Annotated in this window: 56 protein-coding genes, 3 pseudogenes and 1 riboswitch; of the genes and pseudogenes, 44 read left to right on the top strand and 15 right to left on the bottom strand. The window is 72.8% G+C overall.

The annotated features are described in order from the left end of the window. Positions 1-48 precede the first annotated feature (48 nt). The 13 genes and pseudogenes from CLV70_RS33450 to truA all read left to right on the top strand — a co-directional run bounded on the left by CLV70_RS33450 (position 49) and on the right by truA (position 7,922). Positions 49-702 (top strand): adenylate kinase, encoded by a 654-nt coding sequence (locus CLV70_RS33450; protein WP_106130625.1) that lies wholly within the window; start codon positions 49-51, stop codon positions 700-702. A 1-nt stretch (position 703) separates the two neighbouring features. After that, positions 704-1,558, top strand: a complete 855-nt coding sequence (gene map / locus CLV70_RS33445; protein WP_106130624.1) for a type I methionyl aminopeptidase — start codon at positions 704-706, stop codon at positions 1,556-1,558. A 129-nt stretch (positions 1,559-1,687) separates the two neighbouring features. Continuing rightward, positions 1,688-1,867: a DUF1707 SHOCT-like domain-containing protein gene (locus CLV70_RS41485; protein ID WP_245908623.1), complete on the top strand. Its 180-nt coding sequence runs from the start codon at positions 1,688-1,690 to the stop codon at positions 1,865-1,867. A 78-nt stretch (positions 1,868-1,945) separates the two neighbouring features. Further along, complete coding sequence (locus CLV70_RS41480; RefSeq protein ID WP_245908621.1) at positions 1,946-2,098, top strand: hypothetical protein; 153 nt, start codon at positions 1,946-1,948, stop codon at positions 2,096-2,098. 325 nt (positions 2,099-2,423) lie between these two features. Continuing rightward, positions 2,424-2,942 (top strand): annotated as a pseudogene (locus CLV70_RS33435) (DUF1707 SHOCT-like domain-containing protein); the annotation flags it as partial. A gap of 353 nt (positions 2,943-3,295) precedes the next feature. Beyond that, the gene (gene infA / locus CLV70_RS33430) at positions 3,296-3,517 is read left to right on the top strand and encodes a translation initiation factor IF-1 (RefSeq protein WP_007073013.1); all 222 of its coding nucleotides are present in this window, start codon (positions 3,296-3,298) and stop codon (positions 3,515-3,517) included. Between the two features lie 49 nt (positions 3,518-3,566). Further along, entirely contained in the window at positions 3,567-3,683 is a 117-nt protein-coding gene (gene rpmJ / locus CLV70_RS33425; protein ID WP_015619018.1) for a 50S ribosomal protein L36, read from the top strand. 168 nt (positions 3,684-3,851) lie between these two features. Beyond that, a complete protein-coding gene (rpsM, locus tag CLV70_RS33420) occupies positions 3,852-4,232 on the top strand; it encodes a 30S ribosomal protein S13 (RefSeq protein ID WP_106130623.1) in 381 nt (126 codons plus the stop codon). A 17-nt stretch (positions 4,233-4,249) separates the two neighbouring features. Then, complete coding sequence (gene rpsK, locus CLV70_RS33415; protein ID WP_015619020.1) at positions 4,250-4,657, top strand: 30S ribosomal protein S11; 408 nt, start codon at positions 4,250-4,252, stop codon at positions 4,655-4,657. Positions 4,658-4,673: 16 nt separating this feature from the next. Continuing rightward, entirely contained in the window at positions 4,674-5,300 is a 627-nt protein-coding gene (rpsD, locus tag CLV70_RS33410; RefSeq protein WP_106130622.1) for a 30S ribosomal protein S4, read from the top strand. A gap of 93 nt (positions 5,301-5,393) precedes the next feature. Next, positions 5,394-6,416 (top strand): DNA-directed RNA polymerase subunit alpha, encoded by a 1,023-nt coding sequence (locus CLV70_RS33405; RefSeq protein ID WP_023358222.1) that lies wholly within the window; start codon positions 5,394-5,396, stop codon positions 6,414-6,416. 31 nt (positions 6,417-6,447) lie between these two features. Then, complete coding sequence (gene rplQ / locus CLV70_RS33400; protein ID WP_106130621.1) at positions 6,448-7,032, top strand: 50S ribosomal protein L17; 585 nt, start codon at positions 6,448-6,450, stop codon at positions 7,030-7,032. A 74-nt stretch (positions 7,033-7,106) separates the two neighbouring features. After that, on the top strand, positions 7,107-7,922 hold the full coding sequence (gene truA, locus CLV70_RS33395) for a tRNA pseudouridine(38-40) synthase TruA (protein WP_106130620.1): 816 nt from the start codon (positions 7,107-7,109) through the stop codon (positions 7,920-7,922). A gap of 13 nt (positions 7,923-7,935) precedes the next feature. Here the strand turns inward: truA and CLV70_RS33390 are convergent, their stop codons facing one another. Further along, the gene (locus tag CLV70_RS33390; RefSeq protein WP_106130619.1) at positions 7,936-8,838 is read right to left on the bottom strand and encodes a hypothetical protein; all 903 of its coding nucleotides are present in this window, start codon (positions 8,836-8,838) and stop codon (positions 7,936-7,938) included. Positions 8,839-8,932: 94 nt separating this feature from the next. Here CLV70_RS33390 and CLV70_RS33385 point away from each other — a divergent pair, with 94 nt between their 5' ends. The 9 genes and pseudogenes from CLV70_RS33385 to thiC all read left to right on the top strand — a co-directional run. After that, positions 8,933-9,556 carry a class I SAM-dependent methyltransferase gene (locus CLV70_RS33385; protein WP_106130618.1) on the top strand — a complete coding sequence of 208 codons (624 nt, stop codon included), beginning with the start codon at positions 8,933-8,935 and terminating at the stop codon, positions 9,554-9,556. 31 nt (positions 9,557-9,587) lie between these two features. Next, complete coding sequence (locus CLV70_RS33380) at positions 9,588-11,243, top strand: ABC-F family ATP-binding cassette domain-containing protein (RefSeq protein WP_106130617.1); 1,656 nt, start codon at positions 9,588-9,590, stop codon at positions 11,241-11,243. 47 nt (positions 11,244-11,290) lie between these two features. Next, a riboswitch (TPP riboswitch) is annotated at positions 11,291-11,402 on the top strand. A 23-nt stretch (positions 11,403-11,425) separates the two neighbouring features. Further along, positions 11,426-12,040, top strand: a complete 615-nt coding sequence (gene thiE, locus CLV70_RS33375) for a thiamine phosphate synthase (RefSeq protein ID WP_425440261.1) — start codon at positions 11,426-11,428, stop codon at positions 12,038-12,040. Then, positions 12,037-13,065 (top strand): glycine oxidase ThiO, encoded by a 1,029-nt coding sequence (gene thiO / locus CLV70_RS33370; protein ID WP_106130615.1) that lies wholly within the window; start codon positions 12,037-12,039, stop codon positions 13,063-13,065. The genes thiE and thiO overlap by 4 nt, the downstream gene beginning before the upstream one ends. Then, positions 13,062-13,262, top strand: coding sequence for a sulfur carrier protein ThiS (gene thiS / locus CLV70_RS33365; protein WP_106130614.1), 201 nt, complete (start codon positions 13,062-13,064; stop codon positions 13,260-13,262). Before thiO ends, thiS begins: the two co-directional genes overlap by 4 nt. A gap of 1 nt (position 13,263) precedes the next feature. Continuing rightward, positions 13,264-14,013 (top strand): thiazole synthase, encoded by a 750-nt coding sequence (locus tag CLV70_RS33360; protein ID WP_106130613.1) that lies wholly within the window; start codon positions 13,264-13,266, stop codon positions 14,011-14,013. Continuing rightward, positions 14,007-14,654, top strand: coding sequence for a thiamine phosphate synthase (locus CLV70_RS33355; RefSeq protein ID WP_106130612.1), 648 nt, complete (start codon positions 14,007-14,009; stop codon positions 14,652-14,654). Before CLV70_RS33360 ends, CLV70_RS33355 begins: the two co-directional genes overlap by 7 nt. After that, on the top strand, positions 14,651-15,409 hold the full coding sequence (thiD, locus tag CLV70_RS33350; RefSeq protein ID WP_106130611.1) for a bifunctional hydroxymethylpyrimidine kinase/phosphomethylpyrimidine kinase: 759 nt from the start codon (positions 14,651-14,653) through the stop codon (positions 15,407-15,409). Before CLV70_RS33355 ends, thiD begins: the two co-directional genes overlap by 4 nt. A 66-nt stretch (positions 15,410-15,475) precedes the next feature. Beyond that, a pseudogene (thiC, locus tag CLV70_RS33345) lies at positions 15,476-17,215 on the top strand (phosphomethylpyrimidine synthase ThiC); the annotation flags it as partial. A gap of 152 nt (positions 17,216-17,367) precedes the next feature. On the opposite strand, the gene CLV70_RS33340 reads toward thiC, so the two are convergent. The 5 genes from CLV70_RS33340 to CLV70_RS33320 form a co-directional block, all read right to left on the bottom strand. Next, positions 17,368-17,757, bottom strand: coding sequence for a ribonuclease domain-containing protein (locus CLV70_RS33340; RefSeq protein ID WP_106130667.1), 390 nt, complete (start codon positions 17,755-17,757; stop codon positions 17,368-17,370). A 405-nt stretch (positions 17,758-18,162) separates the two neighbouring features. Beyond that, on the bottom strand, positions 18,163-20,220 hold the full coding sequence (locus tag CLV70_RS33335; protein WP_146164249.1) for a hypothetical protein: 2,058 nt from the start codon (positions 20,218-20,220) through the stop codon (positions 18,163-18,165). Positions 20,221-20,295: 75 nt separating this feature from the next. Beyond that, on the bottom strand, positions 20,296-20,571 hold the full coding sequence (locus CLV70_RS33330; RefSeq protein WP_106130666.1) for a cupin domain-containing protein: 276 nt from the start codon (positions 20,569-20,571) through the stop codon (positions 20,296-20,298). Positions 20,572-20,606: 35 nt separating this feature from the next. Beyond that, on the bottom strand, positions 20,607-21,548 hold the full coding sequence (locus CLV70_RS33325; protein ID WP_106130609.1) for an LLM class F420-dependent oxidoreductase: 942 nt from the start codon (positions 21,546-21,548) through the stop codon (positions 20,607-20,609). 9 nt (positions 21,549-21,557) lie between these two features. Then, positions 21,558-22,307, bottom strand: coding sequence for an ABC transporter ATP-binding protein (locus CLV70_RS33320; RefSeq protein ID WP_106130608.1), 750 nt, complete (start codon positions 22,305-22,307; stop codon positions 21,558-21,560). A 233-nt stretch (positions 22,308-22,540) separates the two neighbouring features. Between CLV70_RS33320 and CLV70_RS33315 the strand changes: the two genes are divergently transcribed. Then, positions 22,541-23,584, top strand: a complete 1,044-nt coding sequence (locus CLV70_RS33315) for an ABC transporter substrate-binding protein (RefSeq protein ID WP_425440260.1) — start codon at positions 22,541-22,543, stop codon at positions 23,582-23,584. A 60-nt stretch (positions 23,585-23,644) separates the two neighbouring features. Next, positions 23,645-24,469, top strand: coding sequence for an ABC transporter permease (locus CLV70_RS33310; RefSeq protein WP_106130606.1), 825 nt, complete (start codon positions 23,645-23,647; stop codon positions 24,467-24,469). A 57-nt stretch (positions 24,470-24,526) separates the two neighbouring features. Here CLV70_RS33310 and CLV70_RS33305 read toward each other — a convergent pair whose 3' ends face one another. Then, entirely contained in the window at positions 24,527-25,687 is a 1,161-nt protein-coding gene (locus tag CLV70_RS33305) for an ABC transporter substrate-binding protein (RefSeq protein ID WP_106130605.1), read from the bottom strand. Between the two features lie 608 nt (positions 25,688-26,295). Here CLV70_RS33305 and CLV70_RS33300 point away from each other — a divergent pair. The 4 genes from CLV70_RS33300 to CLV70_RS33285 are packed head-to-tail and all read left to right on the top strand — an operon-like array spanning position 26,296 to position 30,804. Further along, entirely contained in the window at positions 26,296-29,376 is a 3,081-nt protein-coding gene (locus tag CLV70_RS33300) for a nitrate- and nitrite sensing domain-containing protein (RefSeq protein WP_245908629.1), read from the top strand. 2 nt (positions 29,377-29,378) lie between these two features. Then, on the top strand, positions 29,379-29,792 hold the full coding sequence (locus CLV70_RS33295) for a roadblock/LC7 domain-containing protein (RefSeq protein ID WP_106130603.1): 414 nt from the start codon (positions 29,379-29,381) through the stop codon (positions 29,790-29,792). Between the two features lie 48 nt (positions 29,793-29,840). Next, positions 29,841-30,203 carry a DUF742 domain-containing protein gene (locus CLV70_RS33290; RefSeq protein WP_106130602.1) on the top strand — a complete coding sequence of 121 codons (363 nt, stop codon included), beginning with the start codon at positions 29,841-29,843 and terminating at the stop codon, positions 30,201-30,203. Beyond that, the gene (locus CLV70_RS33285) at positions 30,184-30,804 is read left to right on the top strand and encodes a GTP-binding protein (RefSeq protein ID WP_106130601.1); all 621 of its coding nucleotides are present in this window, start codon (positions 30,184-30,186) and stop codon (positions 30,802-30,804) included. The genes CLV70_RS33290 and CLV70_RS33285 overlap by 20 nt, the downstream gene beginning before the upstream one ends. Before the next feature lie 78 nt (positions 30,805-30,882). On the opposite strand, the gene CLV70_RS33280 is transcribed toward CLV70_RS33285, so the two are convergent. After that, positions 30,883-32,031, bottom strand: a complete 1,149-nt coding sequence (locus CLV70_RS33280) for a uroporphyrinogen-III synthase (protein ID WP_106130600.1) — start codon at positions 32,029-32,031, stop codon at positions 30,883-30,885. A gap of 690 nt (positions 32,032-32,721) precedes the next feature. Between CLV70_RS33280 and rplM the strand changes: the two genes are divergently transcribed. From rplM to glmM, 3 genes are all read left to right on the top strand, one after another. Continuing rightward, entirely contained in the window at positions 32,722-33,165 is a 444-nt protein-coding gene (gene rplM, locus CLV70_RS33275; RefSeq protein WP_106130599.1) for a 50S ribosomal protein L13, read from the top strand. Positions 33,166-33,185: 20 nt separating this feature from the next. Then, positions 33,186-33,692: a 30S ribosomal protein S9 gene (gene rpsI, locus CLV70_RS33270; protein ID WP_281260517.1), complete on the top strand. Its 507-nt coding sequence runs from the start codon at positions 33,186-33,188 to the stop codon at positions 33,690-33,692. 152 nt (positions 33,693-33,844) lie between these two features. After that, entirely contained in the window at positions 33,845-35,197 is a 1,353-nt protein-coding gene (gene glmM / locus CLV70_RS33265; protein WP_106130598.1) for a phosphoglucosamine mutase, read from the top strand. 213 nt (positions 35,198-35,410) lie between these two features. On the opposite strand, the gene CLV70_RS33260 is transcribed toward glmM, so the two are convergent. After that, positions 35,411-36,610: a pyridoxal phosphate-dependent aminotransferase gene (locus CLV70_RS33260; RefSeq protein ID WP_281260516.1), complete on the bottom strand. Its 1,200-nt coding sequence runs from the start codon at positions 36,608-36,610 to the stop codon at positions 35,411-35,413. A gap of 23 nt (positions 36,611-36,633) precedes the next feature. Continuing rightward, complete coding sequence (locus tag CLV70_RS33255; protein WP_146164248.1) at positions 36,634-37,575, bottom strand: MmpS family transport accessory protein; 942 nt, start codon at positions 37,573-37,575, stop codon at positions 36,634-36,636. Between the two features lie 199 nt (positions 37,576-37,774). On the opposite strand from CLV70_RS33255, the gene glmS reads away from it, so the two are divergent. Next, positions 37,775-39,661, top strand: coding sequence for a glutamine--fructose-6-phosphate transaminase (isomerizing) (glmS, locus tag CLV70_RS33250; RefSeq protein WP_106130596.1), 1,887 nt, complete (start codon positions 37,775-37,777; stop codon positions 39,659-39,661). Here glmS and CLV70_RS33245 read toward each other — a convergent pair. Continuing rightward, positions 39,648-41,126, bottom strand: coding sequence for an alpha/beta hydrolase (locus tag CLV70_RS33245; RefSeq protein WP_106130595.1), 1,479 nt, complete (start codon positions 41,124-41,126; stop codon positions 39,648-39,650). The genes glmS and CLV70_RS33245 overlap by 14 nt on opposite strands. Then, complete coding sequence (locus CLV70_RS33240; RefSeq protein WP_106130594.1) at positions 41,123-41,401, bottom strand: hypothetical protein; 279 nt, start codon at positions 41,399-41,401, stop codon at positions 41,123-41,125. Before CLV70_RS33240 ends, CLV70_RS33245 begins: the two co-directional genes overlap by 4 nt. 123 nt (positions 41,402-41,524) lie before the next feature. Here CLV70_RS33240 and CLV70_RS33235 point away from each other — a divergent pair, with 123 nt between their 5' ends. The 12 genes from CLV70_RS33235 (at position 41,525) to CLV70_RS33180 (ending at position 53,356) form a co-directional block, all read left to right on the top strand. Continuing rightward, the gene (locus CLV70_RS33235; protein WP_106130593.1) at positions 41,525-41,893 is read left to right on the top strand and encodes a holo-ACP synthase; all 369 of its coding nucleotides are present in this window, start codon (positions 41,525-41,527) and stop codon (positions 41,891-41,893) included. A gap of 15 nt (positions 41,894-41,908) precedes the next feature. Beyond that, positions 41,909-43,345: an NAD(P)H-hydrate dehydratase gene (locus tag CLV70_RS33230; protein ID WP_106130592.1), complete on the top strand. Its 1,437-nt coding sequence runs from the start codon at positions 41,909-41,911 to the stop codon at positions 43,343-43,345. Positions 43,346-43,383: 38 nt separating this feature from the next. Then, entirely contained in the window at positions 43,384-44,559 is a 1,176-nt protein-coding gene (gene alr / locus CLV70_RS33225; RefSeq protein ID WP_106130663.1) for an alanine racemase, read from the top strand. Next, the gene (locus tag CLV70_RS33220; RefSeq protein WP_106130591.1) at positions 44,556-45,650 is read left to right on the top strand and encodes an alpha/beta fold hydrolase; all 1,095 of its coding nucleotides are present in this window, start codon (positions 44,556-44,558) and stop codon (positions 45,648-45,650) included. Before alr ends, CLV70_RS33220 begins: the two co-directional genes overlap by 4 nt. Continuing rightward, entirely contained in the window at positions 45,647-46,120 is a 474-nt protein-coding gene (gene tsaE / locus CLV70_RS33215; protein ID WP_425440259.1) for a tRNA (adenosine(37)-N6)-threonylcarbamoyltransferase complex ATPase subunit type 1 TsaE, read from the top strand. Before CLV70_RS33220 ends, tsaE begins: the two co-directional genes overlap by 4 nt. Before the next feature lie 188 nt (positions 46,121-46,308). Then, on the top strand, positions 46,309-46,995 hold the full coding sequence (locus CLV70_RS33210; protein ID WP_106130590.1) for a uracil-DNA glycosylase: 687 nt from the start codon (positions 46,309-46,311) through the stop codon (positions 46,993-46,995). A gap of 254 nt (positions 46,996-47,249) precedes the next feature. Further along, a complete protein-coding gene (gene tsaB, locus CLV70_RS33205) occupies positions 47,250-47,984 on the top strand; it encodes a tRNA (adenosine(37)-N6)-threonylcarbamoyltransferase complex dimerization subunit type 1 TsaB (RefSeq protein WP_106130661.1) in 735 nt (244 codons plus the stop codon). Continuing rightward, complete coding sequence (gene rimI, locus CLV70_RS33200) at positions 47,984-48,412, top strand: ribosomal protein S18-alanine N-acetyltransferase (protein WP_106130589.1); 429 nt, start codon at positions 47,984-47,986, stop codon at positions 48,410-48,412. Before tsaB ends, rimI begins: the two co-directional genes overlap by 1 nt. A gap of 110 nt (positions 48,413-48,522) precedes the next feature. After that, positions 48,523-49,575, top strand: coding sequence for a tRNA (adenosine(37)-N6)-threonylcarbamoyltransferase complex transferase subunit TsaD (gene tsaD, locus CLV70_RS33195; protein WP_106130588.1), 1,053 nt, complete (start codon positions 48,523-48,525; stop codon positions 49,573-49,575). A 10-nt stretch (positions 49,576-49,585) separates the two neighbouring features. After that, positions 49,586-49,840, top strand: a complete 255-nt coding sequence (locus CLV70_RS33190; protein WP_106130587.1) for a hypothetical protein — start codon at positions 49,586-49,588, stop codon at positions 49,838-49,840. 43 nt (positions 49,841-49,883) lie between these two features. Continuing rightward, positions 49,884-51,575 carry an ABC transporter ATP-binding protein gene (locus CLV70_RS33185; protein ID WP_106130586.1) on the top strand — a complete coding sequence of 564 codons (1,692 nt, stop codon included), beginning with the start codon at positions 49,884-49,886 and terminating at the stop codon, positions 51,573-51,575. Continuing rightward, positions 51,572-53,356 carry an ABC transporter ATP-binding protein gene (locus tag CLV70_RS33180; RefSeq protein WP_106130585.1) on the top strand — a complete coding sequence of 595 codons (1,785 nt, stop codon included), beginning with the start codon at positions 51,572-51,574 and terminating at the stop codon, positions 53,354-53,356. Before CLV70_RS33185 ends, CLV70_RS33180 begins: the two co-directional genes overlap by 4 nt. A gap of 236 nt (positions 53,357-53,592) precedes the next feature. Here CLV70_RS33180 and CLV70_RS33170 read toward each other — a convergent pair whose 3' ends face one another. From CLV70_RS33170 to CLV70_RS33160, 3 genes and pseudogenes are all read right to left on the bottom strand, one after another. Continuing rightward, positions 53,593-54,777 (bottom strand): ROK family transcriptional regulator, encoded by a 1,185-nt coding sequence (locus CLV70_RS33170; RefSeq protein ID WP_106130584.1) that lies wholly within the window; start codon positions 54,775-54,777, stop codon positions 53,593-53,595. After that, on the bottom strand, positions 54,774-56,027 hold the full coding sequence (locus CLV70_RS33165; protein WP_106130583.1) for a sugar ABC transporter permease: 1,254 nt from the start codon (positions 56,025-56,027) through the stop codon (positions 54,774-54,776). The genes CLV70_RS33170 and CLV70_RS33165 overlap by 4 nt, the downstream gene beginning before the upstream one ends. Further along, a pseudogene (locus tag CLV70_RS33160) lies at positions 56,024-56,159 on the bottom strand (sugar ABC transporter ATP-binding protein); the annotation flags it as partial. The gene CLV70_RS33165 and the pseudogene CLV70_RS33160, both read right to left, overlap by 4 nt.

Raw genomic sequence — 56,159 nt, 5'->3', positions numbered from 1 at the left:
GCGTCTGTGGTTCGCGAGGCTCGTTCTCACCGAAGCGAGGCGATGTAGGTGCGGCTGGTACTGGTGGGCCCCCCGGGGGCCGGCAAGGGGACCCAGGCTGAGTTCATCGCCGCCCATCTCGCCGTACCGAAGATCTCGACCGGTGACATCTTCCGGGCCAACGTGTCCCAGGGCACGCCCCTGGGGCTCGAGGCCAAGCGCTACATGGACGCGGGCAACCTGGTTCCGGACGAGGTGACCATCAACATGGTCCGGGACCGGCTCGCCGAGCCCGACGCCGGCGACGGCTTCCTGCTGGACGGTTTCCCGCGGACCGTCCCGCAGGCGTCCGCGCTCGATAAGCTGCTGGCCGACCTCGGCACCGCGCTCGATCTGGTGATGGAGCTCGTGGTCGACGACGACGAGGTCATCCGGCGGCTCTCCGGCCGCCGGACCTGCCGCGGCTGCGGCAAGATCTGGCACGTCGAGTTCGACCCCACCAGCAAGGAGAACGTCTGCGACCGGTGCGGCTCCGAGCTGTTCCAGCGCGACGACGACCGGGCCGAGACGATCGCCAACCGGCTCGTCGAGTACGCGGACAAGACGGCGCCGCTGGTCGACTTCTACGGCGCGCAGGGCAAGCTCGTGGGCATCGACGCCACCGGGCCGGTCGAGGACGTCACCGTGCGCGCCATCGACGCGCTGCGGTCGTACGGGGGCTGAGATGCGCCGTCAGCAGCTCGACATCCAGCTCAAGACCCCCGAGCAGATCGAGCTCATGCGCGGCGCCGGCCTGGTCGTCGCCGCCGCGCTGGACGCGATGCGCGCCGCCGTGGCCCCCGGCGTCTCCACCGCCGACCTGGACGCCATCGCCGAGACCGTCATCCGGGACGCGGGCGCCGTCCCGTCCTTCAAGGGCTACCACGGCTTTCCCGCCTCGATCTGCGCCTCGGTCAACGAGCAGGTCGTGCACGGCATCCCGGCGTCGACCCAGGTCCTCCGCGAGGGCGACCTGATCTCGCTGGACTGCGGCGCGATCCTGAACGGCTGGCACGGCGACTCGGCGATCACCGTCGGGGTCGGCGAGACCGCGCCCGAACTGCTGCGCCTGGCCGAGGTCGCCGAGGACGCCATGTGGGCCGGCATCGCCGCCGCCGCCCGCGGCGCCGCGAACGGCCGCGGACGCCTCACCGACATCTCCTTCAACGTGGAGAAGACCGTCCGCAAGGCGGGCCGCTACGGCATCGTCGACGGGTACGGCGGCCACGGCATCGGTACGGAGATGCACCAGGACCCGCACGTGCTGAACCACGGCAAGCCCGGCAAGGGCCCGCGCCTGGTGCCCGGCCTCGCCCTGGCCATCGAGCCGATGATCACCATGGGCTCACCGCGTACCCAAGAGCTCTCGGATGGTTGGACCGTCATCACCCGGGACGGCTCGGTGGCGGCGCACGTGGAGCACACCATGGCGCTGCTGGAGGACGGGGTGTGGGTGACCACGGCCGTCGACGGGGGACGCGCCCGGCTGGGCGACCTCGTGACGGGGCGGCAGCCCGCGGTCGGCTCGCTCGCGGAGTAAATCCCCTCGCGTTCCACGGCCGGCAGTCACGCAGCGACGTCCGGCGAGACCATCGCGGCCAGCCCGGCACGAACCTCCAGCTGCGCCCGGGCGCGTGCGCGGGGCAGCCCGGACCGGGGCCTGGCGGGCATGGGCCGGGAGGACATGCGGGCGGGGGACGCGGAGCGTCAGGCTGTCGCCGACACGCTGAAGGTGGCGCTCGATGAGGGGCGGCTGGAGCTGCACGAGTACGACGAGCGGTTGCAGCGGGCCTACGCCGCCAGGACGTACGGCGAACTGGATGGCCTGCCGGGGACCATTCCCGTCTAGCGCGCCCAGGTGGTGCCTCAGCGGGCCTAGGAAGCGCCGGAGAGTCGCGAGGTCTCCAGGCCCTCCGGGCCGCCGTGGGTGGCCTTCTACGCGGGCGTGGTGGTGCTGTGCGTCGTGGTGTGGGCGCTGTCGTCGCTGGGTTCGGGGGAGTGGATCTATTTCTGGCCGGGGTGGATGTTCATTCCGCTCGTGCTGGGGCTGATCGGTCGCGCGGCGAGCCGCAAGCGCTGAGGCCGCGCCGGCGCGAGGGCCGGGTGGTCCGCGGCGTGGGCTGAGCGGTGATCAGCCGGGCTGGGCGGGCCGGTGATGCGGCGGCGCGCCGAGTCGGCGGGGCGCAGGGGGCGGTGCCGTGCCGGGCCGGCGGGAGCGCGGGGTGGTCCGGGCGGCCGGGTGTGGCTTTGTGGTGAGCCGGCACGGACGTGGAGTGCGGCGGCCCCGGCGTGGGGGTGGGGGGAGCGGCTGGGCGGGCCGGTGTGGTGGGGCGGGCTTGCGGGCGGATCGGGCACTGCCGTGTGGGGCGTGGCGCTGGCATGCTGGGGGGATGGGGCGGGACGAGATGAGGGCCGCCGACGCCGATCGGCAGGCCGTCGCGGAGCAGTTGCGGGTGGCGCTCGAGGAGGGCCGGCTGGAGTTGCACGAGTATGACGAGCGGTTGCAGCGGGCCTATGCCGCGAAGACGTACGGTGACCTCGGTGGGCTTCTCGACGATCTGCCGTCCGCCTCCGTGCCGGTTCCGCGGGCGGGTGCCGTTCCGCAGACGGTCTCGAACGGCGAGGCGACCCGGCGCTGGCTGGGCGAGGTGTGGGGCAGCTGGGTGGCGGTGGTGGGCCTCACATCCGCGATCTGGCTGGTCTCGTGCATCGCCAGCGGTGGGCTGGTGTACTTCTGGCCCGTCTGGGTCGCCGGGCCGTGGGGTGCCGTGCTGGTGATGGTCAGCCTCGGCGGGCTCGCGAGCGGGGAGCCGCGGCGGCACGCCGAGAAGCGGGCCCGCAAGGAAGAGGCCCGGCAGCTCAAGCGCGAGCGCAGGGAGTTGCGGCGCGCGGAGGAGGCCCAGCAGTTCCAGGGGGAGCGCGGGGAGTTGCGGCGCGTGGAGGAGGCCCAGCAGCTCGAGGGGGAGCGCAAGGAGCTACGGCGCCCGGAGGACGCCGGCGACGGACGGACCGCGTAGCCGGCGTTGAATCGGACGGGCAAGCTGCGTTTGTCCGCTTTTGCCGGTGGGCGACACACCCGAGTCAGGGGTGCGCGGACCTCGGTTTGGTGTCGATGCCGGGGCGCGCGTACACTGGCATGCTGGCGCACAGCGTCCACTCCGGCATGTCCACCGAGCGCTTCTGGTGGCGTCGGAGCCGCGGCTGGTCCGGTCCCCTCCGGGGGTCGGATGAATGTTGTGAGCCTGCCCCAAGAACCCGATGTCAGGTAGCGGAGGACATGCCAAAGAAAGACGGAGCCATCGAGATCGAAGGCCGAGTGATCGAGCCCCTGCCGAACGCCATGTTCCGTGTGGAGCTTGCGAATGGTCACAAGGTGCTGGCTCACATCTCCGGCAAGATGCGGCAGCACTACATCCGCATTCTTCCCGAGGACCGGGTCGTCGTCGAGCTTTCGCCGTACGACCTGACCCGTGGGCGCATTGTCTACCGCTACAAGTAACAGGGTCGCGGGGATCCACGTCCCGTCTGACTGAGAGTTAAGGCAAACCGTGAAGGTCAAGCCGAGCGTCAAGCGGATCTGCAACAACTGCCGGGTCATCCGGCGGCACGGGCGCGTCATGGTCATCTGCAAGACCGACGCGCGTCACAAGCAGCGCCAGGGCTGATTCCGGCTCGACGCTGCCAGATCCGCACCAGTGAACAAGCTCGTCCCAGCCGCGGTCTCGAATCATCGATGACGCGCGGTCTCACCCCCGGTCGGAGGCCGGGGCCCGCCTGGGCAGGCGGGGTGGGCCGGGCACAGACCTCCGTGACATCGAGGAGTACGCCCACCGATGGCACGTCTCGTCGGCGTCGATCTTCCCCGCGAGAAGCGGATGGAGATCGCGCTCACCTACATCTTCGGGGTCGGTCGCACCCGCTCAGTGGAAGCACTGAACGCGACCGGCATTGACCTGAACAAGCGCGCCAAGGACCTCACGGACGAGGAGCTGGTCCAGCTCCGCGACTACATCGAGGCCAATTTCAAGGTTGAGGGCGACCTGCGCCGCGAGGTCGCCGCGGACATCCGCCGCAAGGTGGAGATCGGGGCCTACCAGGGCATCCGCCACCGCCGGGGTCTTCCCGTGCGCGGTCAGCGGACCCGGACCAACGCGCGTACCCGCAAGGGTCCGAAGCGCACGGTCGCCGGTAAGAAGAAGCCCGGTCGGAAGTAATAGGAGCGCACTGACTTATGCCACCGAAGGCACGCGCTGGGGCCCCCGTCAAGAAGGTCCGGCGCAAGGAACGCAAGAACGTCGCCCACGGGCAGGCGCACATCAAGAGCACCTTCAACAACACCATCGTGTCGATCACCGACCCGACCGGTGCGGTCATCTCCTGGGCCTCGTCCGGCCAGGTGGGCTTCAAGGGCTCCCGCAAGTCGACTCCGTTCGCCGCCCAGCTGGCCGCCGAGGCCGCCGCGCGCCGGGCCATGGAGCACGGCATGCGCAAGGTCGACGTGTTCGTCAAGGGCCCCGGCTCCGGCCGGGAGACCGCCATCCGTTCGCTGCAGGCCGCGGGCCTCGAGGTCGGGCAGATCTCCGACGTCACGCCGCAGCCGCACAACGGGTGCCGTCCGCCGAAGCGTCGCCGGGTCTAAGGGAGAGATCGAAGCAATGGCTCGTTACACAGGTGCGGACTGCAAGCGCTGCCGCCGCGAGAAGATGAAGCTGTTCCTCAAGGGCAGCAAGTGCGATGGTCCGAAGTGCCCGTTCGAGTCCCGGCCGTTCCCGCCCGGGCAGCACGGCCGCGGCCGGACCAAGGAGACCGAGTACCTGCTCCAGCACCGCGAGAAGCAGAAGGCCCGTCGTACGTACGGCGTGCTCGAGAAGCAGTTCCGCGGTTACTACGAGGAGGCTGTCACCAAGCCCGGCAAGACCGGTGAGGTGCTGCTCCAGATCCTCGAGTCGCGTCTGGACAACGTCGTCTACCGGGCCGGCTACGCCGCGTCCCGGGACATGGCCCGGCAGCTGGTCAAGCACGGCCACTTCCTGGTCAACGGCGTGAAGGTCGACATCCCGTCGTACCGGGTGAAGGACCACGACATCGTGTCGGTCCGCGAGAAGTCGAAGGAGATGACCCCCTTCGTCGTCGCGCAGGCCCAGGCCGGTTCGCGTCCGGTTCCGGCGTGGCTGGAGCCGATCCCGAGCGACATGAAGATCCTGATCCACTCGCTCCCGGCCCGCGGTGTCATCGACACCCAGGTCCAGGAGCAGCTGATCGTCGAGCTCTACTCCAAGTAGCGCTCTCGCGGGGTGCCGGCCGTCCGGCCGGCGCCCCGCGCATCACAGAGACGGCCATCAAATAGCGGGTGGCCCGACAGAAAGAAGAAACGCGTGCTCATCAGCCAGCGTCCGAGCCTCTCGGAAGAGTCGCTCAGCGAGACCCGCTCCCGGTTCACCATCGAGCCCCTGGAGCCGGGCTTCGGCTACACCCTCGGCAACTCGCTGCGGCGGACCCTGCTGTCGTCCATCCCGGGCGCGGCGGTCACCAGCATCAAGATCGACGGCGTGCTGCACGAGTTCACCACGATCCCCGGTGTCAAGGAGGACGTGGTCGAGCTCGTCATGAACGTCAAGGAGCTCACCGTCAGCTCCGAGCACGACGAGCCGGTCAGCATGTACCTGCGCAAGCAGGGCCCGGGCGACGTCACCGCCGGTGACATCCAGCCCCCGGCCGGCGTGTCCGTGCACAACCCCGACCTGAAGCTGGCCACGCTCAACAGCAAGGGCCGGCTCGACATGGAGCTCACCGTCGAGCGGGGCCGTGGCTACGTCACGGCGGCGCAGAACAAGAGCGCCGGCGCGGAGATCGGCCGGATCCCGGTCGACTCGATCTACTCGCCGGTCATGAAGGTGACCTACCGCGTCGAGGCGACCCGTGTCGAGCAGCGCACCGACTTCGACCGCCTGATCATCGACGTCGAGTCGAAGGCGTCCATCTCGCCCCGTACCGCGCTGGCGTCGGCCGGCTCGACCCTCGTCGAGCTGTTCGGCCTCTGCCGCGAGCTGGACGAGACGGCCGAGGGCATCGACATCGGCCCGTCGCCGCAGGACGCCCAGCTGGCCGCCGACCTGGCCCTGCCGATCGAGGAGCTGGACCTCACCGTCCGGTCGTACAACTGCCTCAAGCGCGAGGGCATCAACACCGTCGGCGAGCTGATCGGGCGGACGGAGGCCGACCTTCTGGATATAAGGAATTTCGGTCAGAAGTCGATCGACGAGGTCAAGATGAAGCTCGCCGGAATGGGCCTGGGCCTCAAGGACAGCGCGCCGTCCTTCGACCCGGCGCACGTGGTCGACTCGTTCGGCGACGTGGACTACGACACCGACGACTACCGCGAGACCGAGCAGCTCTGAGCTCGGCTGCGCCACTGAATTAGGAGCAACAATGCCCACGCCCACCAAGGGTCCCCGCCTCGGCGGCAGCCCGGCGCACGAGAAGCTGCTGCTGGCCAACCTGGCCACGGAGCTCTTCCGGCACGGGAAGATCAAGACGACCGAGACCAAGGCGAAGCGCCTGCGCCCCCTGGCGGAGCAGCTGATCACCAAGGCCAAGCGCGGTGACCTGCACGCCCGCCGCCGGGTGCTGACCGTCGTCAAGGACAAGGACGTCGTGTACGCCCTGTTCGAGCAGATCGCCCCGCGCTACGGCAACCGGCCGGGTGGCTACACCCGGATCACCAAGACCGGCCCGCGCAAGGGTGACGCCGCTCCCATGGCGATCATCGAGCTGGTCGAGGAGCTGCAGGTCGCGGCCGCCACGGCGCCGGCCAAGAAGGCTGCCCGCAAGGCCGCCGCGCAGCAGGACAAGGTCGAGGCGCTCTCCCGCGAGGACGAGGCCCCGGCCAGTTCCTCCGCCGCGGCGGACGAGGCTCCGGCCGACCAGGACTCGGAGCCGCCGGTGAACGCGTCCGGCGACAAGGGCGCCGAGGGCCCGGGCGACCAGGCCGAGGGCGAAGACACCAAGGCCTGATCAGGCACGTGCGGCCCGGCACCCTTCGTGGGGTGCCGGGCCGTTTCGCTTTCCCGTACGGATGAAGGACGGTTGTGACCGACACGACGCGCCTGCGCCTCGACGTCTCCTACGACGGCGGGGATTTCTCGGGGTGGGCCGCCCAGCCGGGCCGGCGCACGGTCGCCGGGGTGCTCACCGAGGCGCTCGGCCGGCTCTTCGGTCCGGAGGCGCCGCTCGGGCTGACCGTGGCGGGGCGTACGGACGCCGGGGTGCACGCCAGCGGCCAGGTGTGCCACATCGAGCTGCCCACGGCGGAGTGGGAGGCGCGGCGGGACACGCTGCTGCGGCGGCTGGCGGCGCTGATGCCCCCGGACGCCCGGGTGAAGGCGGTCAGGCCGGTGCCGCCCACCTTCGACGCGCGGTTCTCGGCCACGTTCCGCCGCTACGAGTACCGGGTCGCCGACACGGTGTACGGGCCGGAGCCGCTGCGCCGCCACGACACGCTGGGCTGGGTGCGGCCGCTGGACCTGACCCGGCTCCACGAGGCGGCGGCGGGGCTGGTGGGGCTGCACGACTTCGCCGCGTACTGCAAGCGCAAGGAGCATGCGACCACCGTGCGCGCGATCACCCGGCTGGAGTGGCGCCGGGATCCGGACGGGGTCGCGGTCGCGACCGTGCAGGCCGACGCGTTCTGCCAGGCGATGGTCCGCAGCCTCGTCGGGGCGATGCTGACCGTCGGCGACGGGCGCCGCGATCCCGGCTGGCCGGCGAAGCTGCTGTCGCTGCGGGAGCGGTCCAGCGAGGTGACCGTGGCACCGGCGCACGGGCTGACGCTGGTCGAGGTGGGCTATCCGGACGAGGCCGAGTACGCCAGCCGGGCCGAAGCCACCCGCCGGCTCCGCGCCTGACCGGCCGGCGCGGCTACGGGTTGATGCTGCGCCGGGCGATGACGTCCTGGGTGAGGTAGTGCTCGACGACGTCCTCGGTGATCTGCTCCGCGTACGGGTCGTCGTCGGTGACCAGGCTGCCGTCGGGCCGGGAGATCGCGCAGTACAGCACGTAGTGGCCGGCCGTGTGCCAGCCGACCTGGGCGAGCGGCGCCGCCACCGTGCCGCCGGTGCTCAGCACGGCGAAGCTGCCGCGGCCGGCCTCGACCAGCAGCCCCGTCTCCTCGCTGACCGCCGCGGCGGCGTCCGCATCCGCGACGTTGAACACGCCCGCCGTGACCCGGTAGTCGCCGTACGGTGCGATCAGCCCGGCGCGGACGACCTGGCTGCACCCGTGCTCGTCGAGCACCGCCCCCAGCTCGCCGGTGGCCGCGGTGGCGCAGTCGGTGTCGACGTGGGTGACCGCGACCCGGTACGGCTCCGCCCCGGCGGCCGGGCGGATCTCCGTACCGGGGAAGACCTCCCGCCGGGTGAGCGGTTCGGTGTCGACGACGCGGGACCTGATGGACTGCGCCGAGAGGTCCGTCCGGGCCGCGGTGCCGTCGATCGGGCCCCGGCTCTCCTCCGCGACGACGAAGAACCCGGTGAGCACCACGATCGAGGTGATGATGAGCGCACCGAGACCGCTGAGCAGCAGCTGGAGGGCCTGTTGCGGCTGGGCCAGGGGATGCAGCGGGCCGGTCGGGCGGCGCGGTGTCCCCCAGGTGGTGGCGGTCCTGGGGCGCAGGCGCCGGGTGGTCTCGTCCTGGGGCCGTACGGGGGTGCGGCGGTGCTGGGCCGGGACGTGCGTCCGGGTGAGCGCCGGTCTGCTGAGGATCGCGAGTCCGCTCCCCGGGTTCGCGCGATGGGCGGAGCGTGGCCGGGGGTCGCGAAGCATGCCGCCACGCTAGGAGCGCACCGTGATCGATGAACGCACAGGTTGTGCGGCACCCCGATGCCGCGGGGCTCGTTGCGCGCGGGAGACTTGCGGGGTGAGCGCCGATCATTACTTCAGTGCCGAACCGGCCACGCCCGGTGACCGCAGCCGGATCGAGTTCTCCGTGGCGGGGCGGGAGTACGACCTGGCCGTCGCGCGCGGGGTCTTCTCGGCCGGGCGGCTCGACCCCGGCACCGCCGTCCTGCTCCGCAAGGCGGACCTGCCGGACGCGTCAAGCACCGGCACCCTGCTCGACGTGGGCTGTGGCTACGGCCCGATCGCCTGCGTGCTGGCCAGCGAGGCGCCGGCCGCGACCGTCTACGCGATCGACGTGAACTCCCGGGCCCGCGAGCTGACCGCCGAGAACGCCGCGACGCTGGGCCTGGCCGACCGGGTCCGGGTCTGCGCCCCCGACGACGTGCCGGCGGAGGTCACCTTCGACCAGATCTGGAGCAACCCGCCCACCCACGTCGGCAAGACCGAGCTGTACGCCGTGACGGACCGCTGGCTGGCCCGGCTGGCGCCGACCGGGGTGGCCTGGCTGGTGATCAACCGCAACCTCGGTGGCGATTCGCTGCACGCCCGCCTGACCACGCTGGGCTGGGACGTGCGGCGGACGGCGAGCCAGCGCGGCTTCCGCGTGCTGCGGGTGGCCCGGGGTCCGGAAAAAACCGGCTGACCTGCGCCGCTTCCTCGGGGAGGATGGCCGCGTGGGTTACGTGGATGTCGCCGGGGTCGGATTCGTGCTGCCGGACGGGCGGGAGCTGTTCTCCGACGTCTCGTTCCGGGTCGGTGAGGGCGCGAAGGTGGCGCTCGTCGGCCCGAACGGTGCCGGCAAGACCACCCTGCTGCGGATGGTCGCCGGTGACCTCGCCGTCCCGGTCGGCACGGTCGCGCGTTCCGGCGGGCTGGGCGTCATGCGCCAGTTCATCGGGATGATCGGCGATGACCGTACCCTCGCCGATCTTGCCCTGTCCCTGGTCGCCCCCGCCCTGCGGGACGCGGGCAGCGCCCTGGCCGACGCCGACGCCGCGCTGCAGTCCACGCCCGGCTCGGAGAAGGCGCAGCTGCGGTTCGCCAACGCGCTGACCGGATGGGGCGAGGCCGGCGGCTACGACGCCGAGGTGCTGTTCGACACGGTCGCCGTCGCCATCCTCGGCAAGCCGTGGGACGAGGTACGCACCCGCCCGGTGCGCACCCTCTCCGGCGGCCAGCAGAAGCGGTTCGCCCTCGACCTGCTGCTGCGTGGCGGCGACGAGGTGCTGCTGCTCGACGAGCCGGACAACTTCCTCGACGTGCCCGGCAAGCGGTGGCTCGAGACCCGGCTGCGGGAGTCGCCGAAGTCGGTGCTCTACGTGTCGCACGACCGGGAGCTCCTCGCGCAGACGGCGACCCGGGTCGTGGCCGTCGAGGGCGGCAGCGCGTGGACCCATCCCGGCGGGTTCGCCTCCTGGCACGAGGCCCGCGCCAACCGGCACGAGCGGCTCCTGGAGTCGCGGCGACGGTGGGACGAGGAGCACGAGAAGCTGCGGGAGCTCGTCTTCACGCTCAAGCAGAAGGCGACGTTCAACGACGGGATGGCGTCGCGCTACCAGGCCGCCCAGACGCGGCTGCGCAAGTTCGAGGAGGCCGGCCCGCCGCCGCTGCCGCCGAAGGAACAGTCGCTGCGGATGAACCTGCGCGGTGGCCGTACCGGAAAACGGGCCGTGGTCTGCACGGAGCTGGAGCTGGAGGACCTGACCTTCCCGTTCGACCTCGAGATCTGGTACGGCGACCGGGTCGCGGTCCTGGGCGCGAACGGCACCGGCAAGTCGCATTTCCTGCGGCTGCTCGCGGCCGGCGGCTCCGCGCCCGACGCCGACAACAAGCCGGTCGACGGCGCGCCCCTCGCCCACGTCGCGCACAGCGGCACGGCGCGGCTCGGCGCGCGGGTGCGCCCGGGGCACTTCTCGCAGACGCACGACCGGCCGGAGCTGCTCGACCGTACGCTCGTCGAGATTCTGTGGCGCGGCGACGATCACCGGTCCGGGATGGACCGGGCCGGCGCGATGAAGGCGCTCAACCGTTACGAGCTGGCGGCGCAGGGCGACCAGCGGTTCGGCACGCTCTCCGGCGGGCAGCAGGCCCGTTTCCTGGTGCTGCTGCTGGAGCTGTCGGGTGCCACGGTGCTGCTGCTCGACGAGCCGACGGACAACCTCGACCTGGCGTCCGCCGAGTCGCTCGAGGAGGGGCTGCGGGCCTTCGAGGGCACGGTGATCGCGGTCACCCACGACCGCTGGTTCACCCGGGGTTTCGACCGCTTCGTGCTCTTCCGTGGAGACGGCGAGGTCGTGGAGACCCCCGAGCCGGTCTGGGACGTGCGGTAGGACAAGGGTTTACGCGCGGGCCGCGGCTGGGTTACCGTCGGCAGCGGAACCAACCCCACGGGAGTCCGGAGCACCGGGCTGAGAGGGGGGCTGTCGCAGCCCCCGACCGTCGAACCTGATCCGGGTCATGCCGGCGCAGGGAGGAGTGCGTTGTGGACCCTGCTTTCCCGTGCCTTCACGTCATCACCGACGCCCGACCGGGGCGCGCGCCGCTCGCCGTGGTCACCGCGGCGGTGGCCGCCGCCCGGCAGCTCGGCGCGACGGACCGGCTCGCGATCCAGGTACGCGTCGAGGACGACGTCACCGACCGCGCCCTGTTCGAGCTGGCCGCCGAGGTCGTCGCGAGATGCCGGCCGGCCGGGGTGACGTGCCTGGTCAACGACCGGTTGCACGTCGCGCTGGCGGTCGGCGCCGAGGGCGCCCACGTCGGTGCCGAGGATCTGCCGGTGGCCGCCGCCCGCAAGGTGCTCGGACCGGCGGGAGTGCTGGGCGCCACCTGCCGCGACCCGGACGCGGCCCGCGCGGCCGTGGCGGCGGGCGCGTCGTACCTCGGCGTCGGGCCCGCCTTCGCGACCGTCACGAAGCCGGGCCTGCCGGCGCCGCTGGGGCCGGAGCGGATCGGGGCGGTCGCCCGCGCGGTGCCCGGCGTGCCGATCGTGGCCATCGGCGGGGTGACCGCGGACAACGCCGCGGAGCTGGTCCGGGCCGGGGCCGCGGGCGTGGCGGTGGTGGGTGCCGTCGCGGGCGCCGCGGATCCCGGCGAGGCGACCGCGCGGCTGCTGAAGGTCCTTCCGTGAGGCACGTCACCGTGGTGGGCGGCGGGATCGTCGGGCTGGCCGTCGCATGGCGCTGCCGGCAACGCGGCCTGCGGGTGACCGTCCACGACGGAGGCGACGACGACGCGGCCTGGTACGCCGCCGCCGGCATGCTCGCGCCGGCCGGGGAGACGTCCTTCGGCCAGGAGGCGCTGACCGCGCTCCTGGTCGAGTCGGCGTCCCGGTGGGCCGGGTTCGCCGCCGAGCTGACCGCGGAGACCGGGCTCGACCTCGGCCTGGACGCGCGGGGGACGGTGGCGGTGGCGCTCACCGGTGACGATCTCGCGGAGGCGCACCGGCTGTGGGCGTACCGGGAGGAAAGGGATCTCAAGGTGCGGCGGCTGGTGCCGAGCGCCGTCCGGGCGCTGGAGCCGGCCCTGTCCCCGAGGATCCGCGGCGGGGCGCACATCCCCGACGACCTGCAGGTAGATCCGCGACGTGTGGTCGCGGCGCTGCGGGCGGCGCTCGGCGACGCGGTGGTGCCGGGGCGGGTCGGCGAGCTGCCGGCCGGGCCGGTCGTGGTGGCGGCCGGCACGGGGACGGCCGCGCTCACCGGTCTTCCCGTACGGCCGGTGAAGGGCCTGGTGCTACGCCTGCGCGGCGAGCCCGGGCTGCTCCGCCACGTCATCGTCGGATACGCCGACGGCCGGCACGTCTACCTGGTGCCGCGCGCCGACGGCGAGCTGATCGTCGGGGCGACGCAGGAGGAGCGCGCCGACTTCACGGTTACCGCCGGTGCGGTCCTCGAGTTGCTGCGCGCCGCCACGGACCTGGTCCCCGAGCTCGCCGAGTTCCAGCTCACGGAGACCGTCGTCCGGCACCGTCCGTCCACCCCGGACAACGCACCGCTGCTCGGCCGGTGGCGTGACGACGTCATCGTCGCGGCCGGGCACCACCGCAACGGGGTGCTGCTCACGCCCGTCACCGCCGATCTCATCGCCGGCCTGGTCGACACCGGCCGGCCCGATCCGCTGCTCGAAGCCTTTGCGCCCGGGAGGTTCGCATGAGGGTCACCGTCAACGGCGCCGGCCGCACCATCGACGCCGGCAGCACCGTCGAGCGGCTCGTCGCCGCCGTCACCGAGGCACGGCGCGGCGTCGCGGTCGCGGTCAACGGCGAGGTCGTGCCGCGTTCCGCCTGGCCCGGCGCCCGGCTCAGCGACGGCGACCGGGTCGAGGTTCTCACCGCGGCGCAGGGAGGCTGACGTGGACGATCTCTTCGGGACGTCCCGGCTGATCCTCGGCACCGGCGGGGCGGAGAGCCTGGCCGCCCTCGAAGCGGCGATCGTGGCGTCGGGCACCGAGATGGTCACCGTGGCGCTCCGGCGGGTGGACGCGGCCGGTCCGGGCCTGCTGCCGCTGCTCGACCGGCTGGGCATGCGCGTGCTGCCGAACACGGCCGGGTGCTACACCGCCACGGACGCCGTGAAGGCGGCGCAGCTCGCCCGGGACGCGTTCGAGACCGACCTGATCAAGCTCGAGGTGATCGGCGACGAGCGGACCCTGCTGCCGGACGGGGTGGAACTGCTGCGGGCGGCGGAGACGCTGGTGGCGGACGGGTTCCGGGTGCTGCCGTACACCAGCGACGACCCCGTCCTGGCCCGTCGCCTGGCCGACGCGGGCTGCACCGCGGTCATGCCGGCGGGCGCGCCGATCGGCTCCGGGCTGGGGATCAACAATCCGCACCACATCCGGCTGATCCGCGACAGCGTGGACGTGCCGGTCATCCTCGACGCGGGCATCGGCACCGCGTCCGAAGCCGCGCTGGCCATGGAGCTGGGCTGCGACGGCGTGCTCATCGCCTCGGCGGTGACCCGGGCGGCGGATCCGGCGCGGATGGCGGCGGCGATGCGGCACGCGGTCGAGGCCGGTCGGCTCGCGGCCGGCGCCGGTCGCATCCCCAAGCGCTATCACGCCCTCGCCTCCACGTCGGACGAAGGGCTGCCGGCATGGTGACCCCGTCGGGCGTCATCGTGCTCACCGATCGCCGGCTCGCCGCCGGGCCGCTGGTCGAGGTGGTCCGGGCCGCGGTCCGCGGCGGCGCGTCGTGGGTCGTCCTGCGCGACCGCGATCTTCCGTACGCCGAGAGAGCCGCGCTCGCCGCCGAGTTGCGGACGGTGGCCCGGGTGATCGTGGCCGGCCCCGATCCGCTGGGCGGCGACGCGGTGCATCTGTCCGCTGTGGATAACCGGCCCCGGGGAGTGGCGTTGGTGGGACGCTCGTGGCATGGCTCCGAACAACTGTCCGACGAGGACTACGTCACTCTCTCGCCGATCTTTCCGACGGCGACGAAGCCGGGTTACGGGCCCGCGCTGGGGGCGTCGCGCGCCGCTCGGCTGGCTGCCGGCCTTGAAGGGCTGGGGGTGGCCGGGCCGGGGGCTTCCGGGGTGGCCGGGCCGAGGGCTTCCGGGGTGGCCGGGCCGGGGGATTCGGGCGCCGCCGGGCGGCCTTGGCTGGCTTTGGGTGGGGTCGACTCGCCCGAGCGGGCGGCGGAGTGTGTGCGGGCCGGGGCCGCCGGGGTGGCCGTGCTCGGCGCGATCATGCGGGCCGGCGATCCGGAGCGGGTCACGCGGGCGCTGGCCGAGGCGGTCGCATGACGCCGGTGGTGGTGCTGACGATCGCCGGCTCGGACTCCGGTGGCGGGGCGGGGATCCAGGCGGACCTGAAGACGTTCGCGGCGCTGGGGGCGTACGGGGTCTCGGTGATCACGGCGATCACGGCGCAGAACACGCGCGGCGTCACGGCCGTCCACCCGGTGCCTCCGGACATGGTCGCGGCGCAGCTCGACGCCGTGCTCGCCGACTTCGAGGTGGCGGCGGTCAAGGTCGGCATGGTGGGGGATCCCGCTGTCGCCGCGGTGCTGGCCGGACGGGCCGCGGACCTGCCGAACCTGGTGGTGGATCCGGTGCTCGTCGCCACCAGTGGCAGCGAGTTGTCCGGTGTTGCGGCTGTGGCGCCGCTGATCCCGTACCCCCGCGTTCTGACGCCGAACCGCTACGAAGCCGGCGCCCTCCTCGAAACCCGGGTCGAGACGGCCGAGGAGATGGCCCGGGCCGCGGCCCGGCTCGCCGCGCGCGGGCCCGAGGCGGTCGTGGTGACCGGCAGCGAGCTGGCCGTGGACGTGCTCCACACCGACGGCCGGAGCCGGGCGCTGCGCGGTGAACCCGTGCCGACCGCCAACAACCACGGTTCGGGCTGCACGTTCTCGTCGGCGGTCGCCGCGCGGCTCGCGTTCGGGGACGCGGTTCCCGACGCGGTGGCGTTCGCCAAGTCCTACGTCGCGCGGGCGCTGACCGGCGGCCGGGACTGGAAGCTCGGAGCGGGGCCCGGGCCACTGCACCACTTCGCCTGAGGAAAGCCACCGGGGCGGCCCTCTGCGGCCTTGTCGCGCCCGGTTCGTCACGATTGGGGAGGAAACATGAGGCGCAAGGTGTACGTCGAGGGCTCGCGTCCGGACCTGCGGGTGCCGTTCGCCGAGATCGAGCTGAGCGGGGACAACCCGCCCGTGCGGCTCTACGACACGTCCGGGCCCGGCAGCGACCCCGAGGTCGGGCTGCCGCCGCTGCGCGGGCCGTGGATCGCGGCCCGGGGGGATGTCGCTCCGGTCGCCGGGGCGGGCACACCGCTGGCCTTCTCCGGCGGGCCGGCTTCTGCCGGCGGCGATCCGGCTTCTGCTGGCGGCGATCCGGCTTCTGCTGGCGGCGGGCCGGCTTCTGCTGGCGGCGGGCCGGCTTCTGCTGGCGGCGGGCCGGTGGCTGCCGGCGGCGGGCCGGCTGTTTCCGGGGGGACGGCTCCGGTGGCTGCTCGGCCCACTCAGCTGGCCTATGCGCGGGCCGGCATCGTCACCGATGAGATGGAGTTCGTGGCCATCCGGGAAGGCGTCGAGCCGTCCGTGGTGCGGGAGGAGATCGCGGCCGGGCGGGCGGTGCTGCCGGCCAACATCAACCACCCGGAGAGCGAGCCGATGATCATCGGTGCCCGGTTCCTGGTGAAGGTCAACGCCAACATCGGCACGTCGGCGGTCACGTCCTCGATCGCCGAGGAGGTCGACAAGCTCACCTGGGCCACCCGCTGGGGTGCCGACACGGTGATGGACCTGTCCACCGGCAAGCGGATCCACGAGACCCGCGAGGCGATCATCCGCAACTCCGCGGTGCCGATCGGCACGGTGCCGATCTACCAGGCGCTCGAGAAGGTGGACGGCGACCCGGTCAAGCTCTCCTGGGAGGTCTTCCGCGAGACGGTGATCGAGCAGGCCGAGCAGGGCGTCGACTACATGACCGTGCACGCGGGGGTGCTGCTGCCGTACGTGCCCCTGGCGGTGAACCGGGTCACCGGCATCGTGTCGCGCGGCGGCTCGATCATGGCGGCGTGGTGCCTCGCGCACCACCGGGAGAACTTCCTCTACGAGAACTTCGCGGAGCTGTGCGAGATCCTGTCGCGCTACGACGTGACCTTCTCCCTGGGCGACGGGCTGCGGCCGGGGTCCATCGCGGACGCCAACGACGAGGCCCAGTTCGCCGAGCTGCGGACGCTGGGCGAGCTGACCCACGTCGCGTGGGAGCACGGCGTGCAGGTGATGATCGAGGGCCCCGGCCACGTGCCCATGCACAAGATCAAGGAGAACGTGGACCTGCAGCAGGAGCTGTGCGCCGGGGCACCGTTCTACACGCTCGGGCCGCTGACCACGGACATCGCTCCCGCGTACGACCACATCACCTCGGCCATCGGCGCCGCGATGATCGGCATGTTCGGCACCGCGATGCTCTGCTACGTCACGCCGAAGGAGCACCTCGGGCTGCCGGACCGGGACGACGTGAAGGCGGGGGTGATCGCGTACAAGATCGCCGCGCACGCCGCGGACCTGGCCAAGGGCCACCCCGGCGCGCAGGCCTGGGACGACGCGCTGTCCAAGGCCCGGTTCGAGTTCCGCTGGGAGGACCAGTTCAACCTGGCGCTGGACCCGGACACAGCGCGGGCGTACCACGACGCGACCCTGCCGGCGGCGCCCGCGAAGACCGCCCACTTCTGCTCGATGTGCGGGCCGAAGTTCTGCTCCATGAAGATCACGCAGGAGCTGAAGGAGTACGCGGCCAAGGGGATGCAGGACAAGAGCGAGGAGTTCGTGAACGCGGGAGGTCGCGTGTACCTCCCGGTCACGTCGTCGGACGCCTCGGTGGTTCCGTCGGCGGTCCCGCCGGTGGTTCCGGCCGCGGTCTCGCCCGGGGTCTCGCCCGGGGTCCCGGCCGCGGTCTCGTCCGCGGTCGAGCCGACGGGTCCGTCGGCGGCTCCGCCGGCGGTTCCGTCGGTTTAGAGCTTGTAGAAGTTGACGTAGTGGTCGGGGGTGAACCAGGTCTCCTTCGTGGACCGGTTCACCACGATCCGGTATGCGTCCCGCGACGCGCCCTTCGCCCGGGGGTAGACGTCGTACTCGTTGTAGCTCGCGTTCGTCGGCAGCTGGCGTTCCCGGTTCTGGAACGTGCCGCCGGTGTAGTTGTACTGGCCGTACGGCCACGTGTACCAGCCCGCGCTGGTCGGCCAGCCGAGTTGGCTCCAGCCGGTGCGGGCGGTACGCGCGGCGTCGCACCGCGACATCGTGCAGCTCGAGTAGACGGAGGCGGCGGCGGGGTCCGGAGCCACCACGGCGGGCGCGGCGGTGAGCGCGAAGACGACGGCGAGCGCGGTGAGAAGGCGCCGCAGACCGGACCGCCGGCGTGCCGGTCCGGAGGTCTCGCGGGTGCCGGGGTGGGGCGTGGCGGAGGTCTCGCGGGTGCCCGGGTGTGACGGTGGGTGGGGCGCGGCGGAGGTCTCGCGGGTCCGGGGGCGTGACGGTCGGCGGGGCGTGCCGGAGGTCTCGCGGGTGCGGGGGTGTGACGGTGGGCGGGGCGCTCCGGTCGGTCGGTGCGCGCCGGAGGTCTCGCGGGTGGCGGGGTGTGACGGTGGGCGGGGTGCCGGGGTGTCTGGGGACATGCGGGACTCCGTAGCGTCGGGGCCCGGCTGGTGGCGGGGCCGTGCGCTCATCCTGCGATGCCGCGGCGGGTCGCGGTACATCCCCGCCGCATCATTCCATCGGCGTTCGACTATGTGTTACCTCGGTGGGAGGGCCTATTTGCCGAGGCCGCTGACCCAGTCGACGATCTCCTCGTCCTTGCGCCGGCGCAGTCCGAACTTGCCCCGGCCCCGGCCGGCGGTGGGCGGCTCCTGGGCGGACGCGGCCTGCGGGGAGCCGGCTTGAGGGGGTCCGGCCTGGGTGGACGCGGGTCCAGCTGGGGCGGATGCGGGTCCGGCGTGGGTGGGCGCGGTCCGGGCTTGGGTGGGCGCGGGTCCGGCCTGGGTGGGCGCGGTCCGGGCCTGGGTGGATGCGGTCCCGGCCTGGGCGGGCGTGGTGGCGCCGCGCGGTGCCGGGGTCATGGGTGGCAGCGGGTTGACCGGCTCGGGGCGGGGCAGGGGAGCGCTGACCGCCGTCGGTTCCGGGGTGAGCGGCTCCGCGGCGTGGGCGGCGCGGGGTTGCGGGATCGTGGGGTCAGGGGCGTGGCGTGCGGCGGTTGCCGCCGCGTCCGCGCGGCCTCGGGCGAACGGGCGCATGCTGCGGCCGGTGCGGCCGGGGCGGGGCTGTTCGGCGGTCGGTGCGTGCAGGGCCTCGGGTGGCAGCGGGCGGGTTGCCGGCTCCGGGACGTAGGGGTCCTGCTCGGCGGTGGCCGTGCCGGCGTTCCGGGCTCCCCGGGCGAACGCGTCGAACGACGAAGGTTCCTGGGCCGCGTAGTCGCCGAGGGCGACCCCGCGCGCCGGGGGAGGCGCGGCGGGCGGCGGGCCGGGGCGCCGGGTGGGGAACTCGCCGGTGCGGCCGGTGAACGCGTCGGCAACGCTCGGCCGCCGGCCGGTGGCATCCTTCCCGCCGGGCCGCGGTGCGGAGGAGAAGTCCGGGCCGGTGGCCGGCGTCCCACCGGGCCGCGGCGCGGAGGCGAAGTCGGCGCTGGTGGCCGGCGTCCGGCCCGGCCGTGATGCGGAGGAGAAGTCCGGGCCGGTGGCGGACGTTCCGCCCGACGGCGGGGCCGGCGAGAGGTTCGTGCCGCTGGGGCTCGGTGCCGGGGGGAAGTCCGGGGTGGGTGATGCGCCGGGGTCTTCACCCGGGCGGGTGACGGTGGGCGGGTCGAAGACCGCGGTGTCCGAGGGGCGGAGCGGGGGGTCTGCGGGCGGGGGAGTCTGTGGCACCGCGGCGGCCGCGATCGCCGATTCCGGCTGCTCGGTGCGCTTGGGCAGCGGGGGCAGGCCGGCCGTGGGCGGGGTGTCGTCGTCCTCGTCGTCCGGGGCGGGAGGGCGGCGCAGGACCGCCGCCAGGACCGAGCCGAGGACGCCCGCGCCGGTGGCCGTCATCGCTGCCCAGTAGGGCACGACCTGGTAGCGGTCCGAGCCCGCGCCGGGGCCCGCGATCAGGTAGGCGATCGTCAGGAGGGCCGGGCCCGGCAGGCCGGCCAGCGCGATGGTCAGGGTCGGCAGGCCGCGGCGGCGGGCCACCCAGCCCAGGGCCGCGCCGGCCAGCAGGGCCAGGGCCGGCATGGTGGCCAGGGCCGTCCGCTGGGTCACCGCGGGCGACAGGAAGCCCGCGTCGAAGACCCCTAGGCGTACGGCGGGCAGCGGGTCGGACGGGCCCAGCGACGGTGCCACCGAGACCACGGCGATGACCCAGATCGCGATGGCCATGGTGACCAGGCTCCAGCGGGCCACGGCCTGGGCCAGCGCGGCCCACGCGGCGAAGACGCCGACCAGGGCGCCGAGTCCCGCGCAGATGGCGATCACCAGGACCGGGTTGACGCCGGCGATCTGGGCCGTACGGGCGGGTTGCATGGTGAGCGGCACGACGACGGCCGCGCCGATCGCCGCCGCGAAGGCCATGGCGAGTTCGGTGCCGGCGCCGCCGCGGAAGCCGGGCGCCCAGCGGTGGGAGAGGGCCGTGCCGGCGAGGGCGGCGGCCACGGCGGCCACCATCGGGAACCAGGCGATCCAGGCGAGCTGCGCCGTCCACTGATCACGGGCGGTCACCTCGACCACCCGGGTGAGGCGCACGATGCCCAGCCCGTACGCGAGCCCCAACTGGCTGGCGCCCGCCAGGACGCCCACGCCGAGGGTCGCGGACAACAGCTTGGCCCAGGTCCGAAATGCCATGGCGGGCACGTTACGGAATGTGTAGGGTCGCCCGCCAGTCAGGAGGCCGCTTCTTAAGGCTGCCCAAAATTCCGCTTAGCTGTGATCGAGGCCGGTCTTGAGTTCGATGATGCGGCCTATGTACAGAGTGTCACCGGCGTTGGTCAGCATGTGAGTCTGGCCGGGCTCGCGGAAGACGATCCCGCCGGTCTCCTCCTCGACCTCGATGCGCTCGCCGGCCGCCGTGTGGATCACGTTCTTGGCGCCCTGCACGGCCACCACGACGTACGGAAGGCCGTGGTGGTGCAGCGGCTGGGTCTCGCCGGGCCGCAGCGAGATGTGCCAGATCCGCACCTTGTCGTTCTCCAGCATGACTTCCTGGCCGACGGCTCCCAGCACCTGCTCGGTCACAGCGCTCCCAGTTGCGGCAGGACCCGATCGGCGATCAGGTCGACGTGGTCGAGGTCGGACATGTCGATGACGCGCAGGTGGACCCGGGTGGCCCCGATCTCCGCCAGTTCGCCGAGGCGCTGGACGAGGGCGTCGGGCGAACCGACCACCGGGTCCTCCGGGGGCAGGGCGCTGGGCACGTGCAGGGGCGCGGCGCGACGGTGGGCTTCCTCATCCGTACGCCCGAGCGCCACCACCACGCCCGCCGAGAGGGTGAGCGCGCGGCCGGCCGGGCGCCCGTACGTGTCGCAGGCAGCGCGTACCCGCTGAAAGCCCGCCGCCGTCTCCGCCACGCTCTTGAACGGCATGTTGAACTCGTCCGCGAAGCGGGCGGCGAGTTCCGGGGTGCGCCGCGGGCCCCGGCCGCCGACGATCACCGGCGGGCCCGGCCGCTGCACCGGCTTGGGCAGGGCGGGCGCGTCGAGCAGCCGGTAGTGCTTGCCCTCGTAGGAATAGGTGGCGCCGTCCGGTGTGGCCCACAGCCCGGTGATGATCGCGAGCTGCTCGGCCAGCCGGTCGAAGCGCTCGGCCAGCGGCGGGAACGGGATGCCGTACGAGGTGTGCTCGCGCTCGAGCCAGCCCGCGCCCATGCCGAGCTCGATCCGGCCGCCGCTCATCGCGTCCGCCTGCGCCACCATGATCGCCAGCGGGCCGGGCAGCCGGAAGGTCGCGGACGTGACCAGGGTGCCCAGCCGCAGCCGGCCGGTCTCGCGGGCCAGCGCGGCCAGGGTCAGCCAGGCGTCCGTGGGGCCGGGCAGGCCCGGGTCGGCGCCCATCGACTGGTAGTGGTCGGCCCGGAAGAAGCCCTCGAAGCCGGCGTCCTCGGCGTGCCGGGCGAGGCGCAGCTGGTCCTCGTACGTGGCGCCGCGGTGCGGCTCGATGAACAGGCAGACGCGCATCGATCGTCCCTAAGCCATCAGCAGTTCGTGCAGTTCGGCGCTGCACCGGGCCACGTCCTCGAGGTGGGCGCCGCGGCCCAGGGTGCGCGGTCGCGGGATCTTGATCTCGAGGATCTCGCGGATCCGGCCCGGGCGCGGGCTGAGCACCACCACCCGGTCGGCGAGCAGCACCGCCTCGTCAATCGAATGGGTGACGAAGACGATGGTCGTATTCAGCTCCATGTGAACACGCTGCAGTTCGCCGGAGAGCTCCTCGCGGGTGAGCGCGTCGAGCGCGGAGAACGGCTCGTCCATGAGCATCACGCGCGGGTTGCCGATCAGGGAGCGGCACAGGGCGACGCGTTGCTGCATCCCGCCCGAGAGCTCGTGCGGGAGCCTCTTCTCGAAGCCGTTCAGGCCGGTCATGGCCAGCAGTTCGTGGGCCCTGTCCCGGTGTTCGGCCCTCTTCCAGCCGAAGAACTGCACCGGGAGCAGCACGTTGTCGAGCACCGTGCGCCACGGCAGCAGGGCGGGCTTCTGGAACATCATCGCCATGTCCCGGCGGGGTTTCGTCACCCGGTCGCCTGACACGCGTACTTCTCCGGTGGTGGCCGGCAGCAGGCCGGCGACCAGGCGGAGCAGGGTGGACTTGCCGCATCCCGAGCGGCCCAGCACGGCGACGAACTCGCCCTCGGCCACGTCGAGATCGATTCCGCTCAGGGCCTCCACGGTGCCGGAACGCCCACTGAACGTCCGGGAGACACCACTGAGACGGATCATCTGCGCGCGCTCCCGATGGAGTCCGATGAATGCATCGTCACTCTAACCAGTCGATGGTGCACGGTCGTGAGCAGCCCGTCCACAGGGGGCACTGAGACGTACCTGTCATCGATGACCGGCGAAGCTTCGCCTACGCTTACGCGGCGAGTTCAGAAGAACACTCCATGGCGCCGCGGCACCCTCCGCCGCCGGCGCCGCCCCGCCTCCACACCCCTCGGTTGGGAAGGAATACGGTGCAAAGAAGGACATTCACCCGCACGCTCGTGGCTGCCGCGCTGGCCACGACCCTCGCCGCCGCTGCAGGATGCAGCGACGACGCGGACGACAAGGGCGCGCCCAGCGGTTCGCAGGCGCTGGAGAAGGTCACCTACCTGACGTCGTTCGGCAACTTCGGCCGGGACGGGTACGCGTACGTGGCCAAGGAGAAGGGCTACTTCCGCGAGGCCGGCTTCGATGTGGACATCAAGCCCGGCAACGGCAGCGGTGAGAACGTCAAGGCGATCGTCGGCGGGCAGGCGCAGTTCACCCCGATCGACCTCACCGGCGGCCTGCTCGCCGCGGGCGGTGCGGGCGGCGCGCCGAAGATCACCGGCTTCACCGCGGTGGCGGCGGTCCAGCAGCGCACCATGGCGGCGATCATGTCGCTCGAGGGTTACGGCATCAACACCCCCAAGGACCTCGAGGGCAAGACCCTGGCGGACACCCCCGGCTCCGTCGTGCGCAACCTGTTCCCCACGTACGCGAAGCTGGCCAATGTGGATGCCAGCAAGGTCAAGTTCGAGAACGGTACGGCGCAGACGCTGTTCGGCACGCTGGCGCAGCACCGGGTGGACGGCATCGGCCAGTTCGTGGTCGGCAAGCCCACCATCGAGGGCATCGCCAAGAAGACCGCCGTCCTGCTGCCGTACAGCGACTACCTCCAGGACCTGTACGGCAACGTGCTGATCACCTCCAGCAAGTACGCCAAGGACAACCCGGAGAAGGTGAAGAAGTTCACCCAGGCGCTGCTCAAGGGCCTGCAGGACTCGATCACCAACCCGGACGAGGCCGGCACGATCATCAAGAAGTACGTGGCCACCGCCGACCCCAAGTCCGCCGCGGCCGAGCTGACCCTGATGGGCCCGTTCGTGCGCTCGGAGGCCTCCGGCGTGCCGGTGGGCGCCCTGGACAGCCAGCGCGTCGCCCGCAGCATCGCCATCCTGCAGGGTTCCGGGCAGATCCCCGCGGGGCTCACGCCCGAGCAGGTCATCACGTTCGACCTGGTGCCGAACGCCTGATCCGGTCCGCGTCGCGGGGCGCCCGTCCGGTGCCCCGCGACGCGGCGGAGGGGATGAGACATGACTGATCTGGCGACCGCCTCCGCCCCGGCGGCAGCGTCGGGCGCGGGGCCGGCTCCCCGCCGTACGCTGTCGGCCCTGATCTGGCCGGTCTTCGGCCTGGCCGTCGCGATCGCGGTCTGGTGGCTGGTCACCGTCGTCTTCTCGATCAATCTGGTGGTGCTGCCCGCGCCGCCGGAGGTCATCGACGGCTTCGACCGCTACCGGGAGCTGTTGCTGACCGAGACGTGGCACACGACCGTGTCGACGGTGCTGGGCTTCGCCCTGTCGCTGCTCGTCGGCGTGCTGATCGGCGTGGCGATCGCGGCGTGGCGACCGGTCGAGCGGATGTTCTCGCCGCTGCTGGTGGCGTTCAACGCGGTGCCGAAGGTGGCGCTCGCTCCGCTGATGCTGATCTGGTTCGGCTACGGCCGTACACCGATCCTGGCCATGGCCTTCATGGTCTGCTTCTTCCCGATCGTGCTCTCCACCGCCACCGGCCTGACCAGCACCCCCGCCGACCTGGCGGAGCTGGCCCGGTCGATGGACGCGTCGCGGTCGCAGACGTTCCTGCGGGTGCGGCTGCCCGCCGCCCTTCCGCAGATCTTCGTCGGACTCAAGGTCGCGATGCCGCTCGCGGTGATCGGCGTGGTGGTCGGGGAGATGCAGTACGGCAACACCGGACTGGGCATGATCATCGTGCAGACCAGCGGCCAGGGTGACACCCCGACCGCGTTCGCGGCCATCACGCTGCTCGCGCTGGTCAGCATCGTGCTGTATTACCTGCTCGTGCTCGTCGAGGTGCTCGCCCTGCCGTGGGTGCGGGCGACGACGTCGGTGCGCTGAGGCGACAGGAAGGGTGCCGGTCCTCGCGGACCGGCGCCCTTCCCGCGTCGGCGGTGATCAGCTCAGCAGCCGCCACCGGCCGCTGCGCGCGACCAGCAGGGTCAGCGCCTGCGGCATGAGCCCCGAGTGGTTGTCCGGGGTCAGACGGATCGGTCCGGACAGCCCGTCGGTCTGCGACGTCTCCAGGATGTCCCGGATCTGCCGGCGGTCGCCGCCCACCCGGGCCACCGCGTCGGCGATCAGGCTCACCGCGTCGGCGCCGAACGACGCGACGCCCGAGTAGCTGCCGTAGCGCGAGGTGTAGTCCCGGAACCACTGCTTGCGGGCCGACTTGGCCGGCGTCGTCGCGACCACGTCGTCGATCGCGAGGATCTGGGTGAACACCATCGTCGTGTTGTTCGTGGCCGCCGCGGCCTCCTGCGGCAGGAACAGGTCGCCGGCCGCCGCGGCGTCGAAGTAGATCCGGCCCGCGAACCTCGCCACCTTCGCGCTGGAGGCGGCGAGCGTGGCCTGGTCCGGACCGGTCCAGACGACCAGGGCGTCCGGCTCGGCGTCGGTCAGGGTGCCGACGGTCTGGGTGACGTCCGTGGCGGTCGGCTTGACCGGCAGCTGGTTGGTCACCTTGATGCCGGCGTTGGCCAGCTGCGTCACCATGCGGCTGCGGCCGCCCTTGCCGTAGAGGTCGTCGGAATAGAGCAGTGCGACCTTCTTGGTGCCGGTGCGGACCAGTTCGGAGACGAGGGTGGCCGCGCTGTCGCTCGCGTTCGGGCCGAGCTTGAACAGATAGCGGCGGCTCTCGACCGGGTTGGCGACCTCTTCCGCGGGCGCGAGTGCGATCGTCGGCACCCGCTTGTCGTTGATCGTCTTGGCCGCGCCGACCGCGCATTCGCTGCAGCCGCCGGAGATGATCGCGGCGATCTGCGGATCGTCGGCGAGGGTGCTGATGTTGCGCAGTGACGACGTGGGGTCGGACCGGTTGTCCTGGATGCGCAGGACGAGGTTGTAGTTACCGAGTTCGCCGGACGCGTTGACCTGCTCGACCCGCAGTTGCAGGGCGCGGGCGTACGCGGCGTCCATCGCGGACCCGGAGGCGAGATCGGCACCGATCACGATGTCGGTCTTGTCGCCGGAGCCACTGTCCGAGTCGCAGCCCGCAAGGGCGGTCACGACGAGCGCCGATGCGGCGACGGACGCCGTCAGACGACGGGGGAGCCTCACTGGGGGTGCCTCCTCGAGGGGCGGAGGCGGGACGCGAAGTGTCCCGCAGAACGCAACGTTGTCCGGAGTGGACCGCGCGAACACGGACAGTCCGTCCGTCCAATCGCGCCAAACCTTGCCAACGTGAAGGTTGCTGGTCAAGCCACACCGGGCATGGCGGGCGGGACGTATATCCCACATAGTGGTTGGAATCTTGATGGACATGTGTCACTGCGCCGACACAATACGTTGCTACGGTTACATTCGAGCACGTCAACGCCTACGCAGTGTCGACGCTCGACCCCTTCGCGTGATGGTCGGGCACGCGTGAACGCTGTTTCCGGGAGGTCTCGGGCTTCCCAAACGCTTGTCGACTCTGATGAAATCGCGGCCGTGCCGCGTGTGGCGTGTGCCCTGCCGCAGCCATCGGCGGGGCCCGGGCGACAGCAATCGGGCGGGCGACAAGATGCGGGGATGATCAGCGAGGAGATGTCGTGAGCACCGGATCTTCGACCCAGGCTTCGACCTACCCCGCGCGTGCCGCCGGCAATCCTCCCGAGGAGACGGAGGACGACGGCGGCCGGGAAGGCGGGTCCGGCACCCGCGAGCGCCGCGGACGTCTTCCGCGGCTGCGCGATGCCCGTATCCGCTCGAAGCTTGCCCTTATTCTCTTCGTGCCGCTGGTGGCGGTCCTCGCGCTCGCCACCGTCCGCCTGATCGACGTCGGCGGCCGTGCCCTCGACGCGGGTCAGGTCGAGGATCTGACCCGGCTCTCGGCGGACATCTCCCAGGTCACCCACGCGCTCCACAAGGAGCGGATGGCCGCGGCGGAGTATCTCGCGAGCGCCGGCTCCAAGCCGGACGGTTACAACGCCGTCATCGCGGAGAGCGACCGCCAGGTCCAGCGGTACAACGCGGACCGGCGCGAGATCGACGACCCGCCCCCCGCCGTGGGCGCCCGGCTCGTCCGGATCGACGACCACCTGCGCACCATGGACGCCACCCGCAAGAAGATCACCGACCGGGACGAGATCGCCGTCTCCGAGGCCGTGCTGCGCTACGGCGTCGTGATCACCGACCTCGTCGGCTACGGCGAGGTGCTCAGCCAGTACGCCGGCGAGGGCCGGGTCGCCGACAGCCTCCGCGCCGTCTCGGCGTTCGCCCGGGCCAAGGCCGGCACCGGCGAGCAGGAGGCGGTCGCGTACGCGGCGCGCGTCGCCGGTGACGTCAGCGACGAGCAGCTCTCCGTCTTCACCGCCACGCAGACCAGCCAGCAGGAAGCCCTCGAAGGCTTCGCCCTGGTCGCCACGCCGGCCCAGCAGGCCCTGGTGGACAACACGGTCACCGGCGACGCCGTCAACCTCGCCGACCAGACCGCGACCGAGCTGACCCGCGGCGCGGCCGTGCCGGCGACGGACATCACCCAGTCGATGGGCTCCGTGGTCGACCTCATGCGCTGGGCCGAGCAGCGGCTCGAGGCCGAGACGCTGCAACTGGCCGCGGACGAGAGCGGCTCGGTCACCCGGCAGGCGGCCATCGAGGCCGGCCTGGTGCTGATCACCCTCATCATTGCGGTGCTGCTGGCGGTCATGCTGGCCCGCTCGCTCAACTCCTCGCTGCGCCGGCTGCGGGAGGGCGCCCTCGCGGTGGCCAACCGCGACCTGCCCGACGCCGTCGCCCGGCTGCGCGACGTGCGCAACCTCGGTGAGGGCGGCGCCGACGACATCGTCCGCCAGGTGCGCGACCCGATCCGGCTCACCAACCGCGACGAGGTCGGCCAGGTGGCCCAGGCCTTCAACGTCGTCCACCGCGAGGCCGTCCGTGTCGCCGCCGAGCAGGCCGCCCTCCGGACCAGCGTCTCGGCGATGTTCCTCAACCTGGCCCGCCGCTCGCAGAGCCTGGTCGACCGCATGATCGGCGAGCTCGACCAGATCGAGCGCGGCGAGGAGGACCCGAAGCGGCTCGCGCAGCTCTTCGAGCTGGACCACCTGGCCACCCGGATGCGCCGCAACGACGAGAACCTGCTGGTCCTCGCCGGCGCCGACTCCAGCGCGCCGCGCCGCGAGGACGCCCTGGTGGTCGACGCCCTGCGCGCCGCCCAGTCCGAGGTCGAGCTCTACAACCGCATCGAGTTCGGCACGGTCGACACCGACATCTCCATCGCCGCGATCGCGGTCAACGACGTCGTGCGGCTCGTCGCCGAGCTGCTCGACAACGCGACCCGCTTCTCGCCGCCCAACACGGTGGTGGTCGCCGACGGCCGGCGCATCCGCGACTACGTCGTGATCCAGGTCGAGGACCGCGGGCTGGGCATGTCCGAGGAACAGATGGACAGCCTGAACCGGCGCCTCGCCGAGACGCCCGACGTCGACGTGGCGGCGTTCCGCCTGATGGGTCTGGCCGTGGTCAGCCGCCTCGCCAGCCGGTACGGCATCCGCGTCGAGCTGCGCGCCAACATCGAGGGCGGCACGGTCGCCCAGGTCATCCTGCCGAACAACATCGTGGTGCTGCCGAACAGCCGGCCGCTGGACCCGCCGTCGCGCGGCAACCGTCAGCTCGATGCCGCACCCGGCTGGAACGACCCGATGCCGTTCGGCCGGGGCAGCGCCGCGACGGCCACGTTGCCGGCGATCGCACCCGAGCCGTGGCAGCTGCGGTCCGAGGACGGGTATTCCCGGACGAATTCCGGCAGCCTGCCGGCGGTCTCCGCGCCCCCGGCCCAGCCGGCGATGCCGTCGCACCCGCAACTGCCGGTGCAGCCGTCCCAGCGTCCCGGCACGGGCGAGGGCTTCCCGACCCCGAACCGGCCCGCGCTGCCCAAGCGCGGTGCCGACGAGCATCCGCAGCTGCCCACCCGGGTGGCGCCGCCGGCCGATCCCGCGCCGGCGCGGACGTCCGCGTACGACCCGGGGGCCGCCGGCTCGCCGACGATGGCGTACCCGACGATGCAGCCCGCGATGCCGGCCGCGCAGCCGCTGAACCCGCCCGCGGGATTCCCGGCCGAGGGCGGGAACCCGCCGCACCGCCCGGGCGGCCCGAACGCGAACGGGTGGGGCGCCGCGCTCGCCGCGATGCCACCCCCGCCGCCACCACCCGCTCCGGCGGTCCAGGACGAACGGGCGGAAGCCGCGCCGATCTTCCTGCAGATGCAGCAGAGCTGGTTCAAGGGCCAGGACGGGCCGATTTCCGAGGAGTGGAGCATGCCGACCGCGGGCTACGCGCCACCTCCGAACCAGCCGGTCTCCTCGGCTGTGGCCTCGGCACCGACCGCCCCGGCTGCCGCGGCGACGACCGCGGCGCCGGCCCCTCCCGCCCCGGTGTCCCCGGCTCCGGCGGCGGCACGTTCCGAAAGCACGCGTCAGAATGGTTCGCGGTCGGCCGAGGCCGGTCCGGACAACAGCCAGTCCGTGCCCCGGCCCCGCAGGTCGGCCGAGGACGCCTGGCGTACCGCCGCCGACGAAGGCTGGCAGCGGGCGATGGCGGCGGCGGAACCCAACGTCATCGACACCACCCGCTCCGGACTGCCCAAGCGGGTACCCCAGGCCCAGCTCGTGCCGGGCGGGGTGCAAACCAGTCCCCGAAATCAAATGCGGCGCAGCCCGGATGAGGTACGAGGCCTCCTCTCCGCGTACCACCGGGGTGTGCAACGAGGGCGTACGGCCGGCAGTGAGGAAGCTGCCGAGGGCGCCCCTGCTCCGAAGGAGAACTGACAGTGACCAGGCCCCCCACCATGCAGGACATGGGCTGGCTGCTCAGCAACTTCGCCGACAGCGTGGCCGGTATCGCCCACGTGGTCGCGGTCTCCGCCGACGGGCTGCTGCTGGCCTCGTCGCGGGACCTGCCGGCGGACCGCGCCGACCAGCTCGCGGCTATCACATCCGGTGTCGTCAGCCTCACCGACGGTGCGTCCCGCATGTTCAATGCCGGCGCCGTGCAGCAGACGATCATCGAGATGGACAGCGGCTACCTGTTCCTGATGTCCATCAGCGACGGCTCGTCCATGGCGGTCCTGGCCGCGCGCAGCTGCGACGTCGGCCAGGTCGGCTACGAGATGGCCCTGCTCGTCGAGCGGGTCGGTGCCGCCCTGGTGCCGGCGCCGCGCGAGGCAGTGGCCGGACAGGTCTAGCACCAACCCGAGCGCGTCCGACTACAGCCGGAAGGAGGTGACCGCTCGATGGGACAGCCGTACGACCCCCGCGGCAATCTGGTCCGTCCGTACGCGGTCACCCGGGGCCGGACGGAACCGCGGCGGGACATCCCCATCGAGGCGGTGCTGACAGCCAGCCAGGCCGCCGTTCAGGAAGCCCGGTTCGCCGGGCACGACAAGTACCGCATAGCCGTGCTGTGCGAGCCACGGGCACAGTCGTTGGCCGAGATCGCGGCCTACAGCAGGCTCCCCCTGGGAGTCGCCCGGGTCCTCGTCGCCGACATGGTCGCCGACGGGATGTTGGAGCTGCACAGCGCCGCTCCCAAGGAAGGGTTCACGGAGCGGATGGATCTGCTGGAAAGGGTGTTGAGTGGACTTCGCAAGCTCTGAGCGGGCGGGGGCGCAACCCAAGGAGATCACCTCCGCGAAGATCGTCGTCGCCGGTGGCTTCGGCGTCGGCAAGACGACGCTGGTCGGTGCGGTCTCCGAAATCGAGCCGCTGACCACCGAGGCCGTCATGACCTCGGCGGGCCAGGGCATCGACGATGCCTCCAAGGTGCCCGGCAAGGAAACGACCACGGTGGCGATGGACTTCGGCCGTATCACCATGGCCGACGACCTGATCCTCTACCTGTTCGGCACACCGGGCCAGACGCGTTTCTGGTTCATGTGGGACGAGCTGATCAGGGGTGCCGTGGGCGCGGCCGTGCTGGTGGACACCCGGCGCATCTCCGATGCCTTCGCGCCGCTCGACTACTTCGAGAACCGTCACCTGCCGTACCTGGTGGCGCTCAACTGTTTCGACGGTGCCCCCCGGTACGAGCCGGAGGAGATCCGCGAGGCGCTGGCCATCGCGCCCCACGTGCCGCTGATCATGTGTGACGCGCGGCAGCGGGACTCGGTCAAGCAGGTGCTCGTGGGCGTCGTGGAGCACGCGATGCGCACGCTGGTGGCCGAGCAGGAGCGCGGCTTCCCGACCCCGGTCGGATAACGGCCGATCGCCGGCGGCCCGTGCCTCGCGCGGGTCGCCGGCGCAGCCGTGCCCGTACGCGTCCGGCACCGGCTCGGGTCAGGCCGGCAGGCGGTAGCCGCGTTTGACGACGGTCTGGATCACGCCCGGTGCGCCGAGGCCGGCGCGCAGCCGCGCCACGGCCATCTCCACCGCGTGTTCGTCCGCGCCGCGCGGCAGGGTCCGCAGCAGCGCCGCCCGGGAGAGCACCCGGCCCGGCGTCGCCGCCAGCGCCCGCAGCACCGCCATCGGCGCCGGGGCGAGCGGCCGCAGCTCGCCGTCCACGATCGCGGCGTGCCCGCGCAGGGTCAGCGCGTGCCCCGCGACCTCGATGCTCAGCGCCCGCTGCGGCAACTCGTCGACGATCGTGCGGACCAGCGCGCCCGGTCTCGCCCGGCCCGGCGTCACCACCGGTACGCCGTGCCGGCGCAGCGGAGCCGCGGTGACCGGGCCGACGCACACCACCAGCACGTCCCGGCGGAACGCCTCGAGCACCTGTTCGACGTTCGTACCGGCGGCCCGCAGCAGCGCGGTCACCGCGGGCCCGGCCGTGAAGGTCACCGCGTCCACCAGCCGGCCGGCGACGAGATCGACCAGCCGGTGCAGGGGTGCCGGGTCGATCGGCGGCGCCCAGCGGTACACCGGCACCTCGACGACCCGGGCGCCGGCCGCCTGGAGGGCCTCGGTGTACTCCGGCTGGCTCTCCCCGTGCAGCTGCATCGCGACGGTGAGGCCGGCGACGCCGCGCTCGGCCAGGTGGTCGACGACCTCCTCGTAGCTCTCGCCCTCGGGGGACCACTGGTCCTGCAACCCGGCGGAGCGGATCGCGGCCCGTGCCTTGGGCCCGCGGGCCACCACGTACGCCCGGGAGAGCACCGCCCGCAGCGGCTCGGCCAGGCCCCACCCCTCGGCGGCCTCCAGCCAGCCCCGCATGCCGATGCCGGTGTTGACCAGCACCACGTCCGGCGGGGACTCCAGGCAGGCCCGGGTGGCGGCGCGCAGCTCGGCGTCGTCGGCGATCGGCACGATCCGCAGCGCGGGCGCGAGCACGACCCGGGCACCCCGGCTCTCGAGCAGGGCGGCGAGCTCGTCCCGGCGGTGGTCGGAGGTGACGCCGATCGTGTAGCCGGACAACGAGGAGGCGGGTTCGGCCAGCGCCGATGCCGTGATCACCGTCCTGCGCGTCCCGCCGGTCCGATCCGTCGTCATCCGGCAGCCCGCCCTCCCCGTGCCCGCACGTCGCCCGTGCGCGCGGGGGAGGGCACCCCGGACGGTGTTACGAGAAGCCGCGGCGTGGCCGGCCGGTCCACCGAAGGGCACGCTCGGAGACCGCCGTCCTCAGCGATGACCCGCTCCCATGTCACGCCTGCGTTCTCCGCCGTACCTCCGGCCGGCACACGCCGCGGCTCTCTACCGGAACGGTCGCCCGTCCCGGCGGTCACCGCCAGGTCCGTCCTCAACCCTGGCGGTGGCTCGTGAGTGATGCGCCCGGGCGCGCCGCCGGACCGGAGCCCGGGCCGCGTCGTCGGGGTGACCGCACCACTTGCCATGTACGGAAGCGTGCCGGTGGGTAATTTCGACGGTGCGTCCCATATGTTTCGAGCCTGCTAAGAGGCATTCATGCCCGCTGGTAGCCACCGTGGGTGGAATCACGTCACCCGCTGTCGGCGTGCCGTGGGTCACGGCCTATCCTGGGACCGTTAAGTTAGGCGGTCCGTCGGCCTGACGGGCCACCAGGCGCTTCCGACCGCGGCCCGTTTTGACCGCGTGCCGCGCAGCCGGGTATTGTTGCCTGCTGTTGTGCGACAGCTGCGAGCCTCCCCTCTCGGGTAGGCTCGACGTTCGTGCTTGACGAACAGGGCGCGCGCCCCCAGACCGACGACGAGACAAGGTAATTCTGTGCGTACGTACAGCCCGAAGCCGGGTGAGATCGAGCGTCAGTGGCACATTATCGACGCTTCTGACGTCGTTCTGGGCCGCCTGGCCACCCACGCCGCCACGCTCCTGCGCGGTAAGCACAAGCCGACGTTCGCCCCGCACATCGACACCGGCGACTTCGTGGTGATCATCAACGCGGGCAAGGTCGCGCTGACCGGCAACAAGCGGCAGACCAAGGTCGCCTACCGGCACTCCGGCTACCCGGGTGGCCTGAAGCAGGTCGGCTACGAGGAGCTGCTGACGAAGCGGCCCGAGCACGCGGTCGAGCTGGCCGTCAAGGGCATGCTCCCGCACAACAAGCTCGCCCGTCAGATCATCAAGAAGCTGAAGGTCTACCCGGGCGCCGAGCACCCGCACGCCGCGCAGCAGCCGGTGCCGTTCGAAATCAAGCAGATCGCGCAGTGAGCGCGGGCGAAGGAAACAGCATGTCCGACATCGTCGAGCCCGAGGTCGTCGAGACCGTCGAGGCACCCGCTGAGACCCCCGCGGAGACCGTGGTGGTCGTCGAGGCCGCGCCGGTCACCGTGCGCGCCCCGCGCCCGGGCGACCGTCCGATCCAGACCGTGGGCCGCCGCAAGGAGGCCATCGTCCGGGTCCGGCTCGTCCCCGGCTCCGGCAAGATCACCTGCAACGGCCGCGAGCTGGAGAACTACTTCCCCAGCAAGGTGCACCAGCAGCTCATCCGCGAGCCGCTGAACACCGCCGAGAAGGCCGAGCAGTTCGACGTCATCGCCAACCTGCGCGGCGGCGGCATCACCGGCCAGGCCGGCGCGCTGCGCCTCGGCATCGCCCGTGCGCTGATCACCAACGAGCCCGACGACCGTCCGGCGCTCAAGAAGGCCGGCTTCCTCACCCGGGACGCGCGGGTCAAGGAGAGCAAGAAGTACGGCCTCAAGAAGGCCCGCAAGGCTCCGCAGTACTCGAAGCGCTGATCGCAGCGCTCGCCTTGCACCACGTCTGACCGGTACGGCCGGGCGCGCCCCTTTCTCGTGGGGCGTGCCCGGCCGTTTCGCATTTCCCTCCCCGAACAACGCACCGGTCCGCCTTTACTGAGAGGACAGGACCGGCGAAAGGAACGACCGCCATGGGGCGACTCTTCGGCACGGACGGCGTACGCGGGCTCGCGAACGGTGAGCTTCTGACCCCGGAGCTCGCGCTCTCGGTCGCGGTCGCGGCCGCCCGGGTGCTCATCGAGAGCGACCGGAGCCACCAGCCGCTGGCGATCGTGGGACGGGACCCGCGGGCCAGCGGCGAGATGCTGGAGGCCGCCGTGGTGGCGGGCCTGACCAGCGCCGGCGCCAACGTCGTCCGGGTCGGGGTGCTGCCCACGCCCGCGGTCGCGTACCTGGTCGGGCAGGCCAACGCGGACCTCGGCGTGATGCTGTCCGCCTCGCACAACCCGATGCCCGACAACGGCATCAAGCTCTTCGCCCCCGGCGGCCAGAAGCTGCCGGACGAGCTCGAGGCCCGCATCGAGGCGGCGGTCGCGGACGGGCACGGGCTGGTCGGCCGGCCCACCGGCGCCGGCGTGGGCCGGGTGCACGACCTCCTCGACGGCGCCGAGCACTACATCAAGCACCTCGTCGCCTCCACCCCGCACAGCCTCGAAGGCATCAAGGTCGTGGTCGACTGCGCGAACGGCGCGGCCAGCGAGGTCGGCCCGGCCGCGTACGAGCAGGCCGGCGCCGAGGTCATCGCGATCCACGCCGACCCCGACGGCCTCAACATCAACGACAACTGCGGCTCGACGCACCTGGACGCCGTCCGCGAGGCGGTGCTGCGCGAGGGCGCCGACCTGGGCCTGGCCCACGACGGCGACGCGGACCGCTGCCTGGCCGTGACGTCGACCGGCGAGGTGGTCGACGGCGACGAGATCATGGCGATCCTGGCGCTGGCCATGCGCGAGGCGGGCACCCTCACCGACGACACCCTGGTCGCGACGGTGATGAGCAACCTCGGCCTGCGGCTCGCGATGAAGCAGGCCGGCATCCGCCTGATCGAGACCAAGGTCGGCGACCGGTACGTCCTGGAGGAGCTTGCGGCCGGCAACTACGCCCTCGGCGGCGAGCAGAGCGGCCACATCGTCATGCCGGCGTACGCGACCACCGGCGACGGCGTCCTGACCGGCCTGCACCTCATGGCGACGATCGCGGCCTCGGGCAAGTCCCTGGCCGACCTGGCCGCGGTGCTGCACAAGCTGCCCCAGGTCCTCATCAACGTGCCGGTCCAGGACCGCGAGGCGGGCGCCCAGGCCCCGACCGTCCAGGCGGCCGTGGCGCTGGCCGAGGACGAGCTCGGCGAGACCGGCCGGGTGCTGCTCCGGCCGTCCGGCACCGAGGCCCTCGTCCGGGTGATGGTCGAGGCGGAGACGCAGGACCAGGCCCGCGCGGTGGCCGAGCGCGTCGCCGACGAGGTCCGCGCCGCCAGCCCGGCCTGATCCCGCCCCCGGGCGGCCTCGCTCGGGCCCGGCCGCCGTGCATTGAGGCCCGGCCGCCGTGCTTCGAGGTCCGGCGGCCGTGCTTCCAGGTCCGCCGGCCGTGCTTTGAGGTCCGGCGGCCGTGCTTTGGGCCCGGCCGGCCTTGTTTTCGGGCCCGGCTGGTCGTGCACCCCGGTGTTCTTGTCCTGGCCCGGTTCGCGTTGCGGATCGGGCTCAGGCTTGGGCTCGGGCCAGGGTGCGCAGGCGGCGGGCGGCCTCGTCGATCACTTCCTCGCGCTTGCAGAAGGCGAAGCGGATCAGGCGCCGCCCCTGCTCCTGGTGGTCGTAGAACACCTGGGTCGGCACCGCCACCACCCCGCAGCGCTCGGGCAGCGTACGGCAGAAGTCGACCCCGTCCGTCCCGCCCAGCGGCGTGATGTCCGCGGTCACGAAGTAGGTGCCCTCCGACGGCAGCACCCCGAAGCCGGCGTCGGTGAGCCCGGCGACGAGCCTGTCCCGCCGCGCCTGGAGCCCGTCGCGGAACGTGGTGAAGTAGGTGTCCGGCAGCGCGAGGGCGACGGCCACGGCCGGCTGGAGCGGCCCGGCGTTGACGAACGTGAGGAACTGCTTGACCCGCTGCACCGCGGAGACGAGCGGCGCGGGGCCCGTGGCCCAGCCGACCTTCCAGCCCGTACACGAGAAGCTCTTGCCCGCCGAGGAGATGCGCAGAGTGCGCTCCCGCATGCCCGGCAGAGTGGCGAGCGGCACGTGCGGCGTGGCCGAGTCGGTGAACACGAGGTGCTCGTAGACCTCGTCGGTCACGGCGTACACATCGTGCTCCTGGCAGAGCCGCGCGATCAGCGTGAGCTGGTCGGTGGTGAAGACGGTGCCGGTGGGGTTGTGCGGCGAGTTGAGCAGCACCATCCGGGTCCGCGGCCCGAAGGCGGCCCGCAGGTCGGCCTCGTCGAAGCCGTACCGGCCGTCGGCTCCCGGGCGCAGCGTCACCGGCCGCCGGACCGCCCCGGCGAGCGCGATCGAGGCCGCGTACGAGTCGTAGTACGGCTCGAAGCACACCACCTCGTCGCCGGCCTCGCACAGCGCGAGGATGGCCGCCGCGACCGCCTCGGTGGCGCCGGCGGTGACCACCACCTCGGTGTCGGCGTCCCGGGTGAGGCCCCAGAACCGCTCCTCGTGCGCCACCACGGCCTGCCGCAGCGCCGGGATGCCGGGCAGCGGCGGGTACTGGTTGGCGCCGGAGCGCAGCGCCTCGGCGGCCGCGGCGAGCATCTCCGGCGGCCCGTCGGTGTCCGGGAAGCCCTGTCCCAGGTTGACCGAGCCGGTCCGCGCGGCGAGCGCGGACATCTCGGTGAAGATGGTGGTGCCGAACGGGCGCATGCGGCCGACGAGCGGGTCCGCCGAGATCGACGACGTCACGCCCGCCAGCCTACGGCCTCCCGCTAGAAGATCACCTTGGTGCAGGACGCGGTGATGAACGAGCCGGTGCTGGTCTTCTGGGCGACCTCGTCGCCGTCGACCTTCGCGCTGCAGCTGATGGTGCCCTCCGAGGTGCTGCCCCGGACGGCGACCACCGAGACGAGCGCGGAGCCGTGCAGGGTCACCTTCTTGCGCCACGGCAGGGACACATTGCGTACGCGCTGAGGGTCCTTGCCCAGCTCGCCCATGTACACGATCTCGACGGGGCCGTCGCCGGTCACCTCGTACTCGACCGAGATCTCCTCGCCCTTGCCGGGCAGGTCGGGGATGCCGGTCGGCAGCCCGGTCGGGAGCGTGGGCAGCTCCGGCAGCTCCGTGGGCAGCTCGGTCGGCAGTTCGGGCACGTCCTCGGTGGGCAGCGTCGTGGGCAGCGAGTCGATGGTCTCCTTCGCCTTGTCGGTGGCGCGGTTGACCAGCAGGACCGCCGACGTCACGCCGCCGGCGCAGAGCAGCAGGGTGACCGCGATCAGCACGGCGATCAGCGGGGTGTTGCTGCGCTTGGGCGGGGGCGGCGGAGGCGCGCCGTATCCGGGCGGCGGTCCGTACCCCGGCGGTGGCCCGTATCCGGGCGGCGGGGGATAGCCGGGCTGCTGATACTGCGGCTGGCCGACGGCGGGGAACTGCGAGGTCGACGGGTAGCCGTCCGGCGGACCGCTCACCGGCGGCTCGGGCAGCGCCGCGTAGCCGGGCTGATATTGCGGCGGCTGGTACTGCGGTGGCTGTCCCGCGGCAGGCGGGCTCTGGGGCGGCTGTCCCGAGGGCGTCTGCCCCGGGACAGGCTGTCCTTGGGGCTGCTGGAACGGCTGTGCCGACAGCGGGTCGCCCGACGGTGACGACCAGGGCTGGCCCGAGGGCTCCTCCGGCGGGAGGGGGCGCGTGGGGTCCGAGGGCGGTGGGTAGCTCAATCGTCTCTCCTGAGCAGGTGTCCGACCGACGGTACGCCCCCGCCGCCAGAAGCGGATCACCCGGTCGTGTCGAGGTCGGCCGTGACCTGGACAGGAAGCGGCCCGCACCTGACCGAACGGCTGTTTCGATCACGTACGATGCGCGAAAGTATGCTTCTCGAGCACCATGCGTGAGCGAAAGTCCGCTACGCTGCCCCTCATGTGTGGGATCGTGGGTTACGTCGGCAATCGGCCGGCGCTGCAAATCGTCCTCGACGGGCTCCGCCGCCTCGAATACCGCGGATATGACTCCGCCGGCGTCGCGGTCATCGACGACACCGTCATCCTGACCGAGAAGCGCGCCGGCAAGCTGGCAAATCTCGAAAAGGCGCTGGTCGAGAGGGCGGGAGACGGCATCGCCGCCGGGTCGACCGCGATCGGGCACACCCGGTGGGCGACCCACGGCGGCCCCACCGACCGCAACGCCCACCCGCACCTGTCGGCCGACGGGCGGGTCGCGGTGATCCACAACGGGATCATCGAGAACTTCGCCCGGCTGCGCGCCGAGCTGGAGGCCACCGGCATCGAGTTCGTCAGCGACACGGACACCGAATGCGCCGCCCATCTGCTCGCCGCCGAGATGCGCGCGCTGCGCGAGTCGGGCTCCGACGCCGACGGGCCGCACCTGCTCGCCGAGGGCATGCGCCGGGCCGTACGCCGCCTCGAGGGCGCCTTCACCCTGCTGGCGATCGACGTCGACGTCCCGGACGCGGTCGTCGCGGCGCGCCGCAACTCGCCGCTGGTGGTCGGCCGGGGCGACGGCGAGAGCTTCCTGGCCAGCGACGTCGCCGCCTTCATCGAGCACACCCGCGAGGCCGTCGAGCTGGGCCAGGACCAGGTCGTCCTGATCACCCCGGCCGGCATCGAGATCACCGACTTCGCCGGGCAGCCCGCCGCCGGCAAGGAATTCCACATCGACTGGGACGCGTCCGCCGCGGAGAAGGGCGGCTACGACTACTTCATGCTCAAGGAGATCGCCGAGCAGCCCCAGGCCATCGCCGACACGCTGCTGGGGCGCCTCTCCGAGCGTGGCGAGATCGTGCTCGACGAGGTCCGGCTCACCGACCAGGACCTGCGCGACGTCGACAAGGTCTTCATCATCGCCTGCGGCACGGCGTACCACTCCGGCATGGTCGCCAAGTACGCCATCGAGCACTGGACGCGCATCCCGTGCGAGGTCGAGCTCGCCAGCGAGTTCCGATACCGCGACCCGGTGCTCGACCGCTCGACCCTGGTGATCGCCATCAGCCAGTCCGGCGAAACGATGGACACGCTGATGGCCCTGCGCCACGCGAAGGAGCAGAAGGCGCGGGTGCTGGCCATCTGCAACACCAACGGCTCGACGATCCCCCGCGAGTCCGACGCCGTGCTCTACACCCACGGCGGCCCGGAGATCGCGGTGGCGTCCACCAAGGCGTTCCTGACCCAGCTCGTCGCCTGCTACCTGATCGGCCTGCACCTCGCCCAGATCCGCGGCGTCATGTACGCCGACGAGGTCGCCGCCGTCGTCTCCCGCCTCCAGCGCACCCCGGACAACCTGCGGGAGCTCCTCGCGCAGATGGAGGCCGTCCGTGCCCTGGCCCGCGACCTGAAGACCGCCTCCACCGTGCTCTTCATCGGCCGCCACGTCGGCTTCCCGGTGGCGCTCGAGGGCGCGCTGAAGCTCAAGGAGCTCGCCTACATGCACGCCGAGGGCTTCGCGGCCGGCGAGCTCAAGCACGGCCCGATCGCCCTGATCGACGAGGGCACGCCGGTCGTCTGCGTGGTGCCGTCGCCGGCCGGCCGCGGCGTGCTGCGCGACAAGGTCGTCTCCAACATCCAGGAGGTACGCGCCCGCGGTGCCCGCACGATCGTGATCGCCGAGGAGGGCGACGACGCGGTGGGCGCCTACGCCGACCACCTGATCCGCGTGCCGCGTACGCCCACCCTGCTCGCCCCGCTGATGACCACCGTGCCGCTGCAGATCCTGGCGTGCGAGATCGCGGCCGCCCGCGGGCACGACGTCGACCAGCCCCGCAACCTGGCCAAGTCCGTCACCGTGGAATGACATCGGTCCGCCCCAGCGTGATGTTCGTGAGCGCGTCGAGCGCCGGGCCGCCCTCGTCCCAGTATCCGAGGTGGCCGGCGTCCGGCTGGCTGGGGAAGGTCCGCGCACCGAAGGCCGGATCGGCCGGGTTGGTGCCGTAGTACAGGTCGTTCTCCGGCCGGCTGAAGGCGAGCACCGCCCCGGCCGGCCGGATCTGACTGGTGAGCAGGTCCTCGGCGAGGCTGCGCGGCGACACCGCCGCCCACTGGATCACGTCGGTGCGCGAGGTCGACGCCCACACCTCGCCGGACGGCACGTGCAGCCCGCCGGCCGAGTCCACGCCGACGCCGGGCGAGCCGACGAAGACCACGCTGTCCGCCGCGAATCCCGCGCGGGCGGCGGCGGTGCCCACGACCAGTGAGCCGTAGCTGTGCCCGAGCACGGTCTGGCGCGCCGGGCGGCCCTCGTGGGTGACCCGCAGCCCGTCCTGGAAACGCCGCAGGGCCGGAGCGCCGGCCTCGGCCCGGGCACGGCTCGACGCTTCGCCGAGAAAATCCGGCGCGTCGTAGCCCAGCCACATCACGGCACTCGCCGCTCGGCCGGGCGCCAGCTCCCCGGCGCGCACCGCGACCCGTTCGGCGCGGTCCAGCTCGCCGCCGAACGAGGCCAGGTCGGCGGTCATCCCGGGCACGTGCGTGAGAAGCACTTCGGCCCGGTCCGGATCGCCCAGCGCGACGACCGCCCGCCCGTCGCCGCCCGGGTCGAGAGCCATCAGGTACGCCCTGGGCCCGTCCCCGCCGGCCAGCCTGTCCCGCAGCGCGACGAGGGCTGCTCCGCCTCGCGGGAGTTGGTCGAGCAGGAGCCGGTTGGCGCGGTCGCGGGCGGCGGCCGGGACGCCGTCGAGCGACCCGATCGTTCCGGGCTCGGTGACCAGGAGCCACTCCCGGTGCTCCGGACCCAGACCCGCCCACCACCGGCCCACCTCGGCCGGCGAGGCCGTGCAGGACGGGGAAGGGCTCGCCGGTGGGGACGCCTCGGTCAGGAACAAGGCCTGCAACTGCTCGGTGGCCCGTCTGTCCGCCGTCGAGGCGGCGGCGAGGTCGTCCGCCGGCCCGGCCCGGGTCAGGGAGGCGGCGAACTCGCTCAGGGCCTGGTCGGCGGCCCAGCACTCGAGCCGGAACAGATCGAGCCGCCGGACCAGCCGCCCGAGCCGCGCCGCGAGTGCCTCGGCCGCCGATCCGGTCCAGACCGACCGCAGCCGCGCGGCGCACGACCGCACGTCGGCCGCCCAGCTCCCGGCGGCGACGGCCCAGAACCGCCAGGCCGAGGCGGCCTCGAGCCACCGGGCCGGGTCGGTGGCCCGCAGCGCGACCGCCGACGGCCCGCCGGCCGGGTCGGTGGCCCGCAGTGCGACCGCCGACGGCCCGCCGGCCGGGTCGGTGGCCCGCAGCGCGGTCCCCGGGTCGCTGCCGTAGGGCGTGGTCATGCGATGTTCCGCAGGCGGGCGGCTGCCCGGTCGTCGGCCGCCTCGTAGTCGTCCACGGTGCCGTTCGCCGCCCGCGCGGTCGCCACGAGGGCGTCGGCTATCTCCGCCACGGTGCGGCGGGCGGCCGCTGCTGCGGCCGTACCCCCGTCGGTTGCGGACCAGCGCGGACCCGGAACCGGCGGCAGCGGGGCCAGGTGGAAACCCTGGCCGGCCGCGGTGAGCGCCGCGGCCCAGGCGCGGACGCCGTCGGGATCGACTTCGAGATCGGGCGTCATCGGCAACCTCCGGAACGAGGGCGGGCTGGGACCGACGACGCTAGAGAATCGGCGGGGCCCGCGGGTCCGGCCTGTGGACGAGGGCCCCGCCTGTGGATAACCGATCCGGCTAGGGTTGCGTATGTGATCGTGTCTGTCGGGATCGATGTGGTGCTCGTCGACCGGTTCGCCCGGGCGCTGGACCGCACGCCGCTGCTGGCGGACCGGCTCTTCACCGAGGGTGAGCGGACGACACAGTCCGGCAATCCGCGGTCCGCGGAGTCCCTGGCCGCGCGGTTCGCGGCCAAGGAAGCGGTGGCCAAGGCACTCGGCGCACCGGCCGGCATGCGGTGGCACGACTGCGAGATCGTCTCGGACCCGGACGGGCGGCCCTGGCTGACCGTCTCCGGTACGGTCGCCGCGGTGGCGGCCGACCGCGGCATCAGCCGGTGGCACCTGTCGCTGTCCCACGACGGCGGCATCGCCTCGGCCATGGTGGTGGCCGAGGCCTGACCTGAGGGAGAGCGCATGCGGCAGGCATGGCGGGTTGCGGACGTACGCTCGGCGGAGAAGGCCCTGATGGCGACCCTGCCGGACGGCACCCTCATGCAGCGCGCCGCGGCCGGGCTGGCCCGCCGGTGCGCGTTGCTGCTCCAGGAGCGCGGCGGCGTCTACGGCTCGACGGTCGTGCTGCTGATCGGCAGCGGTGACAACGGCGGCGACGCCCTCTATGCGGGTGCGCGCCTGGCCGCGCGGGGTGCGGCGGTGCGGGCGGTCCTGCTCCAGCCCGACCGTGCACACCCGGCCGGTCTGGCCACCCTGCGCCGGGCCGGCGGCCGTACGGTGGCCGAGCCTCCCGCGCGTGCCGACCTGATCGTCGACGGCATCGTGGGCATCGGCGCGAGCGGTGGGCTCCGGCCCGACGCCGCCGCCCTGGTCGCGGGCCTGCGCCGCCGGCATCCGGGGACGCCGGTCGTCGCGGTGGACGTGCCGAGCGGGGTCGCGGTGGACACCGGTGACGTGCCCGGGGACGCGGTGCACGCGGATGTCACGGTCACGTTCGGCTGCCTCAAGCCCGCGCACGTCGTGGGGCCTGCCGCGGCCCTGGCGGGCCACGTCGAGCTGGTGGACATCGGCCTGGGTGCCACGCTGCGCGCTTCGGCCGCGGTACGCGTACCCGACGCGTCCGACATCGTCTCGTGGTGGCCGAGGCCGGGCGCCGCGTCGGACAAGTACACCCGCGGCGTCGTGGGGGTGGCCACCGGCTCGGCCACGTACCCGGGGGCCGCCGTGCTGTCGGTGACCGGTGCGCTCGCCGGCCCGACCGGCATGGTGCGCTACGCGGGCAGCGCCGATCGGGAGGTTCTGCGGCAACACCCGTCGGTCGTCGCGGCCAAGCGGGTCGCCGACGCGGGCCGGGTGCAGGCGTGGGTGTGCGGCTCGGGGCTGGGGACCGATGACGATGCGCGTACGGAATTGCGCAGCGTCCTCGCCACCTCCCTGCCGGTCCTGCTGGACGCCGACGCGCTGACCCTGCTGGTCGACGGGCAGCACGCGACCGACCTGCGCCGCGACGCGCCGCTGGTGATCACGCCGCACGACCGCGAGTTCGCCCGGCTGGCCGGGGAGGCGCCGGGGGCCGACCGGGTGGGCGCCGCCTGCCGGCTCGCCGCCTGGATCAACGCCGTCGTCCTGCTCAAGGGCGACCGGACCATCGTGGCGACGCCGTCCGGCGAGGTGTGGGCCAACCCGACCGGGAGCGCCGACCTCGCGACAGCCGGTTCCGGGGACGTCCTGGCGGGCCTTCTGGGCTCATTGCTGGCCGCCGGAGTGCCCGCCGAGCGGGCCGCGGTCGCCGCGGCCTACGTCCACGGGCTGGCGGGCCGCCGCGCCGGCCTGGACGGGCCCGCCACGTCCGCCGATGTGGCCGCCGCGCTCCGGCCGGTCCTCGCCGACCTGCTCTGACGCGGGTTCTGTCGGAGGGGATCAGTAGGCTGATGGACATGTGGCAAGCCGAGGTCCGGGTCGATCTGGACGCGATCCGGGACAACGTGGCGACCCTTCGCGCGGGGACGACGGCCGAGGTCATGGCGGTCGTCAAGGCCGACGGGTACGGCCATGGCATGCTGCCCGCCGCACGCGCGGCGCTCGCGGGCGGCGCGACGTGGCTCGGGGTGGCCACTCTCGGCGAGGCGCTGGCGCTGCGCCGGGCCGGGCTGACCGCCCCCGTGCTCGCCTGGTTGCACGCCCCCGGCCTGCCGCTGCACGAGGGCGTCGAGGCCGGCGTGGACCTGAGCGCCGGCAGCCTTCCGCAGCTCGGCGAGCTGGTCGGCGCGGTCCGCCGGGCGCACCGGCCGGCCCGGGTGCACCTCAAGCTCGACACCGGCCTCGCCCGCGGCGGCGCCACCCCCGCCGACTGGCCGTCCCTGGCCGAGGCGGCCGCGAAGGCGCAGGCCGACGGCGAGATCGAGGTCGTCGGCGTGTGGAGCCACTTCGTCTACGCCGATGAGCCCGGCCACGAGACCATCGACCACCAGCTCGCGGTCTTCGCCGAGGGCCTTGCGACGGCGGAGCGCTACGGCATCGAGCCGCGCTACCGCCACATCGCGAATTCCGCCGCGACGCTCACCCGCCCCGACGCCCACTACGACCTGGTGCGGCCGGGCGTGGCCATCTACGGGCTGTCGCCGCTGCCCGGCCCGCAGCCGGCCGGACTGCGCCCGGCGATGACGGCCCGGGCCCGGGTCACCCTGACCAAGCGGGTTCCGGCGGGACAGGGCGTCTCGTACGGGCACGCGTACCACACCTCGCGCGAGTCGACGCTGGCGCTCGTGCCGCTGGGCTACGGCGACGGGGTGCCGCGGCACGCGTCGAACGTCGGCCCGGTGCGGCTCGGCGGCGCGGTGCGTCCCATCGCCGGCCGGGTCTGCATGGACCAGTTCGTGCTGGACTGCGGCGACGACCCGGTCGCGGCGGGCGACGTGGCCACGCTCTTCGGCCCCGGTGACGACGGCGAGCCGACCGCCACCGACTGGGCCGAGGCGATCGGCACGATCAACTACGAGATCGTGACGCGGTTCGGGGGCTCCCGGGTCCCCCGGATCTACGACGGTACGGCCGGAGTCGCCGCCTCGCCGCCCGAGGCGCCGGGCTCCGATTCCACCGGGGAGGCCGGATGAGTTCCGCGAAGCCGCCCGCCCGCTCCGGCCCGCACCGCCGCGCCCGCAAGGTCGGCATCGCAGGTGCCGTCATCGGCGTCGCCGCGGCGGGCCTCGCCACCGCCTTCGCCGTCGAGCGCGCGCTGGTCCGCCGTTCCCAGAACGTCGCCGGCGACCCGTATGCGGACGAGGAGTTCGGCGATCAGCCGTACGACGCGCAGCTGACCGTGACCGCGGCCGACGGCACCGACCTGCACGTCGAGATCGTCGAGCCGAAGCGGCCCGGCGCCCGGCCCACGGTCGTGTTCGTGCACGGCTTCGCGCTGGACATGGGCACGTTCTACTTCCAGCGGCAGGCCCTCACCGAGCTGGGCGAGCACCGGCTGGTCTTCTACGACCAGCCCGGCCACGGCCGCTCCGGGCGCCTGCGCTCCGGCAACTACGACATCGCGGCGCTGGGCAAGTCGCTGGCCGCCGTGCTCGACGCCGCCGTGCCCGAGGGCCCGATCATCCTCGTCGGGCACTCGATGGGCGGCATGACGATCATGGCGTTCGCCGAGCAGCATCCGGAGTGGTTCGGCAAGCGTGTGACCGGCGTGGTGCTCATGTCCACCTCGGCCGGCCTGATCGACAAGAGCAAGCTCGGCATCCCGACGCTGGTGGCCCGCGCCAGCGCGCCCTTCTTCCCGGTGTGGGGCGGCGCCGCGCGCATCGGCGGGTCGGCCATCGACCGGGCGCGGCTCGCCTCCGCGGACCTCGCCTGGCTGCTCACCCGCCGGTACGGCTTCGGCGACTCCCGGCCCAGCCCGTCCCTGGTCACCTTCGTGGAGCAGATGAATTCCAGAACCTCCGTCGAGACGCTGACGAAGTATCTGCACACGCTCTACGCGCACAACCGCTTCCCGGCGTTGTCGGCGCTCAAGGGCGTACCGGTGCTGGTGCTGGTCGGGACGAAGGACTACCTGACGCCCGTCACGCACTCGGAGGAGATCCTGCGCCACCTGCCCGAGGCGGAGCTGCTGAAGATCGACAACAGCGGGCACGTCGTGATGCTCGAGAAGGCGGACGAGGTGAACGCGGCCCTGATCCCGTTCCTGGAGCGCATCTCGTGACGATCCGCCTGCCCACCGTCGACGACACCCAGGCCTTCGGGCGGCGGCTGGCGGCCCTGCTCCGCCCCGGCGACCTGCTGCTGCTGACCGGGCCGCTCGGCGCCGGCAAGACCGCGCTGGTGCAGGGCATCGGCGCCGGCCTCAAGGTGCTCGGCGCGATCACCTCGCCGACGTTCGTAATCGCCCGGGTGCACCGGCCCGACCCGGCGCGCGGGGGCGAGGTGCCGCTGGTGCACGCGGACGCGTACAGGCTGGGCGACGCGGCCGACCCGCGCGCGGAGATCGACGACCTCGACCTGGACGCCTCCGCCGAGGACGCGGTCACCGTGGTCGAGTGGGGCGCGGGCCTGGTCGAGCAGCTCAACGACGAATACCTGGCGGTCCGCATCGACCGCCTCGACGACGACACCCGGGTGATCGACCTGACCCCCCACGGCGGCGACTGGGCCGCCCGCCTCGACAAACTCTGACGCCACGCTCGACATGCTCCCGACTCACGCTCCGACCTCGCCCTCAACCGGGCTCCGACTCCGACCTCCGACCTCGCCTCCCCGGGCCCTGATTTCGCCTGGTGCTCTGACCTCGCCCCTTGCTCTGACCTCGCCCCTTGCTCTGACCTCGCCCCTTGCTCTGACTTTGCCTGCTGCTCTGACCGGAGATGATGTTGAATCTGCTTGAGCTGCTCCCGCCCGCCTGGCGCGCCGAGCTCGCACCCTTCCTCGACCCCGCCGCCACCGAGGCGCTGGGTGCCTTCGTCGGCGAGCAGTATGCGAACCACACCGTCTATCCGCCGGTCGAGGACCTGTTCGCGGCATACCGGCTGTGCTCGCCCGAGCAGACCCGGGTGCTGATCCTGGGGCAGGACCCGTACCACGGGCCGGGGCAGGCGCACGGACTCAGCTTCAGCGTGCGTGACGGGGTCCGGGTGCCGCCGTCGCTGCGCAACGTCTACAAGGAGCTGGCCGCCGACGTCGGGGTTCCCCCGCCGGCGGGTGGAGACCTGACCGGCTGGGCCCGGCAGGGCGTGCTGCTGCTCAACGCGGTGCTGACCGTACGCGCGGGAGCGGCGGCCTCGCACAAGGGCAAGGGCTGGGAGGTGTTCACCGACGCCACGATCCGTGCCCTGGACGCGCGGCCGGACCGGGTGGTGTTCCTGCTCTGGGGCGCGTACGCCCGCAAGAAGGCCGAGCTGGTGACCAACTCGGCCCACACCGTGATCGAGTCGGGACACCCGAGCCCGATGAACGGCGGCAGGGACTTCTTCGGTGCCCGCATGTTCAGCGCGGCCAACAAGGCCCTCGCCGATGCGGGCCGCACCCCGATCAACTGGGATCCGCGCGAGTAGGCCGCCCGGCCCAGGGTCTTCCCGTGCGGAGCGTCCCGGCCTGGGGTGTGCCCGTGCGGAGCGTCCCGGTCCGGAGTGTGCCCGTGCGGGGCGGCCCGGCCCGCGTGCCGTCCACGACACCGGCCCGTCCCCCGGGGCGGGTCCGGGCCGGCTGACCTGGTCCCGGCGGCGGATGGTCGCGGGGGCGGCGGGGTTATCCACAGGCCGGGGCCGCCTGGCACGGGGCGTGTCCGTCGTCCCGCTAGGGTTTGGTGGTGCTCGTTCTTGCTCTCGATACCTCGACGCCCGCGGTCACGGCCGCCCTGGCCGAGGTCGGCGACGGTGGTCTGGCCGGCCTCGGTGAGCGGCGGACCGTCGACCCGCGGGCGCACGGGGAACTGCTCGCTCCGCAGGTGCGGGCGGTGCTCGCCGAGGCCGGGGTGCGGCCGGCCCAGCTCGGCGCCATCGTGGCCGGTCTCGGGCCCGGGCCCTTCACCGGGCTCCGGGTGGGGCTGGCCACCGCCGCGAGCATGGGGCAGGCGCTGGGCATCCCGGCGTACGGGATCTGCTCGCTCGATGCGCTCGGCCGGGCGGCCGGGCCGGGACGGGTGCTGGTGGCGACCGACGCGCGGCGGCGGGAGGTGTATTTCGCGACCTATCTCGACGGGAAGCGGGTGACCGATCCCGACGTGGCGCGGCCCGCCGACGTCCGGGTCGACGCCGATCGGGCGGTGGGGGAGGGCGCGGTCAAGTACAGCGAGGTCTTCGGGATCCCGATCGACGACCGGGTGCTCTACCCCTCCGGTGAGGCGCTGATCGCCCTGGCGTTCGACAAGATCCGGTCCGGCGGGCCGGGCGAGCCGCTCACCCCGCTCTACCTGCGACGCCCCGACGCCGTCGCACCGGGCGAGCGAAAGCCGGCGCTCTCCGATGGCGCGGCGCCGGGCGAGCGAAAGCCGGCACTGCCCGGTGCCACAGCGCCCGGCGAGCGGAAGTCTGGGTCGGCCTGATGGAGATCGAGCCGTTCCGGTGGTGGCACATCGCCGACGTGCTGCCGATCGAGGAGGATCTGTTCGGCGCGGAGAAGTGGTCCTCGGCCATGTTCTGGAACGAGTTGGCGCAGCGGCACTTCTACGTGGTGGCGCGGGAGGACGACGCGGTTCTCGGGTATGCGGGGCTGGCGGTCGTCGACGAGCAGGAGAGCTGGGTGCAGAACATCGCGGTGCGGCGTACGGCGCAGAAGCGGGGGATCGGCCGGCGGTTGCTGGAGATCCTGCTGGAGCGGGCCGGGCCGGGGAAGGTGCTGCTGGAGGTCGCCGTCGACAACCGGCCCGCGCAGCAGCTCTACGCCTCGTACGACTTCGAGCCCGTCGGGATCCGGCGCGGCTACTACCAACCGAGCAACACCGACGCCCTGGTGATGATGCGCGATGCCTGACGAGCCCCGAGCCGCGACCCGCGCGGGCGACCCGAACCGCCCGGGGGGCGCGAACCACGGGCCCTGGGCGGCGCTCCGCACGGGCGACCCGAACCGCCCGGGGGTGGGCGATGCCTGACGAGCCTCTGGTTCTCGGGATCGAGACCTCCTGCGACGAGACCGGGGTCGGGATCGTTCGCGGGCATACGCTGCTCGCCGATGCGCTGGCGTCCAGTGTCGAGCAGCATGCGCGGTTCGGTGGGGTGGTGCCCGAGGTTGCCAGCCGGGCGCATCTGGAGGCGATCGTGCCGACGATGCAGCGGGCGCTGGACGACGCCGGGGTCACCCTCGCCGACATCGATGCGATCGCCGTGACCGCGGGGCCGGGGCTTGCCGGGGCGTTGCTCGTCGGGGTGGCCGCCGCCAAGGGGTATGCCCTTGCCGCGGAGAAGCCGATCTACGGCGTCAATCATCTGGCCGCGCACGTGGCCGTGGACACGCTGGAGCATGGGCCGTTGCCCGAGCCGGCCGTGGCGATGCTGGTCTCCGGCGGGCATTCCTCCCTTCTTCTGGTCGACGATCTCACCGCCGGGGTCACGCCGCTCGGTGCCACGATCGACGACGCCGCGGGGGAGGCCTTCGACAAGGTGGCGCGGCTGCTCGGCATGGGGTTTCCGGGCGGGCCGGTGATCGACCGTACGGCGCGGGACGGGGATCCGCGGGCGATCGCCTTTCCGCGGGGGCTGACCGCGCCGAAGGATCTTGCCGCGCACCGGTTCGACTTCTCGTTCTCGGGGCTGAAGACCGCCGTCGCGCGCTGGGTGGAGGCCCGGGAGCGCAGCGGGGAGCCGGTGCCGGTCGCCGACGTGGCCGCGAGTTTCCAGGACGCGGTCTGCGACGTGCTGACCGCGAAAGCGCTGGACGCGTGCCGGGAGCACGGGGTGGAGACGCTGATCATCGGGGGTGGGGTGGCGGCGAACTCGCGGCTGCGGCTGCTGGCCGAGGAGCGGGCCGCGAAGGTGGGCGTGCGGGTGCGCGTACCCCGGCCTCAGCTCTGCACCGACAACGGCGCGATGGTCGCGGCGCTCGGCTCGCATCTCGTCGCCGCCGGCGTGGCTCCCAGCCCGCTGGACCTGCCGGCCGATTCGGCTATGTCATTGACCTCCATCAGGGTCGCGGGGTAGGAAGCCAGGCATGATCGCACGCATGTGGGAGGTACGCGCCTCGCGGGGCGGCTTCGATGAGCTGCTGAGCTGGGTGATCGACGAGGCGCTGCCCACTGTGGAGGTGCTGCCCTCGCACGTGTCGAGCGAGGTCTACTCCTCGACGGATCTGCGCATTGTGGTCATTTCGAAGTGGCGGAACACTCCGGCTGCCCTTCCCGCGCCTCCGGAAAACCTCATAGCGCGCTCTCCGCACGTGTGGGATTTCACGCCCGTCGACAGATAACACTCTGGATCGTGACGGCAGGGTTACGTAACGTCGAAGGGCGATGCGTGATCTGCCCGCCGCCGATCCCGGCTCCCCCGATCACCGGTCCGCCACCCGATATCTGGGCTGGCTCGCCCGGCGCGCCTGGGTATCCGTCAGCGCCGCGATCTTCTTCGCGGTCGTGTGGATGGTCTGCCAGGCGTTCGTACCCGCCGTCATCGGCAAGGCGATCGATGCCGGCCTGACCCACCGCGACGACCGCCAGCTGCTGATCTGGGGCATGGTCCTGTTCGGCGTGGGCCTGCTCCAGACCGGCGCCGGCCTGCTGCGGCACCGGCGGGCCGTGTTCAACTGGCTGTCCTCGGCGTACCGCACGGTGCAGGTCACCGTGCGGCAGGCCGGGCGGCTCGGGGTCGCGCTGCCCCGCCGGCTGGACGCCGGCGAGGTCGTGGCCATCGGTACGGCCGACATCACGCACATCGGCAACGCCATCGACATCACCGCCCGGGGCGTCGGCTCGGTCGTCGCCGTCATCACCGTCACCACGATCCTGCTGTTCACGTCCGTGCCGCTGGGGCTCGTGGTGGTGCTCGGCATCCCGCTGCTGATGGCCGTCGTCAGCCTGCTCATCCGGCCGCTGCACCGCCGCCAGCAGGCGTACCGGGAGCAGCAGGGCCGGCTCACCGGCCGGGCCACCGACCTGGTCGGCGGCCTGCGGGTGCTGCGCGGCGTCGGCGGCGAACCGGTGATGTCGGAGCGCTATCGCGCCGAGTCGCAGACGCTGCGGGCCGCCGGGCTGCACGTCGCCCGGGTGGAGGCGCTGCTGGACGCGGCGCAGGTGCTGCTGCCCGGCATCTTCCTGGTCCTGGTCACGTGGCTGGGCGCCCGCTTCGCCATCGACGGGCGGATCACCGTCGGGCAGCTGGTCTCCTTCTACGGGTATGCCGCCTTCCTCGTCTCCCCGCTGCGCCAGCTCACCGAGACGATCGATAAGCTCACCCGGGGGCACGTGTCCAGCCGCCGGGTCGTGTCGATGCTGCGGGTCCGCACGGACCTGCGCACCCCGTCCCGGCCTGCGCGCGCCCCGGCCGGCGGCGAACTCGTCGACCCCGTGTCCGGTGTCGTCGTGCGGCCGGGGATGGTCACGGCGATCGCCGCCGCCCTTCCCGCCGAGGCGGTCGCCATCGCGGACCGGCTGGGCCACTGCACGGCCTCGGGCGCGGGGACGACGCTGGCCGGCGTACCGCTGAAAGATCTTGATCTGGCGACCGTGCGGGAGCGGATCCTGATCGCCGACAACGACGCCCGGCTGTTCTCCGGGCCGCTGCGTGACGATCTCGATCCGGATCGGACCGGCCGGGCGCCGGCGGCGCTCGCCGCGGCCTCCGCGACCGACGTCGTGGAGGCGCTGCCCGAGGGCCTGGACAGCGAGGTCGCCGAGCGCGGGCGCAGCTTCTCCGGGGGCCAGCAGCAGCGGTTGCGGCTGGCCCGGGCCTTGGTCGCCGACCCGGAGATCCTCGTCCTGGTCGAGCCGACCAGCGCGGTGGACGCGCACACCGAGGCCCGCATCGCCGACCGGCTTCCGGCGGCGCGCACCGGCCGCACGACCGTCGTCTGCTCCACCAGCCCGCTGGTGCTGGACCGCGCCGACCACGTGATCTACGTCGAGGACGGCGCCGTGGTCGCCGAGGGAACCCATCGCGAGCTGCTGGACGGCAGCTTCGCCTACGCAAGGACGGTGCTCCGCGAGTGAGCAACGCGCTCCCGGTGGCGGACACCCGCCAGGTGCGCCGGTACGCCCGCGATCTGTTCCGCCGGCATCCGCGCGCCCTCGTCACGACCGTGGCCCTGCACGCCCTGGCCGCCATGACCGGACTGGTCGGGCCGCGCCTGCTCGGCGAGCTGGTCGAATCGATCCAGCACGACGCCGGCGTCCGTACGGTGGACCGCATCGCCGCCACGATCGCCGCCTTCGTGCTGGTGCAGGCGGTGCTCGTGCGGTTCGCGTACCTGGCGTCGGCCCGGCTCGGCGAGCAGATCCTGGCCGAGCTGCGCGAGGAGTTCGTCGACCGGGTGCTGACCATCCCGCTGTCGACGGTCGAGCGGGCGGGCACGGGTGACCTGCTCACCCGCACGTCCCGGGACGTCGACGCGCTGTCGCGGTGCCTGCGTTTCGCGGCGCCCGAGACGCTGATCGCGGCGATCACCGCCTCGCTGGCGGTCGGCGCCCTGATCCTGGTCAGCCCGCTGCTCGCGCTGCCGCTGCTGATCGCCGTGCCGGTGCTGACCTGGTCGACGCGGTGGTACCTGCGCCGCGCCGCCGGTGGCTATCTCCGGCAGAACGCGGCGTACTCGCAGGTCACCGACGGTCTCGCGGAGACGGTCGAGGGGGCGCGGACGATCGACGCGCTGCGCCGGCAGCGGCAGCGGATCCGGCGTACGGATGCCGACCTGCGGCGTTCGTGGGCCACCGAGCGGTACACGCTGTACCTGCGGACGGTGTGGATGCCGTCGATCGAGGTCGGCTACGTGCTGCCGGTGGTCGGCACGCTGCTGCTCGGCGGCTGGTTCTACCTGCACGGCTGGGTCAGCCTCGGCCAGGTCACCGCCGCCGTGCTGTACTCCCAGATGCTGGTCGACCCGATCGACCGCTTCCTCGGCTGGCTCGACGAGCTCCAGGTCGGCGCGGCCTCGCTCGCCCGCCTGCTGGGCGTCTCGTTCGGCTCGCCGGTGCCGTCGCAGCGCACCCCGCGCGGCGCGGAGATCGTCGCCGAGAACGTCCGCTTCTCCTACGTCGAGGGGCGGGAGGTGCTGCACGGCATCAACCTGCGGATCGCGCCGGGGGAGCGGCTGGCGATCGTCGGGCCGTCCGGGGCCGGCAAGTCCACGCTGGGCCGGCTCCTCGCCGGGGTGCACGCCCCGGGCGGCGGGTCGATCACCGTCGGCGGGGTGGCGCTCGCCGGGCTGCCGCTGCACCGGCTGCGCACCGAGGTCGCCCTGGTCAGCCAGGAACACCACGTCTTCATGGGTACGCTGCGCGACAACATCGCCATGGTCCGGCCCGGTTCGTCGCCGGCCGACGTCCGCGAGGCGCTCGCCGCCGTACACGCCCTGAAGTGGGCCGATGCGCTGCCCGACGGCCTGGACACCGTGGTGGGCGCGGGTGGCGTGAACCTGTCGGCGGCCCAGTCGCAGCAGGTGGCGCTGGCCCGGCTGGTGCTGGCCGACCCGCACACGCTGGTGCTCGACGAGGCGACCGCGATGCTGGACCCGCGGGCCGCCCGGGACCTCGAGCAGTCGCTGGCCGCGGTGCTGCGGGGGCGTACGGTCATCGCCATCGCACACCGGCTCTTCTCCGCGCACGACGCGGACCGGGTGGCGGTGGTCGAGGACGGGCGGATCACCGAGCTGGGCTCGCACGACGAGCTGGTCGCGGCCGGCGGCTCGTACGCGGCCCTGTGGGACTCCTGGCACGGCGCGCCGCCGGTCGGGTCTAGCGCAGGGCCAGGTACGCACCCAGCAGAACAAGGGTGACGAGCGCGACCGCGAGCAGCAGCAGGAACTCGCGCCGCTGCCGCTCCTCGGGCTGTTCGGCCGGCAGGTCGCTGACCACGGCGGCGAGCTCGTCCAGCGTCCGGGCCCCGGCGGCCAGGCCGGCCCGCTGCGCGAACTCGTCGAGGGTCAGCCGGCCCGCGCCGGTGTGCCGTTTCGAGCGCGGCCACCACCCGCTGCCGGTCCTCGTCGGAAGCGCGCATGCTCACGCGGGCACTTTAACCCGCGCTGCCCACCGGGTCCTCCAGCAGACGTTCGAAGGCCAGCTCCGCCGCACCGAGCAGGCCGGCGTCGGTGCCGAGCTCCGGCGTACGCAGGCGGATGTTCTCCCGGCAGGCGGGCAGCGCCACCTCGGTGAGGCGCGACCGGATCTGGGCGGCGGCGACCAGGTAGATGTCGCGCAGGGTGCCGCCGAAGATGATCGCCTCGGGGTTGAAGATGTTGACCAGGTTGCCGACGCCGAGGCCGAGCCACTGGCCCACGTGGCGCACCGCCTGCTGGGCCACCCAGTCGCCGCGCATCGCCGCCTCGACCACGCCGAGGACCGCCTCGCGGCCGCTGCGGTCCTCCCGCCCGGCCATCCTGAGCAGCGGATACTCCCCGATCTCGGTCTCCCAGCAGCCGCGCGAGCCGCAGCTGCACGGGCGGCCGTACGGGTTCACCACCATGTGCCCGACCTCGCCGCCGTAGCCGCCGTGCCCGGTGATCCGCCGGCCGCCGACGATGATGCCCGCGCCGACGCCGACGTCGCCGTACAGGTAGATGACGTTGTCCCGGCCGGCCGCCGCGCCCCGGTTGTGCTCGACCAGGGCGGAGACGTCGGCGATGTTGCCGACGATCAACGGCCCGACGTCGCCGATCTCCTCGACCAGCGCCTCGCCGACGGGCTCCTCGACCCAGCCGATGGTGGGGGCGAGCCGGACCATGCCGTCCGCGCGGCGGACCATGCCGGCGATGGCCAGGCCGGCGCCGACGTAGCGGGCGCCGGCCGGCACGTCCCGGCGCATCTCGTCGAGGAAGGCGGCGAGCGGCTGCACCGCGTCGACCACCTGCATGCCGCGCGGTCGGGGCGCCTCCCGCCGGTCGAGGATCCGCCCGCCGAGGCCGACCCGGGCGGCGCGCAGCCGGTCCACCTCGATGTTGAGCGCGTACGCGTACACCGTCGACGACTCGGGCCGGACGACCAGTGATGGTCGCCCGGCCCGGCCGGTGCCCCGTGGTGCCTTCTCGGTGACGAGTCCCGCGGCGGTGAGGTCCGCGGTCAGCGCGCCGATGGTGCTGCGGTTGAGGCCCAGCTTGGTGGTGAGCTCGGCCCGGGACGTAGCCCCATGAATGTGTACGTATCGGAGCAGCGTCCCCAGGTTGTGCCGCCGGACCTCCTCTTGGCTGGGTCCGGCCCTCATCGGTTTCCGGTGGCGGCTGCCCGGCGGCGCGAGAGCGCGTCGACGCTGGCGGCGAGGAGCAGGATCAGGCCGGTCACCACGAACTTCGTGCCGGAGCTGTAGCCCATCAGGCCCATGCCGTTGTCGATGACGGCGATGACCGCGCCGCCGATCACCGCGTTGATCATCTTGCCCTTGCCGCCGAACAGGCTGGTGCCGCCGATGACGGCCGCGCCGACTGCGTAGAGCAGCACGTTGCTGCCGCCCGAGTTCGGGTCGACCGAGTTCTGCCGGCTGGCGGCGACGATGCCGCCGATGGCCGCCATGAACGAGCCGATGACGAAGACCGAGATGCGGATCCGGTCGACCGGGATGCCCGCGCGGCGGGCGGCCTCGGTGTTGCCGCCCACGGCGTAGACGTGCCGCCCGTACGTGGTGCGGCCCAGCACGAAGGTCCACACGACCAGCACCACGGCGATGATCGGGGCCACGATGGGCACACCCTTCACCGAGATGATCAGCGGATTGATGCTGCGCTCCTGGGTCAGTACGGCGACCGCCGCCAGCAGTAGTACGGCCAGCGCCGCGATCCGTGCCAGCACGATACCCATCGGGTCGGTGACCAGGCCGCGGGAGGCCCGGCTGCGGACCCGCAGGAATTGCGTCGCGGCGTACGCGGCGACCGTGGCGATCGCCAGCACCCAGCTGACGCCGACCGGCATGTTCTTGTTGGAGAGCGAGAGCACGAACGTGTCGCGGATCGAGATGTTCTTGCCGCCCTCGAGCAGCATCAGCAGGATGCCCTGGAAGGCGAGGAACGCGGCCAGGGTCACGACGAACGACGGGATGCCGACCTTCGCCACCAGGAAGCCCAGCGTGAAGCCGATCGCCAGGCCGGTGAGCAGGGCCATCGGGATCGCGGTGTACCAGTTCCACCCGTGGTTGGTGGTCAGGATCGCCATGACCGCGGCGCAGACCCCGCTCGCGAAGCCGGCGGAGAGGTCGATCTCGCCGAGCAGCAGGACGAAGACCAGGCCCATGGCGATGAAGATGACCGCCGCGCCCTGCGAGAAGAGGTTGGCGAAGTTCGTCGCGCTGAAGAAGCTCGGCCGCGCGACGCCGAAGATGAGGCACAGCACCACGAGCCCGAGGATGGCGGGGAGGCTGCCGATGTCGCCGCCGCGTACCCGGCCCCAGTAATCGTGCAGGTGGCCGGCGAACGTCGGCTTGACCACCTGGACCGGTCCGCTGGATGTGGTCATGGTCGTCATGCGTCTGCTCCCGGAGGCGTGATGTCGACGAAACCGGCGGCGGCCGGTTTCTCGGGGGGCAGGCCGAGGTTTCCGCTGCGGCCGGAGGTGATGAGTTCGACGATTTGGGAGTGGGTGACGTCGGTGGTTTTG

The organism is Pseudosporangium ferrugineum (assembly GCF_003002065.1).
In the GTDB taxonomy this organism is placed as follows: domain Bacteria; phylum Actinomycetota; class Actinomycetes; order Mycobacteriales; family Micromonosporaceae; genus Actinoplanes; species Actinoplanes ferrugineus_A.
Note: the sequence above shows the minus strand (reverse complement) of the source record. Positions and strands in the feature narration are given on the sequence as shown.

Coding starts and splice junctions, on each gene's coding strand:
- CLV70_RS33335 (WP_146164249.1), bottom strand. CDS start 20,220: ATGGCATTTCGGACCTGGGCCAAGCTGTTGTCCGCGACCCTCGGCGTG.
- CLV70_RS33165 (WP_106130583.1), bottom strand. CDS start 56,027: ATGACGACCATGACCACATCCAGCGGACCGGTCCAGGTGGTCAAGCCG.
- CLV70_RS33355 (WP_106130612.1), top strand. CDS start 14,007: ATGGTGACCCCGTCGGGCGTCATCGTGCTCACCGATCGCCGGCTCGCC.
- infA (WP_007073013.1), top strand. CDS start 3,296: ATGCCAAAGAAAGACGGAGCCATCGAGATCGAAGGCCGAGTGATCGAG.
- CLV70_RS33210 (WP_106130590.1), top strand. CDS start 46,309: ATGATGTTGAATCTGCTTGAGCTGCTCCCGCCCGCCTGGCGCGCCGAG.
- alr (WP_106130663.1), top strand. CDS start 43,384: ATGTGGCAAGCCGAGGTCCGGGTCGATCTGGACGCGATCCGGGACAAC.
- rpsK (WP_015619020.1), top strand. CDS start 4,250: ATGCCACCGAAGGCACGCGCTGGGGCCCCCGTCAAGAAGGTCCGGCGC.
- tsaD (WP_106130588.1), top strand. CDS start 48,523: ATGCCTGACGAGCCTCTGGTTCTCGGGATCGAGACCTCCTGCGACGAG.
- CLV70_RS33320 (WP_106130608.1), bottom strand. CDS start 22,307: ATGATCCGTCTCAGTGGTGTCTCCCGGACGTTCAGTGGGCGTTCCGGC.
- CLV70_RS33240 (WP_106130594.1), bottom strand. CDS start 41,401: ATGACGCCCGATCTCGAAGTCGATCCCGACGGCGTCCGCGCCTGGGCC.
- CLV70_RS41485 (WP_245908623.1), top strand. CDS start 1,688: ATGGGCCGGGAGGACATGCGGGCGGGGGACGCGGAGCGTCAGGCTGTC.
- map (WP_106130624.1), top strand. CDS start 704: ATGCGCCGTCAGCAGCTCGACATCCAGCTCAAGACCCCCGAGCAGATC.
- glmS (WP_106130596.1), top strand. CDS start 37,775: ATGTGTGGGATCGTGGGTTACGTCGGCAATCGGCCGGCGCTGCAAATC.
- rimI (WP_106130589.1), top strand. CDS start 47,984: ATGGAGATCGAGCCGTTCCGGTGGTGGCACATCGCCGACGTGCTGCCG.
- CLV70_RS33170 (WP_106130584.1), bottom strand. CDS start 54,777: ATGAGGGCCGGACCCAGCCAAGAGGAGGTCCGGCGGCACAACCTGGGG.
- thiD (WP_106130611.1), top strand. CDS start 14,651: ATGACGCCGGTGGTGGTGCTGACGATCGCCGGCTCGGACTCCGGTGGC.
- CLV70_RS33230 (WP_106130592.1), top strand. CDS start 41,909: ATGCGGCAGGCATGGCGGGTTGCGGACGTACGCTCGGCGGAGAAGGCC.
- rpsD (WP_106130622.1), top strand. CDS start 4,674: ATGGCTCGTTACACAGGTGCGGACTGCAAGCGCTGCCGCCGCGAGAAG.
- CLV70_RS33280 (WP_106130600.1), bottom strand. CDS start 32,031: ATGACGACGGATCGGACCGGCGGGACGCGCAGGACGGTGATCACGGCA.
- CLV70_RS33390 (WP_106130619.1), bottom strand. CDS start 8,838: ATGCTTCGCGACCCCCGGCCACGCTCCGCCCATCGCGCGAACCCGGGG.
- CLV70_RS33220 (WP_106130591.1), top strand. CDS start 44,556: ATGAGTTCCGCGAAGCCGCCCGCCCGCTCCGGCCCGCACCGCCGCGCC.
- CLV70_RS33190 (WP_106130587.1), top strand. CDS start 49,586: ATGATCGCACGCATGTGGGAGGTACGCGCCTCGCGGGGCGGCTTCGAT.
- CLV70_RS33290 (WP_106130602.1), top strand. CDS start 29,841: ATGGGACAGCCGTACGACCCCCGCGGCAATCTGGTCCGTCCGTACGCG.
- glmM (WP_106130598.1), top strand. CDS start 33,845: ATGGGGCGACTCTTCGGCACGGACGGCGTACGCGGGCTCGCGAACGGT.
- CLV70_RS33325 (WP_106130609.1), bottom strand. CDS start 21,548: ATGCGCGTCTGCCTGTTCATCGAGCCGCACCGCGGCGCCACGTACGAG.
- rplQ (WP_106130621.1), top strand. CDS start 6,448: ATGCCCACGCCCACCAAGGGTCCCCGCCTCGGCGGCAGCCCGGCGCAC.
- rpsI (WP_281260517.1), top strand. CDS start 33,186: ATGTCCGACATCGTCGAGCCCGAGGTCGTCGAGACCGTCGAGGCACCC.
- CLV70_RS33245 (WP_106130595.1), bottom strand. CDS start 41,126: ATGACCACGCCCTACGGCAGCGACCCGGGGACCGCGCTGCGGGCCACC.
- CLV70_RS33310 (WP_106130606.1), top strand. CDS start 23,645: ATGACTGATCTGGCGACCGCCTCCGCCCCGGCGGCAGCGTCGGGCGCG.
- rpsM (WP_106130623.1), top strand. CDS start 3,852: ATGGCACGTCTCGTCGGCGTCGATCTTCCCCGCGAGAAGCGGATGGAG.
- thiS (WP_106130614.1), top strand. CDS start 13,062: ATGAGGGTCACCGTCAACGGCGCCGGCCGCACCATCGACGCCGGCAGC.
- CLV70_RS33330 (WP_106130666.1), bottom strand. CDS start 20,571: ATGCTGGAGAACGACAAGGTGCGGATCTGGCACATCTCGCTGCGGCCC.
- CLV70_RS33185 (WP_106130586.1), top strand. CDS start 49,884: ATGCGTGATCTGCCCGCCGCCGATCCCGGCTCCCCCGATCACCGGTCC.